Raw genomic sequence first — 57,671 nt, 5'->3', positions numbered from 1 at the left:
ATCATCGAGGCCTACTGGAAGGGGAACGCCACCCTCGACGACGTGCACGCCACCGCCAAGGAGCTGCGCGCCAAGCACTGGAGGCTCCAGGCCGAGGCCGGCGTGGACCTCATCCCGAGCAACGACTTCAGCTACTTCGACCAGTTGCTCGACACCGCCATCCTGCTCAACGTGATCCCGGAGCGCTACCAGCGCCTCGCCTTCGCCGAGCCGGAGGAGACGCTGTTCGCGATGTCCCGCGGCTATCAGGGCGACAAGGGCGACGTCACCGCCCTGCCGATGAAGAAGTGGTTCACCACCAACTACCACTACATCGTCCCGGAGATCGAACCGTCCACCGAGATCAAGCTCAACGGCACCAAGCCGTTCGACGAGTACCTCGAGGCCAAGGAGCTCGGCATCGAGACCAAGCCGGTCCTCATCGGCCCGTACACGTTCCTCAAGCTCGCCCGTGACGACGACGCGCAGGAGCTCACCTTCGACAAGGGCCTCGTGAACGCCGTCGCCGCCGTGTACGCCGAAGTGCTCACCCGGTTCAACGAGCTCGGCGCCAAGTGGGTGCAGATCGACGAGCCGTTCCTCGTGCTCGACAAGCAGCCGGGCGACGTCGAACTCTTCAAGAGCCTGTACGCGAAGATCCTGCCCGCGCGCAAGGGCGCGGTCAAGGTGCTGCTCAACACCTACTTCGGCCACATCGCCGACGTGTACGAGACCGTCAACCTGCTCGGCTTCGACGGCATCGGCCTCGACCTCAACGAAGGCAAGGACGAGAACCTCGCCGCCGTCGCCAAGTACGGCGTGGCCGAAGGCACCGTCATCTTCGCGGGCGTCGTCAACGGCCGCAACATCTGGCGCAACGACTACGCCGCGAGCCTCGGCCTCGTCGACGCCCTGAGGCAGGTCACGCCGAACGTCGCCGTCTCCACCGCCAGCTCCCTGCTGCACGTGCCGTTCAGCACCGAAGGCGAGACCGCCCTCGACCCGGCCGTGCTCAAGCACTTCGCGTTCGCCGTCGAGAAGCTCGGCGAACTCAAGGAGATCGCCGGCCTCGCCGACGCCACCGACGAGGAGCGCAAGGCCTCCGCCGCGCTCAAGGCCAACCAGGCGCTGTTCGACGGCACCCGCGTCGCCCCCGACGCCGCCGTCGCGGCGCGCATCGCCGCCCTCACCGACGCCGACTACACGCGCCAGCCCGCCCGCGCCGAGCGCCAGAAGCTCCAGCGCGAGGCCCTCGGCCTGCCGCTGCTGCCCACCACCACCATCGGTTCCTTCCCGCAGACGCGCGAGATCCGCGCCGAGCGCGCGAAGTTCCGCAAGGGCGAGATCACCAAGGAGGCGTACGACCAGTTCATCAAGGACCAGATCGACGCCTGCATCAGGCACCAGGAGGAGATCGGCCTCGACGTGCTCGTCCACGGCGAGTTCGAGCGCAACGACATGGTCGAATACTTCGGCCAGAACCTCAACGGCTTCCTGTTCACCAAGAACGCCTGGGTCCAGTCCTACGGCACCCGCTGCGTCAAGCCCCCGATCGTCTGGGGCGACGTCTCCCGCGCCAAGCCGATCACCGTCGAGTGGTCCGCGTACGCGCAGAGCCGTACCAAGCACGTCATGAAGGGCATGCTCACCGGTCCGGTCACCATCCTCAACTGGTCCTGGCCGCGCGAGGACATCACCCACGAGCAGCAGACCCAGCAGCTCGCCCTCGCCATCCGCGACGAGGTGCTCGACCTCGAGGCCGCCGGCATCAAGGTCATCCAGATCGACGAGGCCGCCCTGCGCGAGAAGCTGCCGCTCAGGAAGACCGACTGGCACTCCAAGTACCTCGACTGGGCCGTGCCCGCGTTCCGTCTCGTGCACTCCGGCGTCAAGCCCACCACGCAGATTCACACGCACATGTGCTACTCCGAGTTCAACGACATCATCCGCGACATCGACGCGATGGACGCCGACGTGATCTCCTTCGAGGCGTCCCGCGGCGACCTCGTCGTGCTCGACGCCATCCACGAGGCCAACTTCGAGACCGAGGCCGGCCCGGGCGTCTACGACATCCACTCCCCGCGCATCCCCTCCGAGCAGGAGATCGAGGAGCGCATCGGCGAGATCCTCAAGAAGATGGACGTCGAGAAGGTGTGGATCAACCCGGACTGCGGCCTGAAGACCCGCGGCAACGCGGAGACCTGGCCGAGCCTCGAGCATCTCGTGGCCGCCGCCAAGGCCGTGCGCGCGCAGCTCGGCAAGTGACGGCCCCGCAGACGGACCGGACACGGAGCCGGCCGTCGGCGTGAGGAACGAACAGGAGGCTCCCTCGCCAGAGGGAGCCTCATCCATGAAGGAGACGACATGCACAAGCCGATGTTCTCGCTCGAGGTGTTCCCGCCCAAGAGGGACGCCCCGGTCGGCACCATCTACGACACGCTGGACGGACTGCAGGGACTCGACCCGGACTTCATCTCGGTGACCTACGGGCACGGCACCCACGCCGACCGCACGGCCACCGCGCGCATCGCCAACACGATTCGTAAGGAGTACCGCATCCCCACCGTCGCGCACCTGACGGCCCTGTACTCGGACGAGGCCAAGGTCGACGAGGCGCTCGAGATGTTCGAGCACGCGGGCGTCGGCGGCGTGCTCGCCCTGCGCGGCGACTACATCGAAGGCGAGGAGCCCGTCGGCGTGTTCGAGCACGCCATCGACCTGGTGCGCTACATCCGCGAGCGCAGGCCCGACCTCAAGGTGTTCGGCGCATGCTACCCGGAGGGCCACATCCAGGCCGAATCCCTCGACAAGGACATCGAACACCTCAAGGCCAAGGTGGACGCGGGCGCCAGCCACCTGATCTCCCAGCTGTTCTACGACAACGGGGACTTCTACCGGTTCCTCGACAAGGTGCGGGCCGCCGGCATCGAAGTTCCGATCGAGGCGGGCATCATGCCGATCTCCGGCGCGAAATCCGTCCGATCCATGGCGGATAAGAACAACACGCGCATCCCCGGGCCCGTCGAGGCCCTGCTCGAACGGTGGGGGAACGACGTGCCCAGTCTGCGCGAGGCCGGCATCAACTACGCCTCGGCGCAGATCACCGATCTGGTGGCGCACGGCGTGGACGGCGTGCACCTGTACACGATGAACCGCCCCGCCACCACGCGCCGCATCTGGCGCAACGTGCGCCCCCTGTTCGCCGACGCCGAGTGAGGCCGGGGTCCCGGGATCTCCGGGATCTCCGGGATCTCCGGGACCTCGGGGACGGAGACCTCCGGGACATGGCGGGACGGTCCGGCGGGACGCGCCGCGCGCAGTGTACATTAGCTAAGTATGAACGCAAACGACGCATTCCGCCCCACCGCCATGGACCTCATCCGCGCGGGGCTCCAGGACCTCGACGAGGCACGGTCCATGCTCGGCCGGCTCAAGGCGGACGGGGTGCCCGACGAACGACTGCGGTTCGTGCTCAAGGCCCTCGGCGAAGCCTGCGATCCGGACGCCGCGCTCGCCAACCTGGTGAGCATCACCAACGCCGTGCAGAGCCAGGGCCGTGACTTCGACCACATGGTGCCCGACGAGGCGGCGTTCGAACGGCTCGTCACCGTGCTCGGCGTGTCCGACGCGCTCGGCAAGCTCATGCGGTTCAGGCCCGAACTCGTCGAGGCCGCCTCCAGGGACGCCTGCAACAGCCACCTGTACAACCACGCGCAACGACGCGCCCACATCCTCAAAGCCGTCGGCGCCGATCCGGACGAGACCGCCGCCCCCGTCGCCACCCTGACGCTCGCCGACGCCGCCACCGCGTTGCGCGGCACCTACCGGCGGCAGCTCGCCGCCATCATGGCGCAGGACGCCACCGCCGACGATCCCTGCGCGATCCAGCCGACCATCAGCCGCGAGCTGTCCGACCTGGCCGACGCGGCCCTCGAAGGCGCGCTCGCCATCGCCCGGCACGAGGTCTCCGGCGCCGAACACGTGCGGTTCGTCATCATCGGCATGGGCAAACTCGGCGCGCAGGAGCTCAACTACGTGTCCGACGTGGACCTCATCTACGCCGTCGAACCCGCCGACCAGGAGATCGGCCGTCAGGAGCTCATCCGTACCGGCACCAAGATGGCCACCACGCTGCAACGCGTATGCCAGTCCGTCATCATGGGCGTGGCCGAACCCACGCTGTGGCAGATCGACGGCGGGCTGCGCCCCGAAGGCAAGGACGGCCCGCTCGTCCGCACCATCGCGTCGCATCAGGGATACTACGAGCAGTGGGCGGAGAACTGGGAATTCCAGGCGCTGCTCAAGGCCAGGCCCGTGGCCGGCGACCCGGAACTGGGCCGACGGTACATGGATATGACCCGCCCGTTCGTCTGGAGCGCCTCCAAACGCGACAACTTCGTCTACGACTGCCAGCGCATGCGCAAACGCGTCGAGGACCTCATCCCGGCCCCGCTCAAGGACCGGGAGATCAAGCTCGGCCGCGGCGGTCTGCGCGACGTGGAATTCACCGTGCAGATGCTCCAGCTCGTCCACGGCCGCTCCGACGAGACGCTGCGCACCCGATCCACGCTCGAATCGCTGGCGCGGCTCGCCGAAGGCGGGTACGTCTCACGCAAGCAGGCCGCCAGACTCTCCGCCGACTACCGGTTCGAACGCGTGCTCGAACACCGTCAGCAGATGTGGGCGCTCAAACGCACCCACCTGTTCCCCGACCTCGGCGCCGCGGCCAACCTTGGCGGCCTCGAACGCAAACGCGACGTGGACGTCGACAAGCTCAACCAGAACCAGGAGCTGCGCCGCGTGGCCCGCACGTTCCGCATGCACCCCGAGGAGCTCGTCGAACGCTACGACGAGACACGCCGCGAGGTGCGCCACCTCCACCTCGACATCTACTACCGGCCCATGCTGCCCGTGTCCGCCCAGCTCGAGGACGACCAGATCGACCTGAGCAAGCAGGCCGCGCAGGAGCGCTTCAGCTCCATCGGCTTCGGCGACCCGGACGCCGCCATGCGCCACGTCACGGCCCTGACCGCCGGAATCGGCCGCGCCGCGAAGATCAACCGGATCATCCTGCCCGCCGTGCTCGAATGGCTCGGACAGGGACAGAACCCGGACATGGGACTGCTGAACTGGCGCAGGCTCGAGGAGCATTTCGGCACCGACAGCGAATACCTCGGCTTCCTGCGCGACTCCAACTCCGCGGCGCAGCGCCTGTGCCACGTGCTGTCCAACTCGCGGTTCCTCGGCGACGCGCTCAACAAATCCGTCGAATCGGTGACCTGGCTGGGCGACGACACGCAGCTCAAGGCGCGGACGCGCGAAAGCCTCGACGTGCAATGCCGCTCCTCGCTCGAACGCAACGCGCGCGACCTGCGCGACTTCGCCACGTCGATGCGCGCCATGCGTCGGCATGAGATCGAACGGATCGGCCTGGCCTGGATGAGCGGCGTGATGGATGACGCCGCATCCCTCGAAGGCATGACCGACGTCTACGACGCGATCATCGACGCCGCACTGGCATGGGCCGTCGCCAACCGCACGCGCGAGCTCGCCGGCGACAGCTCGTCCGCCGCCGACGCGCCCGCCACCCTCGCCGTCATCGGCATGGGCCGGTACGGCGGCCGCGAGGTGAACTTCAGCTCCGACGCCGACGCGATCCTCGTCTACCGCCCGACCGACGGCGCCGACGACGCCGCGGCCAACCGGTTCGCCCGCAAAGTGACCGAGGACCTGCGCGCCATCCTGCAGGGGCCCTCCACGCTGGAACCGAAGATCGAACTCGACCTGGACCTGCGTCCCGAAGGCAAGAACGGCCCGCTCGTCCGCTCCTACGCCTCCTGCGAGGAGTACTACCGCGCATGGGCGAGCACCTGGGAGCACCAGGCGCTGCTGCGCGCGCGGTATGCGGCCGGTGACAGGGCCCTCGCCGGGGACTTCCTCGCCAACCTCGCCGATCCGCTGCGCTATCCGCACGTGGCCCTGACGGACGCCGAGATCGCGGACATCCGCAAGCTCAAGGCGCGCATGGAGGCCGAACGCCTGCCCCGCGGCGTCCGGCGCGAACGCCATCTCAAACTCGGCAAGGGCGGCCTGTCCGACGTGGAATGGACCGTGCAGCTCATGCAGCTCATGCACGCGGGCGACGTCAAGGAGCTGCGCGTGGGCGGCACGCTCGAGGCGCTGGACGCGCTGGAACGGCGCCGGCTCATCGACACCGCCGACGCGCTCACGCTGCGCCGCGCATGGACGATGTGCACCGCGGCCCGCAACGGCAACTACCTGTGGAGCGGGCGCGTGAACCAGGCGGACATCCTGCCGGACGACATGTACTCGCTCGGCGGCATCGCCGTCTACCTCGGCTACGACGCGAACCGCGGCCAGCATTTCGAGAACGACCTGCTCGCCGTGATGCGCAAGGCCCGCGAGGTCACCGAACGGCTGTTCTACGGGCGCTGAGCGCCCCGAACCATCCGGGGGACGGCCGAACCGGACCGGTTCCGGCCGTCCCCCGGACGTGTGGATGTCTCGGCTCGGTCTCAGCTCGCCTTGCACTGCCCGTTGTGCACCATGTCGGCCGCTTGGTCGGTCTGGGCGGTGATGGCGTACTCCGGGAACGAGGCGATGTCCTTCTGCGTGTTCGCCTTGTCCGCGCCGAGGAACTTCACCGCGTAGCTGTTGGTCAGCCCCTCCGGCTCCACGCCGAACGCGGGGCGCGTGGTGCCGCAGCGCGCGTTGATGAGCGCGTGCGAGAGCTCGTGCTTGATGATGTCCACGTAGGAGTCGTCCTTGACCATGAGGGAGAAGTCGGAGCGCGTCTGGTTGATGTACACGACGTTCGGGCTGGCCGTGCAGAACGAGGCCGCGATGGTGCTCGTGTCGCCCGTGGTGCGCGTGCAGTAGGTGAAGATCTCGTCGTAGTTGTAGTTGGGCACCATGCCGGCCGCCGTGATCAGCGACTCCCCGGCCGCGAGATACGTGCCGTCCGAGCCCTTGGAGACGGACACGGCCTTGATCTTCGTCTCGAGGTCGTCCGCCGCGGTGCCCTCCGGCGCGGCGCCGTCCGATTCGTAGACGGACCCGTCCTTGCGCGTGATCTTGATCTTCACGTCGAAGTCCTCGTGCGCCTTGAACTTGCGCTCCACTTCGAGGACTTCGTTGACCTTGGCGGCGTACTGGTCGTTCACCTCGTCCATGCTGGTGGAGTTCGTGACGCATCCGAAGTTGAGCGCCGCCTTGTGGTCGGTGATGATGATCATGAAATCGTGGACGTAGTCGGCGCTGTCCTGGTTGGCGGGCAGGTTGTTGTCCGCGAAGATGGTGCCGTCCACCAGCTGCTTGTTGTACTTGTCGTACAGGCCCTTGACCGTGTCCGAGTACTTGATGTACTCCTCGGCGTCGTTGCAGTTGATGATGGTGTCGTGGCTGCCGCCGTCCGAATAGCCGTAGTCGAGTCCTCCGGCGGAGCCTGAACCGCCTCCCGATCCCGATGATCCCGTGCCGCTTCCGCCGCCCGTCTGGCTCTGCGTGGCGCCGGCGTTCTCCAACGCCGAACGCATGGCGTTGCGCGCGCCGAAGAACACGAACACGCAGAGCAGCACCACGACGAGCAGCGCGGCGCCGCCCACCGTGAGGCCCACGGCCAGACCGGCGCCGCCCCTTTTGCGCGGCGCCGGTCCGTACGGCTGCCCGGGCGCGCCGTAGGGGGAACGGTATCCCGGATGGCCCGGTCCGCCCGGCATCGGTCCGCCCGGCATCGCGGACGGCTGGGGCATGCCCGGCCCCGGCGTGCCGGGGGCGCCGTACGGTCCGTATGACCCGGGTGGGTTCGGCTGGCCCGGGTTGGGTTGATATGGGTTGGGTTGGTACGGGTTGGCGTTGCTCATCGAATCCCCCTCGCTTCGCGGCCTGTCGCTGTCGTTGCGATACCGATTCTAGTCGAGTGCGGGGAGCGGCGCCATATGTCCGGTGGGCCGGCGGGCTTCCGTCGGACGGAAGCCGCCCTATCATGGTGCGTGAAGACGACGCCCGCGGGCCGGCGGAAGCATGGGTTCCGCGGGGCGACGAGGACGGACGAAGACGGGAGGACGGAGCATGACGGCACGCAGACTGGTGTTCCTGGACATCGACGGCACTCTGGCGGACGAGCAGCATCAGGTCCCTGAATCGGCGCGCCGGGCCTGCGTGCAGGCCCGGGAGAACGGGCATCTGCTGTTCATCTGCACCGGCCGCTCCCTGCCGAAGATCGAGCAGAGCATCCTCGACGTGGGCTTCGACGGCGTGGTGTCCGTGGCGGGCGCGCAGGCGAACATGGGCGATTGCGTCCTGTTCCAGCGGTTCGTCCCGCCTGAGGCGATCGACGCGGCCGATGCCTACTTCAAGGCGCACGGCATCGAGGCGTACCAGTGGCAGGGCGCGGACGGCATGGTCATCTCGGAAGGCTACGCGCGTCACCTGAAGTCGAAGGGCAAGGCGTTCGACCGCGGCGAGTTCGCGCGCTTCTGGCACCGCATCGACGACATCGACGTGCCCGAAGGGTCCACGCTGGGGCGGACCATCCACGTGTCCAAAGGTTCCTACTTCACCGGCCCGGACCCGGACGTCACGTTCGAGGAGACGAAACGCGACCTCGCCCCGTGGTTCACGCTCGTGCACGGCTCGTACGACGCGATCTCCCCGAACAACGGCGAACTGCTCATCAACGGCGTCGACAAAGGCACCGCGGTGCGTGAGGTGGCGGCACGGCTGGGCGTGCCGATCGGGGACACCATCGCGATCGGGGACTCCGACAACGACACGGCCATGCTCAAGGCCGCCGGCACGTCCGTCGCCATGGGCAACGCCATCCACGGCATCGAACGGTGGTGCGACATGCAGACCACCGACATCCACGACGACGGCATCGCGAACGCGTTCCGCACGCTCGGCCTCATCTGAGCCGGCCGGAGACGGCGCGCAGGACCTTCGGGAACCGGGACACAGACGGGACGAGAAGGGAGGTCCGCGATGGATACGGTCATCGAGGTCCTGTTCTGGCTGGCGATAGGGTGCGTGCTTGCGGTGCCCTTCACGATGCTGTGCGCGGCCTACGGGCGCAAGACCATGCGCAGAGAGGGTGATTACATGTCCGCCTACGGGTGGACGCAGACGCAGTCCGGGTATTGGCCCCAGCTCAATCACAAGTTCTATGAGCAGGCGTTCGGCTGTAGCTACGAGGTCTCCGCCAACGCGCGCACGTTGGGCTGGTACGTCAAAGGGCCGTGGGTGCTGTTCGAGATGATGCTGCCGCCCGATCTCGACAGCATGGCCGATGACGCCGTCGACTGGTTCGGGCTGTGGTTCCTGTCCCTGCCGGTGGCGTTGCCGCAGGAGCTCGACGCATGGTGCACGATACACGTCAGAAAAGGCATGCTGACGCATCCCATCATCGGCGGCGTGGGCGGGGACGTGATGAACATGCTGTACGCGAACCCCTGGCGTCCCAACCTGCTCATCGTCTCCGGCAGACCGTTCCTCTGGGTGCCCGGCGTCTTCGAGGACGCCCGGGGGAACCTGCGCGTGGGCGAGCTCGAAACGATGCTGTTCCCGCTGGCGCAGGAGCTGTGCCGGCGGCTTCCGTGGGACTATGCGCAGTGGGGGCCCGCGCAGTGGGAGACGGTCCGGCGCGACCGGGCGCGATGGTACGACCGGCGCTGGTGGACCAGGCGGGTGTGGCTGTGACCCTGCGCGGGGTATGGTCCCGGCGGGGCGGCCGCCGGACAGGGCGTGGGCGTGCGGTAGGGTGAATCCCATGGCAAACTCGGGAAACTTCGTGCACCTGCATAACCACACGCACTATTCGCTGCTCGACGGGGCGTCCAAGATCCCGGACCTGGCCAGGCACGCGGCCGAGCTCGGCATGCCGGCGGTGGCCATCACCGACCACGGCAACATGCACGGCGCGTACGAGATGTTCACGAACTGCGTGGCCAACGGCGTCAAGCCGATCATCGGCATCGAGGCGTACGTCACGCCGGAGACCGCCCGCCAGGACAAGTCCCGCGTGCACTGGGGCACCGAGGACCAGCGGCGCGACGACGTCTCCGGCGGCGGCCTCATCACCCACATGACCATGTGGGCGGAGAACGACGAAGGCCTCGTCAACCTCATCAAGGCGAGCTCCGTGGCGAACCTCGAAGGCCGCGTCATGCGCTACCCGCGTATGGACAAGGAGGTGCTCGCCACCTATTCCAAAGGCGTGATCGCCTCTTCCGGATGCCCGTCCGGCATCATCCAGACCAGGCTCCGTCTGGGTCAGTTCGACGAGGCGCTGCGCGCCGCCGGCGAGTTCCAGGACATCTTCGGTCGTGACAACTTCTTCATCGAGCTCATGGACCACGGCCTGAAGATCGAGAAGGAGGTCACGTCCGGGCTGCTCACGATTGCGAAGAAGCTCAACGCGCCGCTGCTCGCCACGAACGACTCCCACTACGTGGAGGCCAAGGACGCCGAAGCGCAGGACGCCATGCTGTGCATCAACTCCGGCTCGCACCTCGACGACCCGGACCGGTTCAAGTTCGACGGCACCGGCTACTACCTCAAGCCGGCCGAGGAGATGCGCGAGCTGTTCAGGGAGTTCCCGGAGGCGTGCGACAACACGCTCGAGATCGCCGAACGCTGCAACGTGATCTTCGACGACCACGAGGACGGCGCGTTCATGCCGCAGTTCGACTGCCCCGAAGGCTGGGACGAGGCCTCCCTGTTCCTCAAGAAGGTGGAGGAGGGCCTCGAACGGCGCTACGAGGGGAACGTGCCCGAGGAGGTCTCCAAGCAGGCCGACTACGAGTGCGGCGTGATCTGCCAGATGCAGTTCTGCGGCTACTTCCTCGTCGTCGCGGACTACATCCAGTGGGCGAAGGACCACGGCATCATGGTGGGGCCCGGCCGAGGATCGGCCGCAGGTTCGATGGTCGCGTACGCGATGGGCATCACCGAGCTCGATCCGCTGAAGCACGGCCTCATCTTCGAACGCTTCCTCAACCCGGAACGCGTGTCCCTGCCGGATATCGACGTCGACTTCGACCCGGACGGCCGTCTGCACGTCATCGACTACTGCGGCGAGAAGTACGGCCGCGACAAGGTCGCCCAATGCGTGATCTACGGCGTCATCAAGACCAAGCAGGCCCTCAAGGACTCGGCGCGCATCATGGGCTACGAGTTCGCCATGGGCGACAAGGTCACCAAGGCGCTGCCGCCGTCCAAGAACGGCAAGGACGCGAGCCTCAAGGAGATCTTCGACCCCACGTCCAAACGCTACGCGGAGGCGCGCGAGTTCCGCGAGCTGTACGAGTCCGACCATGACGCGCACCAGATCATCGACAAGGCGAAGACCATCGAGGGCCTGATCCGCCAGACCGGCGTGCACGCCTGCGCCACGATCATGGGAAGCGAGCCGATCACCGACACGTCGCCGCTGCTGGAACGCACCGACGGCACGGTGACCACCACGTTCGAATACCACACGTGCGAAACGCTGGGACTGGTCAAGATGGACTTCCTCGGCCTGTCCAACTTGACGGTCATCCAGGACACGCTCAGGAACATCGAGGCCAACGGCAAGGAGCGCATCGACTACACGAAGATCCCGCTCGACGACAAGGCCACGTACGAGCTGCTCGCCCGGGGCGACACGCTCGGCGTGTTCCAGCTCGATTCCGACGGCATGCGCTCCCTGCTCAAGATGCTCAAGCCCGACAACTTCAACGACATCTCCGCATTGATCGCCCTGTACCGTCCGGGCCCGATGTCGATGGAATCGCACATCAACTACGCGAAGCGCAAGAACGGGCTGCAGAAGATCACGCCGATCCATCCCGAACTGGACGAGCCGCTGCGGCAGGTCCTCGACGAGACGTACGGCCTCATCATCTACCAGGAGCAGGTGCAGTCCGCGGCGCGCATCCTCGCCGGCTACTCGCTCGGCAAGGCAGACGTGCTGAGGCGCGCCATGGGCAAGAAGAAGCCCGAGGTGCTGGCCAAGGAGAAGGTGCCGTTCTTCGCCGGCATGAAGGAGCACGGCTATTCGGAGGAGGCCGCGCAGGCCGTGTGGGACGTGCTTGTCCCGTTCTCCGGATACGCGTTCAACAAGGCGCATTCCGCCGCGTACGGCCTGATCTCCTACTGGACCGCGTACCTCAAGACCCACTATCCGGTCGAATTCATGGCCGCGCTGCTGCAGGGCACCAAGGACAACAAGGACAAGACCGCCCTGTATCTCGGCGAGGCGCGACGCATGGGCATCCAGGTGCTCTCGCCGGACGTCAACGAGTCCCGCCTCGAATACTCCGCCGTCGGCGACGTGGTGCGCTTCGGTCTCGGCGCCATCCGCAACGTGGGCGACAAGGCCGTGGCCGACATCATCGCCGAACGCGAGGGACCGCACGGCAAGTACGTGAACTTCATGGACTTCATCCGCCGCGTGCCCCTGACCGCGCTCAACAAGCGTCTCGTCGAGTCGCTCATCAAGGCCGGCGCGTTCGACTCCATCGAACCGAACCGACGCGCCCTGTACGAGATCCACGAGGCCGCCATCGACTCCGTCGTCGGCATCAAACGCAAGCAGGCCGAAGGCCAGTTCGACCTGTTCTCCGACGACGAGGACGGCGGCGCCGAGGCCATGGGCGACGCATCCGTCACCGTGCCCGACATCGAAGAGTGGGACAAGAAGACCAAACTCGGTCTGGAACGCGAGATGCTCGGCCTGTACGTGTCCGACCACCCGCTCTCCGGCATGACCGCCGTGCTCGCCGGACTGCGTGAGATGTCCATCGCGCATCTCGTGGACCGGGCCAAGACCATGGGCGAGGGCCAGCAGGTCACGCTCGCCGGTATGATCACCAAGGTGGACCGGCGCGTCTCCAAGAAGGGCAACGCGTGGGCCATCGTCACCATCGAGGATCTGGAGAGCTCCATCCAATGCCTGTTCTTCGGCAAGGTGTACGAGGCGGCCGCCCCGGAGCTCCAGCAGGACGAGGTGGTGCAGATTCGCGGCCAGGTGGAGCTGCGCGACGAGACCGTCTCCCTGCGCGCCACCGAGCTGCAGGTGCCGTCGCTCGAGGCGGAGGACAACAAGCCGGTCGTCATCACGCTGCCGGCCGCCGCGCTCGCGCGCCGGCGCATGATGCAGCTCGGTCAGGTCCTCGCCAACCATCCGGGGTATTGCGAGGTGAAGCTCGCCGTGCTCGACGACAAGGGCGCGGCGCAGGTGCTCACCTTCGGCGATCGGTTCCGCGTGAAGCGGGACACGTCGCTGTTCGCGGAGATCAAGATCCTGTTCGGCCCGAGCTGCCTGCCCGCCGCATGACGACGATGCCCGCCTCCTTCCTGCATGAAGGAGGCGGGCATCGGTGCGTCGGCGGTTGCGTCCGTCCCGGCCGGTTCAGCGGCGGCGCAGCGGCTTGAGTTCGAACACCTCGTCGGACTGGTCGGCCACCGCGGGGGAGTGCGTCACGATGATCACGCACTTGCCCTCCTCGTGGGCGAGCGTGCGGAAGATCGCCATGATGTCGTCCTGCGTGGCCATGTCCAGGTTGCCGGTGGGCTCGTCGGCCAGCACGATGTCCGGTCCGTAGCTCAGCGCGCGGGCGATGGCCACGCGCTGCTGTTCGCCGCCGGACAGGTGCAGGATCCGTTCGTTCGCGTACTCGCCGGGCAGCCGCACCTTGCGCAGCAGGTCGAGCACGAGGTCGTGCTTCGGCCTGTCGAACCGTCTTCCGGACGCCTCCATGGACAGGGTGATGTTCTCCTCGACCGTCAGGGCCGGCAGCAGGTTGAAGCTCTGGAAGATCACGCCGATGTCGTGGCTGCGGAAGCGGTACCGGTCCGATTTCGCCAGGTCGGCGCCGTTGTACAGGATGCGGCCCTCGGTGGGGCAGGTGAGTCCCGAGAGCAGCGACAGGACGGTGGTCTTGCCCGCGCCGGAGGGGCCCACGATGGAGACGACCGTGCCCGCGTGGAAGTCGCGGCTCAGGTCCTTGACGACCTTCTTGCCTCCCTTCGTGTACGAGTAGGAGACGTGGTCCATGGCGAGGATCGGCGTGGGGGAGGGGGTTCCGGCCTGCGCCGTCGCCGTGGCGCCGGCCGCGGCGGTTCCGATGGTGGTTGTGCTGGTCATGCGATGCCTGCTTTCATGCGTTGGTGCGTTGATGGTGTGCGATGGCGGCGCGGTGGGTCAGGAGCGGTCCGCGAGGATCTGGAGCGGCTCGTAGCGGACGATGGCGATGACGCCCACGAGCGCCGAGATCAGGGTGAGGCCGAGGCCGATGAGCACGAGCTGGCCCACCACCTTGAGGTTCACCGTAGCGTCGATCTCGCTGACGTAGCTGACCGCCCGGGAGAATCCGCCGGGGCCGTTGCCGCCCGGCTGGCCGGCGGGCTGCGCGTCGGAGCCGGAGCCGGTGGAGCTGGAGCCGTTGGAACCGGAATCCGTGGAGCCGGAGCCGTTGCCGGACGAGGAGGAATCGGACGAGGAGGAATCCGAATCGCCGGAGGAGGACGAGGCCGCGCCGCCGGCGCCGGGCATGTCCGCGGCACGGCCGAACTGCGCCTGACGGCTGGACGCCTCGGACTCCTGCGAAGAGACCTGCTGGGCGAGCAGCTGGTTCGAGACCGGCACCGAGGCGGCGCCTCCCGCGGCCACGCCCAGCGCGATGCCGATCATGGTGACGATGAGCAGCTCGATGACGAACTGCGCCACCACCTTCGTCTTGCGGATGCCGATGGCGGTGAGGACGCCCACCTCGTACTTGCGTTCGCGCACGTTGAACAGGTTGAGCACGACGAGCACCACGGCACCCACGGCGAGCACGATGACGAGCAGCGTCAGGGCGAACTTCGCCAGGTTGTCGAGCGGCACGAGGCTGGATTCGTAGTTCTCCACGTCCGCGGAGGAGACCGTGTACGTGTCGTCGAGGCCGGCCTTCTCGACGTCCTTGGCGAACGTCTCGTAGTCGTCCTTGCTGCCGAGCACGTAGGTGAAGCTCAGCTGGGTGCGGGAGGCGGAGGTCGCCGTGGAGGAGTCGGACGAGTCCGACGAATCCGACGTGTCGTCGGAGGAGCTGGATTCGGTGGACAGGCCGAGCTTCTTCAGGGTGGCCACCGACGTGTAGATGGCGTTGTCCGGGTCGGAGGAGGTGCCGCCCATCGGGCCGTTCGCGCCGGTGTTCTCGGAGGTGGTGTTCTTGTAGATGCCCACGATGGTGAGCTCGTAGGTGTCGTCGTCGCCGGACAGGTCGGCCACGGTGATGGTGTCACCCACCTTGAGGCCGTTGAAGTCGGCCAGCGCCTTGGAGATGATGACGTCGCCCTCGTCGTCGGTCCCGTAGCCGAACACCTGGCCGCTGGACATGGTGAACGTGCCGTTGGACGCCGCGGCCACCGCGGCGTCGGAGGAGAACCCGACGAGCGAGAAGTCGCCGGAGTCCATGCCCATGCCGCCGCCCTGGCCGCCCATGCCGGGTCCGCCGCCGCCCTGTCCCTGCGCGTCCTGCCCGTTCTGGGAGTCGGAGGACGAGGACGACGAATCGGAGGAGTTCGCCTCGTTCGACGTGGTGGACTCCACCGGTTGGAAGTCGTCCGTGGCGTTCACCGACGTGGTCTCGGTGTAGTAGGTGCTGACGTCCACGCTGGACGCCTTGGCGTACTTCTCATAATCGGACAGCGAGAGGGAGTCCTGGTCGAGGGCGTCGCGCATCGATTCGAAATCGGGCTTGCCGTCGGACGAGTCCGACGAATCCGACGATGCCTGCGTGGCCTTGCTCATCATCGCCTCGCGGTCCACGCCGATGGTGGCAGTCACCGTGGTGGAGTCGAGGCCGTCCTCCCTGGCCGTCTGCGCCGCCGACCGGATGGCCAGGCCCACCGTGGCGGCGGCCGCGATGATCGCGACGATGATGACGATCAGGATGTTGCGTCCCTTGTTGCGCACGACCGATCGCCATGCGTTCTTCAACACGAACATTCGGGGTTCCTTCCGATTGCCGCACGACGCCCGCTGCGCCGTGCCATGGCCCCCAGCATGTGCCTCCCGTTTGGGAGCGTCCTTGCCGCCCGCTGGACGTCATGGCATGCGATGCGGCAAGAAGTCCCGTATGTTTCCTGAGTGTCCGCTGGATATGCGTGTCTCTCGGCGCGGCTTACGGGGACGACGGCGCGGTCTGTCCGGAGGTGACCGTGGTGATGCGCTCCTTCGGCCCGTAGTCGCCCCACATCCGCATGCGCCCCTCGTAGTACTGGGTCTCCTTGAGTTCGCCGGCGATGACGTCGGCGAAATGCTCCTCGTGCGCGACCACCGCCGGCGAGCCGAGGTCGGAGGCGTTGCGGTAGGCGGCCTGATGGTATTTGAGCCAGTGGCTCAGCTCCTGCGTCTCCTTCGGATCGGCCACCGGGGTGCCGGCATAGGGGCTGAGTCCCCGGACGTTCGTGCCGGTCGCCGGCGTGCACGAGCCGTCGTCGTTGAGCGTGGGGTATACGGGGTCGTCCGCGGGCATGACGGTGCCCTGGATGGTCATCCACTGCTCCGTGGCGGGATTGTCCGCGCCGTCGAGCGAAGCGACGAGCTCATCCTTGATCTCGATGGCGGTCACCCACGTCTTGGAAGGGATGGGATGGTTCGCTATCGGGGAGCCCGCCGTCACCACATGCCGGATGTCGAATCGTTCCGACTGGTCCGAGGCGATCGCGGCGGCCACGATGCCTCCCTGCGAATGGCCCACGATCGCCACCGGCTCGTCCCGTCCGATGCCGGCGCGTTCCATGGCCTCCACGACCATGCGCGCGCTGTCCGCCCTCGTCCTGCGTTCCGCGTCGTCGCTCATGAGCTCGACGTTCTGCTCCCACCCGAACGGCGAATCGAAGAAGCCGTCGGTGCCGGGGATGGTGACCAGCCACGCGTTCGTGCCATCCGCCTTCTCGTATCGCTGCACCGCGATGGTGGCGTAGGTGAGCCCCGAATCGAGGTCGATCTTGCCGAGCCGTTCCTCGCCGAGTCTGCGCAGGTTCTCCAACGATTCGGACACCGATCTCGACTCGCGCACCACGGGGGCGTTCGCCTCCACGCGCGTCAGGTGCAGCTCCACGCCCTGCAGGAGGTTCTTGAGCGGCGCGCTGAACCGGCCGATCTTCTCCGCCGCCTGGTTCACCTCGTCCGTATGCACCACGCCCTTGCCTATCTCGACGCCGGCGATCATCGAGCCGATGCCGCTCAGATACCCCTGCTGGAACGGCGCGGTGGCCCATGACGACGTGGCGAGGTTCGGAGCGCCCTCGTGCACCCAGCTGCCCACGAGCCCGCCCACCGCGAGGGCGCCCATGATGTAGGTGGCCCAGCCCGGACGCAGCTGGGTTCCGGCCTGCGTCAGCTCGGTGATGCCCCGCCGGACGGTGCGTTCCGCCTCCGCGTACAGGCTTTGCGCCCTGGTGACGAGATCGGCCATGCCCTTGAGCTTCCATCCCGAGTCCGACATCTCTTTGGCTCGGCGCTGGCATGCGGCGATGAGCCTCACGTAGGGGAGGGTGGCGTGGTCGGCCGGCGCCGTGTGCGGGATGCCCGTCTGCAGTGTGGTGCACAACGGCACGCTGTACCGTTCGGAGCCGAGGTCGAGGGCCGCCTGCGACCAGGCCTGGGCCTGTGCGATGAGTTTTCCTCCGGCGTCGTCGAGGGCGGCGGCGAGGGTCCGGTATTCCTCCATCGTCGCGGGTGAGGACTGATGTCCTCCGTGGATCTGCGAGGTGACCTGCCAGTTCATCTTGGGCTCCTTCGTATCGGGGTCATGCGATCCGCGCCGCGGCGAGGGCGCCGTCGTCGTGTTCGTCCATCAGGGCGGCGAGCGTGTCGACGGTCCCGCGGAAGTATGTGGCGGCGGGACCGTCCCATGCGATGCCGCGGCAGCCGGCGAGCGTCTCGCGCACGGCTCCCGTGACGAGCGCGGTGGATGAGGCGAGCCGGGAGATCCGTTCCCGTCCGTCCGCCACGACCGTGTGGCAGCGGCAGGCCGTCTGTCCGAACATGGGCTCCGGCATGGAGCCGAACTCCTGGGGAGTGGGGGAGAGCGTGAGCCGGCGCATGACGCGCGTGCGGTGTCGTGTGGTGTCCATGCGCCCCATGGAACACCACGTGGGAGGGCGGCGTCCACCCCGGAGGGGCCTTGTGGTCGGAGCCCCGGTTATCCACATATCCGTCAAGACCCTTAACGATGACGTCTCATGGAACGGCATCCTCCGCAGGATATGCGACGGGGCGGGCGCCGGGACATGCCCGGCGCCCGCCCCGGATGCTCATCGACGGGTCCGTGGACGGACAGGCGACGCGGCTCCGCCCGTCACCACGGTTTCGCCGTCTGCGTCGTCGTGGTCGACCCCGTCGTGTCCTTGGACGAATCGCCGTCGCCGGTCGTGGAATCCTGCGACGGCGTGGACTGCTGGTTGGCCTTGAGCAGGTCCTCCACCTGCTTCTTCTGTTCGGCCGTCAGCCCGCCGCCCTTCTTCGCGTTCGTGCCGCCCTGCGATGCCGCGGCGTCCTTCGACGCGGACGTCGCCTTGCCGGAGGCCTTGGCCGCCTCCTTGACGGTGCGCTTCGTCAGCGTCGCCGAGATCGAGGCGTTCGTATCGACCGCCTCGCGCACCTGCGGCAGCAGTAGGAACCCCAGCGCCCCGGCGTCGGCGAACTGGGCGTCGGTCTGCCGCTGGCCGGCGCTGAGCGCCTCCCAGTCGGCGTCGTCGCCGTCCGCGGACGTGAGATTGGCGGTGAGGCTCGCCGTCGCCTGGTTGAACCGGCTGACGGCCACCAGGTTCACGGCGGCGACGCCGGTCACGCCCAGCGCGGCCACGGCCAGCACAGCCAGCAGGATGCGCACGCCCAACGGCGCGCGGGCCGCATCCCCCTTCCGGGATTTCCTCCCGGCGTCATGCGCGTGTCCGCTCATATCAACCTCCTCGACAGTGCGATCCAGGCCCCCGCCTCCCAGGCGAGCAGGGCCAGCATGGCCATGGCGAACGGCCAGACCACCGGTGTCATACGGGTGCGCTCCTTCGTGGTCTCGGTCACCTTCCAGCGGTCCGACGCCTTGGCGGAGCGGCCTGCGGCGAGCGTCTGCGTGGCCGAGGTCCTCAGATACGTGCCGGACATCTCGTCGGCGATCTCCTTGAGGTTCGTCTCATCCATCTTCGATATGCCGGGCTCGCCGGTGTCGGGGTCGGTGACCCACTCCTGGCCGTCGGTCCCGTTCTCCCCGGACACGCCGTCGGCGACCTTGGGGATCCGGCCGCCGTCGACGGAGCCCACACCCACCGTGAACGCGTCGTCCAGATAGCCGCGGAGCGTGGAGAACGAGCGCCGGGCCTTCGCCGAGGTCTGCTCGCCGTCGGTGATGACGTACAGCACGACGGCGTCGTCCGGATGCTGGTCGCGGATGTCCTTGAGCGTCGTGACCAGCTGGTCGAGCGGCGCGTCGAGCGAGGATCCCGCGGACACGCTGGTCGCCTCCGGCGCCAGCGTGGAGGCCCAGCTGCGGATGGCCGGCGCGTCGGGCGTCAGCGGCACGTCCAGCGTGCCGGACGCGCCGAACCGCAGCGCGGCGAAACTGGCGTCCCCATAGAGTTCCGTGAGGTCGTCCACGGCCTTCCTCGCCGCCTCGAGGCGGGTGATCCCCTTGTCCGCGCCGTACGTGGCGTCGGCCACGGCCATGGATCCGGTGACGTCCACCGCCACCACCACGTCCGTGGCGTTCACGGCGCGCGACGTGGTGGACGAGACGACGGACGGGCACAGCGCCATCACCGCCGCCAGCAGGCAGACGAGCGTGCGACGCACGCAGGCCGCCGAGGTCTCGTCGCCGGCCGCGCCGCGCGCATGGCGTACGACGCCGATGACGGCCGCCATGGCCATCACGGCGGCGAGCGCGCCTCCCACGGGCCATCCGAAGATGGGGGACAGTGTCATCGCGTTCATCTCCTCAACCTCCAGGCCAGTGCCAGCCAGACCAGGACGACCGCCAGCAGGGTCGCCGTCCACCATGCGGGGTCGTCCGTCACGGCCGCCTTGGACGCCGTCTCGCTCTGCGCGCGTCTGCGCGATTCGATGTCGCGCACCAGCGCCTCGACCGACGTGCCGTCCGACTGCGTGAGGAACACGCCGTCATGTGATTCGACGAGCTCCTTCATCCGCGTGGTCGTCGCGTCGCCCTCGCTCTGCCGGGGGCCGGAGAACAGGCCGTCCACCGTGATCCTCGCCTTGGAGGTGAGTTCCAGCGCCTGTTCGAGCGTGTACGTGGGCGTGCCGGACACCACGTTGTCCGTGGCGAGCACGATGGATGCGGCGCGGGAGCGCGTCGAGCCGTCGCCCCCGGCCGTCCCGTAGGCGAATCCGGGCAGCATGGCCGCGCAGGAGACCAGACCGTCGCCGATGAGCGAGGTTGTGTCCTTGCGGTTCTGCGTGCCCTCCAGCCAGTCGGACAGCCGCTGGTAGTCGGCGTCGCTCATCTTGTCGATGTCGTCCTGCGATTCGACGCCCTTGAGGGCCTTCGCGGCCGCGTCGAGCTGGCGCGTCACCAGCGAGTAGTCGTCGGTCAGCGGGAAGACGGTGCGCGAGGTCGAATTGAAGATGCTCATGCCGATGCGCTCGCCCTGGAAGTTGCCGACGATGTCGCGGTACGTCTCGATGACCTGCCGGTCATAGGGGAGCGTCGACCCGGACACGTCGAGGCACAGGACGATGTCGCGCGTGGCCGAATGCTCCTCGCCGGCGTCCACCGACGACGGACGCGCCACCAGCGCGCACGCCAGCGCCAGCGCGCACGCCAGCAGCAGCACGGCCAGCCGGTTCAGCGCGCGCCATGTGCGGAACAGCCTCGAGGCGCGCTCCGTGTTGAGGTCGTCGTCCAAATGGAACGCCCTCAACGCATCGTCCCCGCCGTGCCGGCGCCGCGAAAGCGCCACGACGAGGAGGATGACGCCGGCCGCCGCGAGCGCCCCCGCCGCCGCGGCCCACGGCCATTGCCAGGACAGGCTCATCGTCGTCCCCACCTTTCCACAAGATTCCGTACCCAGCCGGCCGCCTCCTCCACGGAGACGTCGCGGGCGTGCGCGTTCACCGCGGCGTCGGCGAACTCGGGCGGATACAGCGCGGCCACGGTCATGCGCAGCAGGTCGATGCCGCCGCGGCCGGACGCGCCCTTGTCCTCGCGCCGCAGATCGGCCAACGTATGCGAGCCGAGGTCCCGGCCGGACGAGACGGAGGCGAAGTCGCGCGCCACCGCGGCCAGTTCCGCGAACGCGTCCTCACGGTTCAGCGCGCCGGACGCGTGGCGTTCCACCACGTCGTCGATCCGGGCGCGCCACTCCGCCTTGCCCGTCGCGTCGGCGCTGTGCGCGCCGCGGCGGACGGGCGCGATCCGTGCGCGCCGCGGCCGGGACAGCAGCAGGACGGCCACGACCAACGCCACGCACGCCGTCAGCGCGACCGCCATGACGGCGACCAGCGGCCCCGTCAGGTCGATCGGTCCCACGGGGGCGTTGGCGGCCAACACCGATGCGACTGCGATCATGCGGCACCTCCCACGCCGGACGTGGCGCCCATCATGCGGGGGCCGGCCGGGCCCGAGCCGGCCAGCGCGCGCGAGACCAGGCGCACGAACTCGTCGAACATCGCCTCGCTGGAATCGGCCCGGACCACATGGCCCCCCACGCGGTCCATCTCGCGGCGCAGCGCGGCCGCCATGTACGCGCGGTGCGTGTCCACCTGCGCCGCGGCGCGTGGGTCCGCCAGGAAGGCCGGCAGACGCCGGCGCCCGGCCCCGTCCAGCACCTCGTGCGACCGTGCCGCGGCGAACGGGTTCACGGTGGCCACGTCGATGACGACGAGCGGATGCGTGCGCGCCACCGACCGCAGCGCCTTCATCCGGGAATCGTCCAGCGCATGCTCGTCCGTGGCGATGACGACGAGCGCGTCGCGGTCCCTGATGCGCCGCGCATACGCCAGCAGCGCGTCGATGTTGCGCGGCTGCGACCAGTCCCGGTCCAGGGCCTCGTCGAGCACCCGCTCGAACTGGGGGAACCCGCCGTTGAACGGCACGCGCGTGATGCTCGCCGCATCGGACAGCACCAGCGAGATGTCGTCCGAGCGCCGCAGCGACAACGCGGCGAACATGCGCAGCGCGTTCGCCGCCACCTCGAAGGCGCGTTCGCCCGAAACGCACGATCCGGTCATCTCGCGGCCGACGTCGAGCATCATCCATACGCGCGACGTGACCAGACGCTCGCGGCGGACCACCATCGGACGTCCCTGCCGGGCACTCGTCTTCCATTCGATGAGGCGCGCCTCATCGCCGGGCTCGTAGGCGCGCACGTCCATCAGCTCGTCCGAGCCGCCGGCGCGGCGCGAACCGTGCTCGCCCTCGATCACGCCCAGCGCCCTGCGGACGGTGGGCAGGCTCAGCCGCGTGCCCAGCGCCTCGATTCTGGCCCTGACCGGATCGTCGGAACGGGTGCCGATCATGGAACGGGAACCGCCTTGACGATGCGGCCCACCACCTGGTCCGCGGTCACGCCGTCGGCCAGCGCCTCGAACGTGAGCACGATGCGATGGCGCATCACCTCATGGACGACCGCCTTCACGTCCTCGGGCACCACGTAGTCGCGTCCCTTGAGCAACGCGTTCGCCTGGCCGATGCGCACCAGCGCGATCGAGGCGCGCGGCGAGGCGCCCAGACGCACCAGCGACCCCAGACCCTGCACCGGATGCGAACCCGCGCCGCGCGACGTGGCCGCCAGATCCACCGCATAGCGCTGGATGGCGTCGGACACATGCACCCGGCGGGCGCACGCCCGCAGGAACTCCACGTCCCTGATCGACACCTGGTCGGCGGGGAGCTGGGCCGGGTCGAACACATCGGAGCCGCGGCGCGTGAGCAGCGCCAGCATGCGGCGCTCCTCGTCGGCGGTCGGATACGTCATCACGGCCTTCATCATGAAACGGTCCATCTGGGCCTCGGGCAGCGCGAACGTGCCCTCCTCCTCGATGGGGTTCTGGGTGGCGATCACCATGAACGGGCGGGGCAGCGGGATGCGCTCGCCGCCGATCGTGGTCGCGCCCTCCGCCATCGCCTCGAGCATGGCGGACTGGGTCTTCGCGTTCGAACGGTTGATCTCGTCGAGCAGCACGAAGTTGGCGTGGATGGGGCCGATCTGCGTGGCGAACCGCTGCGAGGCGAAGTCGAACACCTGCGTGCCCACCAGGTCGGACGGCATGAGGTCGGGCGTGCACTGCACGCGCTTGAACGTGCCGGACACGGACGTGGCGAGCGTCTGCGCCGCCGTGGTCTTGGCCAGTCCGGGCACCGATTCGATGAGGATGTGGCCGCCTGCGACCAGCGTGAGGATCAGGGATTCACGAAGATTGTCCTGCCCGACGAGCGTGAGGGCGAAGCGGGCGCGGATGCGGTCCGCCAGGGCCGCCGCCCTGGCCACGTCGTCCGGGCTCAGCGCGGTCGCGGCCGTGGGGGCGGGCACGCGCACGGCGCCCGGTTGCGGGGGCATCTGCGGTTTCGGAGGGAAAATAGCCATGCGCTCCACTGTAACCAAGCGCGGTGACGGTTCCGCCGCCCGCGCAACCGGAACGGGGAGGGGACGTCAGGGCAGACGCCAGTCGATGGGTTCCGCGCCCATCGCCTCGAGCGCCTGGTTGGCGCGGGAGAACGGGCGCGACCCGAAGAAGCCGCGCGCGGCGGACATCGGACTCGGATGCGGGGACTTGATGATGTACGCATTGGTGAGGAGCGGCTCGAGCGTCTGCGCGTTGCGGCCCCACAGGATCGCCACCAGCGGGCGCGGCCTGCCGGTGGCCGGGTCCACGCGGGCGTTCAGGGCGCGGATGGCCGCCTCGGTGACCTGCTCCCAGCCCTTGCCCTGATGGGAGTTCGGGTGTCCCACGCCCACCGTCAGGCACCTGTTGAGCAGCAGTACGCCGCGTTCGGTCCAGGGCGTCAGATCGCCGTTGGACGGCATCGGCACGCCAAGGTCGTCCACGAGCTCCCGATAGATGTTGACGAGGCTCCTGGGCAGCGGCCGCACGTCCGGGGCCACGCAGAAGCTCAGCCCCACCGGGTGCCCAGGGGTGGGGTAGGGGTCCTGGCCGACGATGAGCACCCGTATCGAATCGAAGGGGATGGTGAACGCCCTCAGGATGTTGTGCGCGGCGGGCAGCCACGGCCGTCCCGCCCGGGTCTCCCCACGCAGGAAATCCCCCATGCGGTGCACCTGCGGCTCCACGTCCCTCAGCGCCTCGGCCCATCCCGGTTCGACGAGGTCGCGCAGCGGTTTGATCTCACTCATGCGCCCCACTGTACCCCGTGCCGGGGCGGCCGTGCGCCATGGCGGCCGACGTGCGCATACGGTGCGGGCACCGCGCCGGCCATGGCGGCTGGGAAGCGCTGACGTTACACTCGGTGTAGTTTGACGTTGCGAGGAGGTCGCGAGCATGGCGAAGCGTGAGAACCGCGAGAAGGACGATTTCGACTCCTATGAGCCGGATGCGTTCGACAATCCCCCCAAGGGGCCTTCCGGGGTCCACCGCGGCAGGCGTTCGGCGGCGGCCCGGTTCATGCCGTTCGTGATCGTGGTGCTCGTCGCCGCGCTGTGCGGCTGGGGCGCCTGGGGATACTTCTCCGGCGAGGCCGGCAACATCCGCATGCCGTGGTCCTCGTCGTCCTCCGATTCGTCCTCGTCCTCCTCCGATGACGCGGCGAAGCAGGCGGCGGCGAAGAAGAAGGCGAAGGCCAAGGCCGCGAAGGAGGCCGCCGCGAAGAAGAAGGCCGAGGAGGAGGCCGCCCAGCAGGCCGCGCAGGAACAGGCGGACCAGGAGCAGGCCCAGCAGCAGGAGCAGGCCGCGCAGGAACAGGCGGCCCAACCGGACAAGACCAAGTCGGTGCGGGTCATCAACGGCACCAGGACCTCCGGCTATGCGGCGTCGAAGAAGACCGTGCTCGACCAGGCCGGCTACACGAACGTGGTGGCCGCCAACCCCCAGGGCTCGCTGCCGAGCGCCACCGTGGTGTGGTACGCCGACGCGGCCGACCAGGCCACCGCGCAGGATGTGGCCAATACGCTGGGCATCTCGAACGTCCAGCAGGCGAGCGGGCTGTCGTCGTCCGTCGTGGTGGTGCTGCTGAGCTGACCGCGGCATGCGGCCGTGCGGCGCCGCGGATTCCGCCCCGACGCCCCCTGTCCATGGCGAGGAGCCGTTTCGTGAACGGTTTCTTGTCGTTGGCAGGGGGCGTCGCTATACTGTCCGATTAGTCGCGAGGCGGGGGGAGCGCGGTGTGGTTGTTCTATTCCCTCCGTGTCGGGAGAGGTACAGCTAGCTCACACACAGCTCAAGGGAAGTGCAACATGGCGCAAGGAACGGTGAAATTCTTCAGCAATGGCAAGGGGTATGGCTTCATCACCCCGCAGGGTGGGGGCGACGATGTGTTCGTCCACTACTCCGTCATCCAGGGTGAGGGTTTCAAGACCCTGAATGAAGGGGACAAGGTCGAGTACGAGGCCGAGAAAGGCCCCAAGGGCATGCAGGCCACGAAGGTCACCAAACTGTGATCTCGGCTCCGCCCAAGCCGTTCGAAGAACGTGCATTTGTTCGTGAGGTTGAGGATTCGGACACCTCAGGTCGCCCCGGTCGGTATGACGGGGCTTTTTTCATGCCCAAAACGCCCCGTTCCCGGTTCGGGGCTTCATGCCATGAGCGCAAATCCCGGCGGATGTTGGCACTCGTGGACGTCGAGTGCTAATGTCGCAGTTAGCACTCGGAGGTCGAGAGTGATAAACCGCAGCTGACGGCGGTGCATCACCCGCGGTCCCACGGGTGGACATCGGTTACCCACAGCCATTTGGAGGACATCAAACCATGGCAAAGATCATCGCGTATGATGAGGAAGCCCGTCAGGGAATGCTCGAAGGCCTTGACAAGCTCGCCAACACCGTCAAGGTCACCCTCGGCCCGAAGGGCCGCAACGTCGTGCTGGACAAGTCCTACGGCGCCCCGACCATCACCAACGACGGCGTCTCCATCGCCAAGGAGATCGACCTCGAGGATCCGTACGAGCGCATCGGCGCCGAGCTGGTCAAGGAAGTCGCCAAGAAGACCGACGACGTCGCCGGCGACGGCACCACCACCGCCACCGTGCTGGCCCAGTCCCTCGTGCACGAGGGCCTGAAGAACGTGGTCGCCGGTTCCAACCCGATCGCCCTGCGCCGCGGCATCGAGAAGGCCTCCGACGTCATCGTCAAGGAGCTCATCGCCGCCGCCAAGGACGTCGAGACCAAGGACCAGATCGCCGCGACCGCCACCATCTCCGCCGCCGATCCGGAAGTCGGCGAGAAGATCGCCGAGGCCCTGGACAAGGTCGGCCAGGACGGCGTCGTCACCGTCGAGGACAACAACCGCTTCGGCCTCGACCTCGAGTTCACCGAGGGCATGCGCTTCGACAAGGGCTACATCGCCCCGTACTTCGTGACCAACGCCGACGACCAGACCGCCGTGCTCGAGGACCCGTACATCCTCCTGACCTCCGGCAAGGTCTCCAGCCAGCAGGACGTCGTCCACGTGGCCGAGCTGGTCATGAAGTCCGGCAAGCCGCTGCTGATCATCGCCGAGGACGTCGACGGCGAGGCGCTGCCGACCCTCATCCTCAACAACATCCGCGGCACCTTCAAGTCCTGCGCCGTCAAGGCCCCGGGCTTCGGCGACCGCCGCAAGGCCATGCTGCAGGACATGGCCATCCTGACCGGCGCGCAGGTCGTGTCCGACGAGCTGGGCCTCAAGCTCGACTCCATCGACACCTCCGTGCTCGGCCACGCCAAGAAGGTCATCGTCTCCAAGGACGAGACCACCATCGTGCAGGGTGCCGGCTCCAAGGAGGACATCGACGCCCGCGTGGCCCAGATCCGCGCCGAGATCGAGAACACCGACTCCGACTACGACCGCGAGAAGCTGCAGGAGCGTCTCGCCAAGCTGGCCGGCGGCGTCGCCGTCATCAAGGTCGGCGCCGCCACCGAGGTGGAGGCCAAGGAGCGCAAGCACCGCATCGAGGACGCCGTGCGCAACGCCAAGGCCGCCATCGAGGAGGGCCTGCTGCCCGGCGGTGGCGTGGCCCTCGTCCAGGCCGCCAAGAAGGCCGAGTCCGATGAGGCCGTCACCTCGCTCACCGGCGAGGAGGCCACCGGCGCCGCCATCGTGTTCCGCGCCATCGAGGCCCCGATCAAGCAGATCGCCGAGAACGCCGGCGTCTCCGGCGACGTCGTGATTAGCAAGGTCCGCTCCCTGCCGGACGGCGAAGGCTTCAACGCCGCCACCGACACCTACGAGGACCTGCTGGCCGCCGGCGTCACCGACCCGGTCAAGGTGACCCGTTCCGCCCTGCAGAACGCCGCCTCCATCGCCGGTCTGTTCCTGACCACCGAGGCCGTCGTCGCCAACAAGCCGGAGCCGAAGGCCGCCGCCCCGGCCGCCGGCGCCGACATGGGCTACTGATCGGCAGACGATTGGAGATGATTCCGCGTCCCCGGACCGGGCTAGCGTGACGCCTCGTCGGTCCGTGTGACATCCATGTGCCGTCCCGTGCATGCACGGGACGGCACATGTCGTTTCCGGACGTCCGTCGGGGACGTCACTGCGCGAACAGCCGTGCGGCCGCGGTCTCCGCGTCCGCATACACCGTGGACGCGTGCGACAGCGAGCGTTGTATGGATTCAAGGGATGATTCCATCTGCTGCTGCGCCGCGCGCCACTGCTCGACCACCGAGGTGAACTGCGTGGCCGCCGATCCCCTCCACGCGTCCTGCAACGCGTTGAGGTTCGCCACCATGCCGGTCACGGCCTGTCTGATCTGTCCCACGGATGACTGCACCGCGGCGCTGGATGATGCGATCCGTTCCGAATCGACCTGGTATTGAGGCATCGTCGTCTCCTTCGTTCGTCATGGATGATGCGCCCGGCTTCGCCGGACGGCGGCCGATTGGTGCAACCGGCCGCTAAGGTGGAGTGTATGAGTTTCGAATCGTTCATCAACGGAAAAACGACCGATGTGGTCAGAGCCCCCCGCATCGGCGTGTCGCATGTCGGGAAATGGCTTGTCTGCGCCGTTCTGGCGTTGTTGTGCGCGATGTGGATAACTCCCGCCGCCCTCGCCGACGGCGGCACCGGCCTGATGACCGACAACATCACCGACACGCAGAACCTGCTCGGCTCCAACGCCTCGGCCGTCACCGACAAGGTCAAGGAGACCTACGAGAAATCCGGCGTGTACGTCCGCCTCATCTACGTCGACAGCTTCGGCGAGGGCGCGAAGCCCACCGAATGGGCGAAGGAGGCGTTGGAGGCCACCAATCCGAAGCCCAACACCGTGCTGCTCGCGGTGGCTTCCGCGGACGGCAGCCTCGTCGTGTCGGTCTCCAGCAACTCGGATGAGTGGCTGCGCGATTCGGACACCGTCGACGCACTGAGCAAGGCCGCCATGGAGCCGCTCTCCGACTCCTCCAAACAGGATTGGTCCGGCTCCGCGATCGCCATGATGGACGAGATCCAGCAGCGCAAGCAGACCTCGACGAACTCGCGCACGGTGACCATCGGCGTCATCGGCATGGGCGCGGGTCTCGCCGTGCTCGTCATCGTCATCGTGGTGACCATCGTCGTCAGGCGCCGTCGCGAAGTCGACAAGGACGCCGGCGAGCAGGATGCGCAGGCGCGGTCCTCGACGGACGTCCCGTCCGACGACGGGACCGAGGACGCCGGGACGACGGCCGACGAGACGATTGCCGCGACGGCCGACGCGACGGCCGACGCGACGCCGTCCGGTTCGGAGCCGCCGGCCGCCGCGGAGCAGCCGTCGGCCGCGCCGGAGGAGCCGTCCCGCCCGATGACGCGACGTGAGCTGCGCGAGGCGCGCAAGCGGCAACGCGGCCTGTTCGGCAGGAAGCGCGGCTGAACCCGGCTGGCCGCATGACGCGCGGAATGCACAGACGGCTTTCAGGAAACCGTCAGACAGCGAGGCCATGCTGGGAGGCATGAGCAAGCCTATCGAAGCATCCATCGTCGTCGTGGACGACGAACCGTCCATCCGAGAACTGCTGGTCGCCTCCCTGCATTTCGCCGGTTTCGAAGTCAGCACCGCCGCATCCGGCTCCGAGGCCATCGAAGTCATCGAGAAGGTCCGTCCGGACCTCATCGTGCTGGACGTCATGCTCCCGGACATCGACGGGTTCACCGTGACCCGCCGCATCCGTCAGGAAGGCATCGACGCGCCGGTCCTCTTCCTCACCGCCCGCGACGACACTCAGGACAAGGTCATGGGGCTGACCGTCGGCGGCGACGACTACGTCACCAAGCCGTTCAGCCTCGAGGAGGTCGTGGCGCGCATCCGCGCCATCCTGCGGCGCACCCGCGAACAGGTGGAGGACGATCCGATCATCCGCGTGGGAGACCTCGAGATCAACGAGGACTCGCACGACGTGACGCGCGCCGGCCAGACCGTCGAACTGAGCCCCACCGAATACAAGCTGCTGCGCTACCTCATGGACAACGCCGGACGCGTGCTGTCCAAGGCGCAGATCCTCGACCACGTCTGGCAGTACGACTGGGGCGGCGACGCGGCCATCGTCGAAAGCTACATCTCCTACCTGCGCAAGAAGGTCGACGGCGTCATGGTGGAGGGCGAGGACGGCGAGAAGCACAAGGTCACGCCGCTCATCGAGACCAAGCGCGGCATCGGCTACATGATCCGCGAACCGAAGTCATGATCACCCATCCCCGTACCCTCCAGGACGAGACGGCGACCCCTCCGGCCGGAGCCCCGGGGAACGCGGCCGCGGATACGCCATCCCCTGTGGCGGCGCGACCCGCCGCCGGGAAACGCCGCGGGGGATGGCACCGCTTCACGCGGTTCTTCCTCGACCGGCTCGACCGCGTCCCGCTGAGCGCCAAGCTCGTCGCCTCCACGCTCGTCGTGCTCATCATCGGCACGGTGGGCATCTCGGCCTCCATCAGACAGCTTGTCAGCGGCTACCTGCTCGAGAAGACCGACAACCAGATCATCTCGCAGAGCACCCTCATCTTCCGCAATACCGACCTGCTGCGCAGCATGGACCAGCGGAACAACGGGCTCAACACGTACTTCCTCCAGATCCGCTACGCGCAGGACGGCAAACTCACCGGACAGACCGAGACGAAGCTCTACCCGATCCTCGACGGCAACGTCGTCACCATGCCCCAGCTGCCGTCCAACTCGGCGCTCACCGACGACATGCTCGGCACGCCGTTCACCACCGGCGCGCAGATCACCACGCTCGCGAGCGTCATGGGCGGCTCGTCGTCAGGCTCGGATTCCGGTCAGGACTCGGATTCCGGGGCCTCGCAGGATTCAGGGCAGGATTCCTCCGATTCCCAGGACGATGCGGGCCGGCCCGCGGACGAGGGCTCGTCCGCCGGCTCCACCGGGATGAGGGCCTCGACGGCCCCCACGCGCAAGACCATCCAGGCGGCGGGAGCCCCCTGGCGCGTGGCCGCGTTCCGGTGGGAGGACCAGGACGCCAACGGCAACAAGGTGTTCCGCGGCATCGTGTTCATCGGCCTGTCCCTGTCCGACCAGATCGACACCATCAACACGCTTACCCGGTACTGCGCCACCGTGGGGATCGCCATCGTGCTGCTTGGCGGCTCCTTGGTGGCGCTGCTCATCCAACGCACGCTGGACCCGCTCAAGCGTATCGAGAAGACCGCGGCCAAGATCGCCGCCGGGGACCTGAGCCAGCGCGTGCCTTGGGCCCCGGAGAACACGGAGGTCGGTTCGCTCGCAGCCTCCCTCAACACCATGCTCGCGCGCATCGAGAAAAGCTTCCATGAGCAGGAGCAGACCACGGCGAAGATGAAACGGTTCGTCTCCGACGCCAGCCACGAGCTCAGGACTCCGCTCGCCGCCATCCACGGCTACGCCGAGCTGTACACCATGCAGCGTGACATGCCCGGCGCGCTCGAACGGGCCGACGAATCCATCGCCCACATCGAGAAATCCAGCCAGCGCATGACCGTCCTCGTGGAGGATCTGCTTTCGCTGGCGCGCCTCGACGAAGGGCGCGGCATCGACATGACGCAGACCGTCTCGCTCACCACCCTGGTGGCCGACGCGCTCGACGACCTGCACGCGCTCGACCCCGAGCGGGAGGTGACGCGCGGCACCGTGGCGTTCCGTCCGTCGACCGACATGGACCATCCCGCGGCCATCGACATCGCCGCCGGCCCCATGACCCCCGTCACCCTCACCGGCGACGCCTCGCGTCTGCGCCAGGTGGTCACGAACATCGTGGGCAACATCCACCGGTACACGCCGTCAGATTCGCCGGCGCGCGTTGGCTTGGGCGTCATGCCCGCCTCGATCGCGCCGGAGCGCCTCGCCCAGATGCCGTCCACCGACGAGTCGATGCGGCACTTCCTCGAAGCGGCCGACGTCGGCCAGTCGATGAGCACCGGCACCAACTATGCGGTGATCAGGTTCGAGGACCATGGCCCCGGCGTGCCGGACGAGTCCCGTTCGCAGCTGTTCGAACGGTTCTACACCGCGGACCCCTCCCGCGCGCGGGAGAAGGGCGGCACCGGGCTGGGACTGGCCATCGCGCAGTCGGTGGTCAAGGCCCATCGCGGGCTCATCTGCGCGACCGGGACGCCCGGCGGCGGACTCACGTTCACCATCGTGCTGCCGCTCGGTCCGGTCGTCGCGCCGACGGTCCAGCCGACGTCCGCGGCCGACCGGGCCGCGGACGCGGACAGGACGGCCAAGGCGAAAGGCAAGGACAAGGCCGGCAAGACGAAGCGCGGAGGCTGGTTCTCCCGCTGAGCCGACAGGACGCCCCTCCGGCGCGCTACGCCCAAAGCGAGTCGGAGGGGCGTCGCGCATGATGCGGTAGAATGGACCGGCTTACAGAAATGACGCCAGTGAAGAAAGCGAGAGTACACGATGCCCACCGGTCGAGTTCGTTGGTTCGATGCCGCCAAGGGATATGGCTTCATCACCAGTGAGGAAGGCAAGGACGTGTTCCTGCCCGCGGCCGCTCTGCCAGCCGGCTCCACCACGCTGCGCAAGGGCGCCAAGGTGGAATACTCGGTCGTCGAGGGCCGCAAGGGCCCGCAGGCGATGGACGTGACCCCGGTGGCGGCCGCACCGTCGCTGGTCAAGGCCACGCGTCCGAAGCCCGACGACATGGCCGCCATCTGCGAGGACCTCATCAAGCTGCTGGATTCGGCGGGCAACACGCTGCGCCGCCATCGCTACCCTTCCGCGGCCGAAAGCCGCAAACTCGCCACGCTGCTGCGCGCCGTGGCGGACAACTTCGACGTACAGGACTGATTCACACCCATGAGCGACAACACCGCAATCAGCGAAGACGGGACGCCGTCGGTCGACCCGCGCGAACTGGCCCGCGCCACCGCGCTGTCCGTGGCCGAGGAACCCGAACAGGTCGGCGATGTGATCGACGCCATCGACCTCGGCGACGGAGTCACCGATTTCCGTCTCGCCGCGCATGTGCGCGGCTATGAGGGATGGCAATGGTCGGTCACGCTCTACCATGACGTGGAACTCGGCGACTGGACGGTGAACGAATCCTCGCTCATCCCCACCGACGACGCGCTCATGCCTCCCGCATGGGTGCCGTGGAAGGACCGGCTGGAGCCCACCGATCTGGCACCCACCGATTCCATCGGCACCGATCCGGACGATCCGAGACTCGAGGACGGCTTCCGCAGGACCGAACCCGTCGCGGACGCCGCCGCCGATGACGCCGCGCAGGACGCGCAGGACGCGACGTCCGGCGAGGACGCTTCCGAAGGGGACGGCCACGAGACGTCCGAAACGTCCCCCGAGGACGACGGGGAGCGGGACGCCGCCGTGACGGCGGCCGTGGACGAATCGGAGGACGAGGCCGAGGCCGTCGAGGAATTCGACCTGTCCCGCCGCCACGTGCTGTCCCAGCTGGGGCGGGCGCAGACCGCCAAGCGCTGGTATGAGGGGCCGAGGGGCCCCAAGGCCATGTCCACGAAGACCGCCGCCGGCAACCTGTGCTCCACCTGCGGATTCCTCGTGCCGATCAAGGGCGAGCTCAACCGCATGTTCGGCGTGTGCGCCAACAAGTGGAGCCCCGACGACGGCCGCGTGGTCTCCCTCGACCACGGCTGCGGCGAACATTCGGAGATCGATCCGCCGGAGCCCAGCCGCCTGTGGGTGCAGTCGAAGCCCGCCTTCGACGACCTGCACATCGACATCATCGCCCAGCAGCCGCGCGAGGAGCGCGAGCCCGTCGAACTCATCGAGCAGGCCGACGCGGAGGACGACAACGACACGGACGTCGCCACCGAACAGGACATCGAGGAGAACACCGAAATCGACGCGGATTCCAAGGACGTCGCCGACAACACCGTGGAACCGGACGACGAGCCGGAGCTCGAAGCGGTCGTCGACCTCGCCGCCACGACGGACGAAACCGAAACCCCGGCATCGGACGAATCCGGGACGGAGACCGGGGAGACCATGACGGAGGAAACCGCCACGGACGCCGCCGAGGCGGAACCGACGGCGAACGGCGCGGCGCAGGAGACGGCCGAGTCGGACGGAACCGAAACGGAACCGGCACAGCCGGAGGAGTCCGTGCCGGACGAAGCCACGACGGATGTTCCCGAGACGGACGTTCCCGAGATGGAACCTGCGGCGGACGACGGCACGGGGGAGACCCCGGATGCGGATGACGGTGAAGAGACCGACGAGGCCGGTCCGGAGCCCGAACCGTCGGACGGCGCCGAACCGGACGACGGCACATCCGCGGACACCGCCGAATAGGCGCGTCACGGACGGCGCGGCCGCATCGGCGCGCATACGAGTGGACCCCGCACCATCGGACGATGGTGCGGGGTCCACTCATCATCGGGGACGCATCCGTCCCGTGGACGACGTCAGTGGACCACGGTGACCGTGCACTCGGCGAAGTTCACGATCTGACGCGACACCGAACCGAGGAAGTGCGCGTCCAGACCGCTCAGGCCACGCGACCCCACCACCAGATGGCTCGCGTACCGGGACGCGGCGACGAGCCCCTTCGACGCGCTGATGTGGAACGCGTGCGACCCCACCTCGAGGCCTTCGGGAAGCGGGGTATCCGCCAGCACGCCGGCAAGCATCTCCTCCGCACGGCGCTGACCCACCTCGATCGGGGCCACCGCGCGCTCATACCCGGGGACGCTGCCCAGATCCTTCAACTGCCAGCAGAACAGCACCTGGAGCGGCGCGTCATGCAGCCGCGCCTCCTCGGCGGCGAACGCCAACGCGCGACGTGAGATGTCGGACCCGTCCACGCCGACCACCACCGGCCTGCGGGACTCCTCCACGACGCCCTCGCTCGGCAGATAGTGCACCTTCTCCTCCACAGGGGACAACGCGTTCGCGATGTCGTCCGTCACCGTCTCCTCCTCGCCGCCGGCCAGACGCACCACCGTGACCGGCACCTCGGCCGACTCCGCGAGCGACGCGGACAGCGACCCCAGGAACCAGCGGGCCACCGGACCCAGCGAACGCCGCCCCACCACGATCTGCCGCGCGTCCCTGCCGATCTGCAGCAGCGCCGCGGTGCCCGAGGCCTTCACCGACGTGAGCGTGAGGTCGGCGGGATTGAAATCGCCCCCCTCCGACGCCTCGTCCACCCACCGGCGCAACTGGGCCGCGATGTCGCGGCGGACGCGTTCCCAGCCCTCCTCGCTGTCCGGCTCCGCACCCATGTCCCACGACCGGGTCCAGCCGTACACCGCGTTCACCCGGCGACCGGAGAGGGCCGATTCACGTATGGCCCACCGCAGCGCCGCGAACGACTCGTCCGAACCGTCCACGCCGACGACGATGTCGGCGTCAGGCGCGGCATTGAATGTCTGTGTGGTCATCATTGCCTCCTTGACGAACTGATACCCCCAGCATATCCTCCCGCGTACGTCCATAGCGGAATATCGGGACGCGGGGCGCCAAACGTCACCGCGAATCGCTAGAGTTAAGCACAGTGTCAATTGAGGAAGGACAAGTATGTTCGAACGGTTCACAGACCGTGCGCGGCGCGTGATCGTGTTGGCGCAGGAAGAGGCGAGGTCTCTCCAGCACAACTACATCGGCACCGAACACCTTCTGCTCGGCCTGATCCGCGAAGGAGAGGGCGTGGCCGCGAAGGCGCTCGCCGCCAAGGGCGTCGAGCTGGACGCCACCCGCAAGCAGGTCGAGGAGATGATCGGCAAGGGCAACGCGACATCCAACGGCCACATTCCCTTCACTACGCACGCCAAGCAGGTGCTCGAACTGAGCCTGCGCGAGGCGCTGCAGCTCGGCCACAGCTACATCGGCACCGAGCATATCCTGCTCGGCCTGATCCGCGAGGGCGAGGGCGTCGGCACCCAGGTGCTCATCAAGATGGACGTCGATCTGGGCGAGCTGCGCTCCACCACCATCGACATGATCCGCGGCAACTCCGGCACCGCCGACGCCAAGGGCGATCTGGCGAACGCCGGCGGCGTGGCCGACAAGGCCAACAAGTCCGGCTCCGCCATCCTCGACCAGTTCGGCCGCAACCTCACCCAGGAGGCCGCCGAAGGCAAGCTCGACCCGGTCATCGGCCGCTCCAAGGAGATCGAGCGCGTGATGGTGGTGCTGTCCCGTCGCACCAAGAACAACCCCGTGCTCATCGGTGAGCCCGGCGTCGGCAAGACCGCCGTCGTCGAGGGCCTCGCGCAGAAGATCCAGGCCGGCGACGTGCCCGAGACCCTCAAGGGCAAGCAGGTGTACTCGCTGGACCTCGGCTCCATGGTGGCCGGCTCCCGCTACCGCGGTGACTTCGAGGAGCGTCTGAAGAAGGTCCTCAAGGAGATCAAGACCCGCGGCGACATCGTCCTGTTCATCGACGAGATCCACACCATCGTCGGCGCCGGCTCGGCGGACGGCGCGCTCGGCGCCTCCGACATGCTCAAGCCGATGCTCGCGCGCGGCGAGCTCCAGACCATCGGCGCCACCACCACGGACGAGTACCGCAAGTACATCGAGAAGGACGCGGCCCTCGAGCGCCGCTTCCAGCCCATCCAGGTGCACGAGCCCACCGTGGCCGAGACCATCGAGATCCTCAAGGGTCTGCGCGGACGCTACGAGAACCACCACCACGTGACCATCACCGACGGTGCGCTCCAGTCCGCCGCCGAGCTGTCGGCGCGCTACATCCAGGACCGCAACCTGCCGGACAAGGCCATCGACCTGATCGACGAGGCCGGCGCACGCCTCAGGATCAAGCGCCTGACCACGCCGCCCGAACTCAAGGAGCTCGACCAGAAGATCGCCAAGATTTCCGCCGAGAAGGAGCAGGCCGTCAAGGACCAGGACTTCGAGAAGGCCGCCTCCCTGCGCGACAGCCTCGAGACCATGCAGTCCGAGCTCAAGGAGAAGCAGAAGGCCTGGCACGAGGGCGAATCCGACGTGAAGATGGTCGTGGACGAGGATGTGATCGCCGAGGTCATCTCCTCCACCACCGGCATCCCGGTCGTCAAGCTCACCCAGGCGGAGTCGAAGAAGCTGCTCAACATGGAGGCGGAGCTCCACAAGCGCATCATCGGCCAGGACGAGGCGGTGTCCGCGCTGTCCCGCTCCATCCGCCGCACCCGTGTGGGCCTCAAGGACCCGAAGCGTCCGTCCGGCTCGTTCATCTTCGCCGGCCCCACCGGCGTGGGCAAGACCGAGCTGGCCAAGACGCTCGCCGAATTCCTGTTCGACGACGAGGACGCGCTCATCCGCGTGGACATGTCCGAGTTCTCCGAGAAGTACGCGGCGTCCCGTCTGTTCGGCGCGCCCCCGGGATACGTCGGCTACGAGGAGGGCGGCGAGCTCACCGAGAAGGTGCGCCGCAAGCCGTTCTCCGTGGTGCTGTTCGACGAGATCGAGAAGGCGCATCCGGACATCTTCAACACGCTGCTGCAGGTGCTCGACGACGGCCATCTCACCGACGGCCAGGGGCGCAAGGTGGACTTCAAGAACACCATCATCATCCTGACCACCAACCTCGGCACGCGCGACATCGCCAAGGCCGCCAACACCGGCTTCAACCTCGGCTCGAACACCGAGTCCAGCTACCAGCGCATGAAGGAGCAGGTGAGCGCCGAGCTCAAGCAGCAGTTCCGCCCCGAGTTCCTCAACCGCCTGGATGACATCATCGTGTTCAAGCAGCTCACCGAGCCGCAGGTGCGCCAGATCGTCGACCTCGACGTCAAGCGGCTCAACGACCGTCTGTTCGACCGTCACATGTCGCTCGAGCTCACCGACAAGGCGAAGGACCTGCTCGCACAGAAGGGCTTCGACCCGCTGCTCGGCGCCCGTCCGCTGCGCCGCGTGATCCAGCGCGACATCGAGGACGCCATCTCGGAGAAGATCCTCATGGGCGACCTCAAGGACGGCCAGCGCGTGGTCGTCGATTCGGAGGGCGAGGGCATCCTCGGCGAGTTCACCTTCAAGGGCGAGACGTTCGAGGAGCCGTCCAAGGACGGAGACGCTCCGGCATCCCCGGCGGGGGACGGCCAGCCTGAGCTGGTCGGTGCGACGGCCACCGACGCCGCGTCCGGTGACGCTCCGGCGGAAGGCGACGCGGAGTGACGTCCCGGCCGTGACGAACGGCCATGAAGACGGATGAAGGGCTTCGGTTCCAAGGGGAACCGAAGCCCTTCATCGTATGCGCCGCCGGAAGACGGTCAGCCGGAGAAGTCCACCTCGCCGAGCTTGTCGATGAGCTTCATGTTCTCGGAATAATCGACCGGGCAGGCGATGATGTCGATGCCCGAACCGGAGCGCAGCGCGGCACGCAGGGTGGGGTAGAGCTGGTCGGCCGATTCGATGAGATGGCCCTTCGCGCCGAAGCTCATGCCCAGCTCCACCACATCCGGGTTGTTGAAGTCCACGTACTCGTGGCTGCCGTCATGCAGGTCCATCTTCCACTTGATGAGGCCGTACGCCTCGTCCACCCACACGAGGATCACGATGCGCGCGCCCACGCGCACCGCGGTCTCGATCTCCTGCACGTTCATCATGAACGAGCCGTCGCCCATCACCGCGAGCACCGGGCGCCCGGGGTTCTCCAGCGAAGCCGCCACCGCGCCGGGAAGCGTCCACGCCATGGTGGAGAGCGAATTGTCGATGACGCACGTGTTCGAATAGTAGGTGGGGTAGAGGCGGGCCATCCACATCTTCAACGCGCCGGTGTCCACCAGTGCGATGTCCGTGTCCGTCTCCATGGCCCGGCGCGTGTCCGCGACGATGCGCTGCGGCTTCATCGGGAACGAATCGTCCTGCGTGTAGGACTCGTATTCGTCCGTCAGCAGCTCGTGGATCTTCGGATGGGACACGCCGAACGTCACACGCTGGCGCCGCAGCGCGTCGACCAGCGCGGACAGGGTCGCGTCGATGTTGCCCATGATGTTCAGGGCCGTCGAATAATGCGCGTCCGTGTCCTCGATGAACGTGTTGATGTGGATGATCGTCTTGTCGTCGTTCGGATTGATCTTCTTCGGATCGAACTGCTGGATCGAGAAGCCGACCGCGATGATGAGGTCCGCCTCGTCGAACGCGAAGTTCTCGTAGTCGTGGCGCATGAAGCCGACCACGCCCAACGCCAGCGGGATGCGGTCCGAGATCACGCCCTTGCCTTCGAACGTCGTGGCCACCGGCACGTTGAGCTGCTCGGCCAGGGCGAGCAGACGGTTCTCCGCATGGCCGCGCGCCACGCCGTTGCCGGCGAGGATGATCGGGTGCTTCGCGCCGCGGATGATGCTCACCGCGCGTTCGATCGTGTCCGGCGTGGGGGCGAAGCTCATCGGGTTCGGCAGGGGCAGCGGCCTCGCGCCCTCGGGCGCCGGCATCTCGGCCACGTCCTCCGGCAGGATCAGGCAGGTCGCGCCCGGACGGTTGCGCTGCGCGATCGAGAACGCCTTGCGGACCATCTCCGGCACGGACGCCGGCTCCATCACCATCGACGTCCACTGCGTCAAAGGCCGGAACACGGACACCAGGTCCACGATCTGATGCGACTCCTTGTACAGACGCGTCACGTTGCCCTGCGCGCAGATCGCCACCAGCGGCACCGTGCTCGCGTTCGCCTGCGCCACCGGAAGCGTCAGGTTCAGCGCGCCCGGGCCGAGCGTCGCCAGGCACACGCCCGGCCTGCCGGTCAGATGGCCCTGCGTGGCCGCCATGAAGCCGGCGCCCTGCTCGTGACGCGTCAGCACGAAGCGGATGCGCCCGTCGCGGGCGATGGCCTCCATCAGCGGGATGTTCTCCTCGCCGGGGATGCCGTACATGATGTCGACGCCCTCGTTGACGAGGCATTCGACGAACAGGTCCGCCACCGTGCGGACGTGGGACCCAGGCCGGGACGAAGACGCCGGCGATTGCTCGGATACGGAAGATGCTGCATTCACGGAAGGGAAGTGTAACAGTCGGCATGCGCGGTTCGCGTCCATGGCATGTCACACCCGTCCGCATGGCGGACTTTCCGGAGACGGTCGCGCACGGAGGCCGTCGCAAGAATTCACCGATGTTCACCTGCCCGTAGGCTGCCCGGACATGTCCGTTCAACCGGCGGCCATAGCGTGGCAGCCGTGAGCAGGATGAAGTCAGACCGGCGCGGTCACGCCGGCGGACGGCGGATGGCCGTCCTCACGGGCATGGCGATCCTGGCCGTCGCGGCCGTCACCGTGCCGAACGCATTCGCATCGAACGGCATGAATCCGCTGACGGGAACGGATCCGGGGAACACGGGCGTCGTCACCGTCGCGGACATCACCGATTTCCACGGGCATATCGAACGCGGCGAAGCCAACGCGGAAGGATTCGAACTCGCCGAATCCCATAATCCCGGCGGCATGGTGGCCGTGTCCGCCGGCGACCTGGTCGGCGGCAGCCCGTACGAATCGGCCTACGAGCAGGACCGCCCCACGCTCGACATGGCCAAGACGTGGGGGCTGGGCATCTCCGCCATGGGCAACCACGAGCTCGACAGGGGCGTCGCCGACTTCAACGACCGCATCGCCGACCCCGCCAACGGCATCGACTGGCTGTGCGCCAACGTCTCCGCACGCAACAAGAGCGCGCACGGCAAGCTCTCCCGGGTCAAGGACTACGTCATCCGCAAGATCGGCGGCAAACGGGTCGCCTTCATCGGCGCCATCACCGACGCGCTCGGCGCCGTCACCACGCCGCGCATCACCGCCGACGCCGACCTCGGCGAGACCGCGGTGCACGCCATCAACCGCGTCGCCGACCAGCTGAGCGACGGCGATGAGGCGAACGGCGAAGCGGACGCGGTCGTCGTCCTCCTGCACGCCGACGCATCGGCCGCCGCGGGACACGGCGACGCCGCCATCGACTCCAACGTCGACCTCGTCTACTCCGGCCACAGCCACGCCGTCAAACGGATGCGCACCGCCGCCGGCGCGCCCATCATCGAAGCGGGCAGCTTCGGACGGCAGATGGCCGTGCAGGACCTCGTCATCGAGGGGAAAGGGCGGCACGCGCGTGTGACGGTGAATGACGTGGACCTCGGCAACGGCACCACCGCATCCGCGGTCCCCGGCGTCATCGACCTCAACGGGGATGACGGCGTGGCGCGGGCGAAACAGGCCGCCTGGGAATCGGCCGGAACGCCCGCCGAACGCGTGCGTCGCGCACGCGACGTCTACCAGGCCGCCGCGGCCGGATCGCAACGCGTCGGAAACGAGGTCGTCGGCACCATCGCGAAGCACGCCTACTTCGGCAAGGCGTCCCGCAGCGGGGAGAACGCGCTCGGCACGCTCGTCGCCGACGCCGAGCGCGAGGCGGTGCAACGCGCCGCCTACGCGGGGGACCGCATCCCCGTCGTCGGATTCTCCAACGACGGCAGCCTGCGCACACGGAGCCTCGACCTTGACGGCGACGGCGTCATCACCCGACGCGAGGTGGACAGCATGATGGCCCTCCAGTTCAAGGTCGCGAAGACCACGCTCACCGGACGCGAACTCAAGGCCGTGCTCGCCCAACAGTGGAGGCGACATGACGGCAAGCTCGCCGTGGCGCATCTCGGCGTGTCCTCCAACGTGTCCTACCGGTACTCGACGGACGGGGAGGCGGACGTCGTATCCGGGGAGCCGGCGCGGGACGCCGGCGACGTGCGCATCGTCGACCTGCGCGTCGACGGCAGGCCGATCGGAGACGACGACATCGTCATCGCCGCGGCCAACTCGTTCCTGCTGCAGGGCGGTGACCGGTACACCGCCTTCCGCACGGGCAGCGACTACCACGAGTTCGACGAAGGGTACGGCGACGCGCTGGCCGCCTACCTGCGCCGGCATCCGGCCGTGCGGAACGACGCGCCGGCCACCGGGACGGAGCTCGCGTAGCGGCGCGTCATTCCGCATGCCCGTTCCGTGGGCTTACACAACACGAAGGCCCCTGTCCGGTTCAATGAACCGGACAGGGGCCTTGTCCGTCATGATGGAGGAATCCGCGCCTGTGCGGTGCGAATCCCTCCCGCGGGAATCACTTCACCGCGTTGAGCCACTGCTCCTTCGTGGCCTTCTCGGCCTCGAGCTTCGCCTTCTTCTTCGGATCGGACTCCGCCTCGATCTTCGCGGACAGCTCGGCCAGCTGGGCGTTGAGCTGCTCCTCGAAGCTGGACTTGCGGGCGTCGGCCTCGGGATCCGACTGCTTCCACGCAGCGTCCTCGACGGCCTTGATCTGCTTGTCCACGGCGTCCAGACGGCCCTCGATGCGACGCATGTCGTCACGCGGCACATAACCGATCTGGTCCCACTCCTCCTGAATCTTCGCGAGCTCCTGGCGGGCGTGCTTGGCGGCCTTCTCGTCCGAGACGGGCACCAGGGCCTCGGCCTTGACGAGCAGCGCCTCCTTGGCGGCCAGGTTCTCCTTCTCGGAGGAGCTGATCTGGTCGCGGTCCGCCTGACGCGCGTTGAAGAACGTGTCCGCGGCCTCACGGAAGCGGGCCCACAGGGCGTCGTCCTCGTTGCGGCCGGCGCGGCCCGCGTGCTTCCAACGGTCCATGAGCTCGTTGAACCTGCGGGAGGTCTCGCCCCACGCGGTGGAATCCTTCAGCTCGTTCGCCTCGGCGATGATCTGCTCCTTGGCGGCCTTCGCCTCGTTGCGCTCCACGTCGCGGGCCTGCGCCCACTTGCGGCGCGCCTGGTTGAACGTGGTGCGGGCGGCGGAGAAACGCTTCCACAGCTCGTCCGCGTCCTTCTTGTCGATGCGCACGTTGTTGCGCTGGTGGGCCTGCCACTCGTCGAACAGCTCGCGGAAACGGTCCGCGGTGGAGCGCCAGTTCGTGTTGTCGCCCAGCGAGGCGGCCAGCTCCTCGGCCTTCTCCACGATGGCGGTGCGGCCCGCGATGGCCTTGTCCATCGCGGCCTTGCGCGCCTCGGCGATCTGCGCCTTCTTCGCCTCGCCGGCGGCCTCGAGCTCCTTGAGCTGCGCCTTCAGCGCGGCGATGTCACCCACCACGGCCGGGGAGGCGGTCTCCTCGGAGAGCATCTTCAGCGATTCGTCGATCTCGCGCGGCTTGACGTTGCGGGACTTCAGACGCACGGCCAGCGCGTCCAGCTTGGCCTTGAGGTCAAGGAACCTGCGGGCGTACAGCGCCAGCGCCTCCTCCTTCGACACGTCCGGGAACTGGCCCACCTCGCGCTCGGCGTCGCCCTCGCGCACGTACACGGTGCCGTTGTCGTCCACGCGGCCGAAGGCCTCGGCCGCCTTCACGTCCGCCTCGGAGTGGCCGGACGCTGCCGGCGCGGACACGTGGGCGGCGGGAGCCTTCCTCGCGAACGCGGCCGGGGACGGCGCGTGCGGCTTCGGCATGGCGGAGGGTTTGGGAGCCGCGGGTACGGCCTTCTCCACGGCGGGCGTCGCTGCCTGCTCGGTGGTCTCGGTGGTGTTCTCGGGTTCGGTGACGTTTTCGTCGGCCATGGCCAGCTCCTTACAGCTTGGAAGTGTGTGCGATGCGTGCCGACATCCCCGGTGGAACCGTGATGTTTGACGCAACCCTCACCTATTATATTGATTCCGTGGCTAAAGGCGCATCAATTTCAGGATTTCCAGAGTGGCTCCCCTCTGAACGCGTTGTGGAGCAGCGTGTCATCGACACGCTCCGTGAAGTTTTCGAGCTCAACGGCTTCCTCGGCATCGAGGCCCGTGCCGTCGAGACCGGGGCGTCCCTGCTGAAGAAGGGCGAGACCAGCAAGGAGATCTACCTGCTGTCCCGTCTGCAGGAGGTCGGACACGAGTCCGACACCCCGATCGAGGAGCGGCTCGGCCTGCACTTCGACCTCACCGTGCCGCTGAGCCGGTACGTGGTCGAGCATTCCGGCCAGCTCGCCTTCCCGTTCAAGCGGTGGCAGATCCAGAAGGTCTGGCGCGGCGAACGTCCGCAGGAGGGCCGTTACCGCGAGTTCGTCCAGGCCGACATCGACGTGATCGGGCAGGGCGACCTGCCGGACCACTACGAGGTGGAGCTGCCGCTCGTCATGGTCTCCGCGCTGGAGCGCCTGCGCGCGTTCGGCCTGCCCAAGGCCACCGTGCACGCGAACAACCGCAAGCTGTCCGAGGGCTTCTACCGCGGGCTGGGACTTACCGACATCGAGGGCGTGCTGCGCGAGATCGACAAGCTCGACAAGATCGGCGCCGATGAGGTCGCGAAGCTTCTCGTCGAGGAGTGCGGCGCGTCCGAGGCGCAGGCCAGGGCCTGCCTCGAGCTCGCCGAGCTGACCGCGGCCGACGGCGCCGAGCTCGCCTCGAAGTTCGACGCGCTGTGCGCGGGCCACGGCATCGCCTCCGATTCCGAGGCGTACGCGCTGGCCCGCCAGGGTCTCGACACGCTCGCGATGATCGTCGACGAGGCCGCCGCCATCCGCCCCGGCTCCGTGATCGCCGACCTCAAGATCGCGCGCGGACTCGACTACTACACCGGTTCCGTCTACGAGACGTTCCTCGACGGCGCCGCCTCGCTCGGCTCCATCTGCTCCGGCGGACGCTACGACAACCTCGCCAGCCAGGGCAGCCGCAAGTACCCGGGCGTGGGCCTGTCCATCGGCCTGAGCCGTCTCGTGAGCTACATGCTGCACACCGCCGGAGCGCACGCCAGCCGCGTCTCCCCGGCCTCCGTGCTGGTCGCCGTGTGGAACGAGGAGGAGCGCGCGGGCGCCAACCGCATTGCGAACACGCTGCGCTCGCGCGGCATCGCGGCCGACGTGGCCCCCACCGCCGCCAAGCTCGGCAAGCAGATCAAGTACGCCGACAAGCTCGGCATCCCGTACGTGTGGTTCCCCGGCCAGGACGGCGCGGGCGACGAGGTCAAGGACATCGTCACCGGCGACCAGGCCCCGGCCGACGCCACGTCGTGGGAGCCGGATACTGTTAATGCCCGGCAAACCGTTGTCATCGGCTGATTTCCGCGCCGGAACGCATGGAAACCAACGTCGTCAACATTGAAAGAGGAAGCATGAGCCAGACGGCTTACAGAACACACCACGCCACCGAGGTCACCGAGGCCCTGGTCGGCCAGAAGGTCACCCTCGCCGGTTGGGTCGACCGTCGCCGTGACCACGGCGGCGTCGCCTTCATCGATCTGCGCGACTCCACCGGTCTCGTGCAGGTCGTCATCTACGACGAGGACATGGCCCGCCCGCTGCGCAGCGAATTCGTCATCCAGGTCGTCGGCGAGGTCCGCCTGCGTCCGGAGGGCAACGAGAACGAGCACCTCGCCACCGGCAAGATCGAGGTCGTGGCGGAGAGCATCGAGATCCTCGCCAAGTCCGACGCCCTGCCGTTCCAGGTGTCCACCGCCCTGGAGAACGAGTCCGAGAACAAGCTGCCCGGCGAGGACATCCGCCTCAAGTACCGTTACCTCGACCTGCGCCGCCCGTCCATGCAGCACAACCTGAAGCTGCGCTCCGACATGGCCAAGGCCGCCCGCCACGCGCTCGAGGACATGGACTTCACCGAGGTCGAGACCCCGACCTTCATCAAGTCCACCCCGGAGGGCGCCCGCGACTTCGTCGTGCCGGCCCGCCTCGTGCCCGGCTCCTGGTACGCGCTGCCGCAGTCCCCGCAGCTCCTGAAGCAGCTGCTCATGGTCTCCGGCGTCGAACGCTACTACCAGCTGGCCCGCTGCTACCGCGACGAGGACTTCCGCGCCGACCGCCAGCCCGAGTTCACGCAGCTCGACATGGAGATGGCGTACGTCGACCAGGAGGACGTCATGGCCATGGCCGAGAAGGTCATCGCCGCCATCTGGAAGACCGCCGGCTACGAGGTCACGCTGCCGCTGCCGCGCATCACCTGGCAGGACGCCATGGACAAGTACGGCTCCGACAAGCCGGACCTGCGCTTCGGCAACCCGCTCATCGAGCTCACCGAGTACTTCAAGGACACGCCGTTCCGCGTGTTCCAGGCCCCCTACGTGGGCGCGGTCCTGTTCAAGGGCGGCGCCTCCACGCCGCGCCGCCAGTTCGACGCGTGGCAGGAGTGGGCCAAGCAGCGCGGCGCCAAGGGTCTCGCGTACGTGTCCTTCACCGAGGACGGCGAGCTCAAGGGCCCCGTTGCCAAGAACCTGTCCGATGAGGAGCGCGCCGGCCTCATGGAGGCCGTCGGCGCCGAGCCCGGCGATGCCGTGTTCTTCGCCGCCGGCTCCCGCGAGTCCTCCCAGCTGCTGCTGGGTGCCGTGCGCGTCGAGCTCGCCTCCCGCGCCGGCCTGCTCGACCCGAAGAAGTTCGCGTTCACGTGGGTCGTCGACTTCCCGCTGTTCAAGCGCACCGACGATCCGGACGACGACGATGTGGCGGTCGGCCACTCCAAGTGGACCTCCATGCACCACCCGTTCACCATGCCGTCCAAGGACTGGATCGACAAGTTCGACCAGGATCCGGAGCACGCCATGTCCGACTCCTACGACATCGTCTGCAACGGCGAGGAGATGGGCGGCGGTTCCGTGCGTATCCACCGCGACGACATCCAGGACCGCGTCCTCAACGTCCTCGGCATCAGCTCCGAGGAGGCCGCGGAGAAGTTCGGCTTCCTGCTCGAGGCCTTCAAGTACGGCGCCCCGCCGCACGCGGGCATCGCCCTCGGCTGGGACCGCACTGTGTCGATCCTCGCCGGCGCCGACACGATCCGCGACGTCATCGCCTTCCCGAAGGCGGGCGGCGGCCGTGACCCGCTGACCGGCGCCCCGGCCCCGATCTCGGCCGAGCAGCGTGCCGAGACCGGCGTCGACTACGACCCGGACGAGGATGAGGACTGATCGTCCCCATATCGGTTGAGGAGGGCGGAACCCATGTGGTTCCGCCCTTTTTGCTATCTTGTCGGTTCCTGATTCTCGCGCCCCGGGAATCGGGAACCGAACACCCGTTCGAGGAACCACCCATCATGGGAGGCGACGACCAGCGCGCCCGGGTAATCGGCCAATAACTTCGCCAATGCCTGCCTGGACGACAGGTCCAGATGGTTTGTCGGCTCGTCCATGACGATCAGCTGCGGCCGGGCAGGCAACGCCAGGCACAGCAGCAGCTTGCGCAGCTCCCCGGGCGACGGCTCGCCGTCCGCGAGCAGCCGGTCGGGGTCGGCGTTGAGCCGCGCGTACGCGCCGAGCACGCGCGCCCGGCCTTCGGACGGCAGCGCGTGCAACCGCTCCAGCGCTCGGACGGCGTCGGTATGGTCCGTGTTCTGTGCAATGACCAGTCGCGGCACGTCGGCGGCATGGGCGAGCATCGCACGCAGCAGCGTCGATTTGCCGGTCCCGTTCGGCCCGGTCACCGCCACATGGTCCTGCGCCCCGATCGAAATCAATGGGATCGCGAGCCCTGTGGCCGTAATGCCGTCAGCGGGCGGCGACAACCTGATCCGATCGCCGGAGACGGCGGCGCGGGACAACTCGGACGCGTCGAGATCCGTGACGTTCCGTCCGTCGAACCGGATCACGCCCGGTTCGAGCCGCACGAGCTCGCGTCGACGACTCGGCTCGATGTCGAGCCAGATGTCGCCTTCATATCGTTTCGCCGCGGTCGTGAGGCCCTCCGCGCGCCGGCGCGCCGCGTCGAGGCGCCCGTCGAGCTGCGTGTATTGCCGGGTCGTCGCGGCGCCGATCGTCGGTCGGCCGTACTTGAGCGCGGCCCGGGCGTCATGGTCCTTCGGGTCGATGCGCCGGCCGCCCCGCTTGGCGGCGTCGAGACGCCGCACGTCCGCGGACCGTCGCGCCTTGACCGACTCCAACCGTGCGGTCTCGCGCCGGGCCGCGTCCAGGACGGACGCATCGGCGACGTCGCGCGCGTCCATCAGTCGCGCGGCCTGCGTGTACCCGCCGGGATACGTGTCGGCGACGGTCACGTTGCGCGTACCGACATGCCGGCGCGAAAGCACTATGCACCGGTCGCACGTCGCGTCGATGAGCGCCACGTCATGCGATACGGCGATGCCGATGCCCCGATACCGGCGCATCGCGGCGATGATGTGGCCGCGTGTCCCCGCGTCGACGTGGTTGGTCGGCTCGTCGAGGATCAGTACGTCAGGCCGTCCGGCGAGCGCGCAGGCGATCTGCAGACGCTTACGCTCGCCGCCGGAGAGCGTGCCGTACCGGTACGGCCAGTCGTCGCCGAGTCCGAGGTCGTCGCGCAGTGCGATCGCCTCGGGCGACCAGTCGGCCGCGAAATCGTCGAGATTCGCCGGGGCGTCCGCGACATCCTGCGGGCAGTATCCGACGATCAGTCGTTTCGGATCGGGGGAGACGGTACCGCCGTCGGGGCGCAGCGCTCCGCGTACGATGGCCATCAATGTGGATTTGCCGATGCCGTTGTCGCCGAGCACCGCGCTCCAGCCGTGTGGGAACGACGCGGAGATGCCGGCGAACAACGGTTTCGGAGCATCCGGATAGGTGAAGGTGACGCCCGTCAGGGTGAGGATGAATGGTTGCATGAGTCACGCCTTTCGTTTCGGCGTGCTGTGATGATCGGGCGATGACGACGGTAGGGAACCTATGGGATTCGGCGGCCGACGTCCCGGCATGCGCATCCGGCATCACACACCACGAGGAATCGTGGTCGCGGGAGGGGCATCGGGCCGCTGATGGATGACGCGCGGCGGCACGCTTCGGCGCGTGGTTCCGCTGCACTACCGTCATCCTTCACAGGCGCAATGTACTTCGTTCCTTTCATTCGGGCCTCTTGGCATATGGGAGACCCCGTCTGTACGTCGCGGGTCATCGTACACGGGGGAATTGACCGGGCGCCGGTTCCCGTCTTTTCACGTCCCGAAAACCGGGAACCGGGATGACCGATAATGGGCCTATGAGGAACCGCTTACTCGTTGTCTGCGTTGTGATCGCCGTCTGCGTCGTCGTCGAGGCCGCACTGCGCTGGCCGGCAGTGTTCCACATGTCATATCTGCTGATGCCGTTGGTCGCGATCGCTTCGCTCGCCGTGCTGGCGGCCCGTCCGCGCACCGGCGCATGGCTGGTCGCGATGGTCACCTGCGTCGGACTCGTCTCGCCGTTCCCGATGTCGTACTCGTTCCTCATCGCCATGGTGCCGGCCGTCATGATCATCTGGAGGGACGGCCGCTGGGCCGCCGTGCTCGTATCGGCGCTCGCCGCGACCGCGCTGCTCGTCGACCGCAGGGTCCTGTTCGGGTTCGGCGTCTCCGATTCGGCGGTCATCGCGTTCGCCTACCTCATGTGCGCGATGCTGATCGCCGTCCTTTCGCGTTGGCAGTCGGACCGGCTGCATGCCCGGGAGCGTGCACGGCGCCGATGCGAACGCGAACGCGTGGCCGCCACGCTGCACGACCGGGCCACCAACGATCTGGCGAACGCGGTCATGCGCATCAATGCCGACCTCGACTCGGAAGGGTTCGGTTTCGACGAACGCCAATCGGCGGAGCTGCGCGGCATCCGCGACATGATCCGCCATGCGATGACCGCCACATATCAGGCGATCGACACGCTCGACGCGTCGGACGCGGACGTGCGGCATCCTATGGACGACGCCGGTCCTCGCCCAGAAACAGACGGATCGCCTCGGCGCGGGACGAAGCGCCGAGTTTGAGCCGCGCTCGCCGCATGACCACGAACACGGTCGACGGGCGGATGCCGAGTTCGTCGGCGATCTCCTCCGTGGAACGGTTGCGCGCGTATCGTTCCAGCACCTGCCGCTCCCGTGCGGACAGCGCCGCGTTGCGCCCGGCGGCCTCCGACATCGCCGCGTACGCGGCGTCCGCCGTGCGGAATCCCTCCATCGGCGTGCCGCCGGCGACCAGACGGACGGCGTCGGCAAGCTCGCGCGGCGTCGCGTCCTTGCCGACGAGACCCTGCGCGCCGGCGTCCGCGGCCATGCGACGGTAGTGGTTCGGCGAGTACGAGGTGATCGTGAGCATCGCCGGCCGTGCCGACGCTTCGCGGATGCGCCGGCACGCCTCGGCGCCGTCCATGTCCGTCAGGGACATGTCCATGACGAGCACGTCCGGGACGGCCTCATCCTCGCCGAGGCAATGATGGACCGCCGCGCCGCCGGTCGTCGCCGTCCATAGGATGCGTGCGCCGGGCAGCGCCCGCCCGATCGTCCGCGCGAGCATGCGTAGCGCGAACAGGTCGTTGTCCACAATCGCGATCGTCGTCATGACCTCCATTATCGCGTACAGGAAATCTGTATGCGGCGTTGTCCGGAAGCCTCCGTCCTTCGATACTGGAGGCATGACAGACAACGACGGGAGGTGCGTCATGAATAACGGGACCAACGGAACCATCGCCAGGAATCGTGGGAACGGTTCCCACGGCCATGGCCGGAAACGCGCCGTCGCGCTCGCCATCGCGGCCGTGCTGGCGCTCGCCATCGCGCTCGTGGGCTGCGCCGGCGTGGACGCGCACCGCTGGATGACCGGACGGGCGCCCCTGTTCGCGTTGCGTTCATCGCGTGCGGTCGAGGGCGGCGTCCGGACCGACTATCGCGGACTGTGGTACGGCGCGTCGGTCGTCCGGTTCGACGACGGGAACGGCTACGCGCACGCCGGCCTCGGACCGGGTGCGGTCGCCGAGCCGCCGTTCGACGTGCGCAAGGCGGTCGACGCCGTCACGGACGAACTGGAACGTCGCGGACTTGCTGACATGTCGTCGCGATTGGACGACGGCGGGTACGTGACGGACTGCGGCTCCTCGACCGACGACGGCGGGGAATGCGTTTCCGAGCGCGTGGGGGAGGACCCGCGGTCGTTCTCCCGCGTGCGCATCCTCGACTGGACGCGCGACGGCGACGTCGTGCACGCGTACGTCTACGCGTTCGGCGAGGAGTTCTACCGGTCGCTCGAAGGCGACCATATCGTCATGGACTCCGGCGGCGAATCGACGTGGACCGCCGACCTCGACGTGTCGGACGGCGCGACGCGGCTGACGGCGCTGCACGAGGCCGGAGGCGTGTCCTCGTCGGAGATCCGGGGCGCCGACTGGACGGATCTCGCCCAACGCATGTTCCTGATGATGCCGCACGACGGGTCGGACGCGTCCAGCGCGCCGATGCGGCAAGGCGTCGAAGACGACGCGAAACGGCATTATCAAGGGACCGACGGACGGATCCACCACCTCATCGACGGCGAGTTCACGCCGGCGAATGGGTGACCGGTTCCCGATTTCCGATATCGGAGAATCGGGAACCGGGACGTCCGGGGATTGAGCCGGTCATAGATGATTCCTATGGGCTTGGCGGCGTGGCAGGACGCGGCGTCGCTAAGCTGGGCGGGACGTACGGGCCCGACGCGAGCGGGCCGTGACGGACGACATGAAGGGGGACCTATGACCTTGGAGATTCTCGACTGGCATGACGGCGACCTGCTCGCCAAGCCCGTGTTCGACAGGCTGAACGCGCTGGTGGCGGCGGGCGTGCCCGAATCGAAGATCCTGGGCGTGACCATCAACACGGACGAGGAATCGGACACCGACCTGTGGTGCCCGAAATACGGCGTGCCGTTCGCCGTCACCGGCAACGTGGTCGTCGTCCACACGCACAAGACCCGCAAGGCGCCGCCCGAATTCGCCGCCGCGTTCGTCACGGCCGACACGCGCGCCGACCTCAACGGCGTGGTGAAGCACACGCTCGAGGTGTCGAAGGTGAGCTTCGCGCCGATCGCGGACGCGGTCGAGGCGACCGGCATGGAATCGGGCGGCATGTCGCCGATCGGATTGCCGGAGACGTGGCCGCTGCTCGTCGACCAGCACATCCTGTCCATCCCGAAGCTGTATCTCGGCAGCGGCATCCGCCCCTCGAAACTCGTGGTGGAGGGATCCATCTTCGCGGACATCCCCGGCGTGCGGTTCGTGGCCGGACTGGGCAAGCCGCGCCCCGTGCGGTGAGTGGACGAGGCCGGTCCGTCCCACATAGTGAACTCCTGATGTCCGGCTGGTAGTTCGCCGGTAACACGGTGCCGTTATACTGACCTCCCATGTCAGAGAAACAAGAAGAAACGCGCCCCGTGGCGCCGCTGGTCCCGGGCGACGAGCCCGGCCGTCCGCTCGTCGAGCTGACCCACGTCGAGAAGCACTTCGGCGATCTGCACGTCCTCAAGGACATCAACCTCACCGTCAACAAGGGTGAGGTGCTCGTCATCGTCGGACCCTCCGGATCCGGCAAATCCACCATGTGCCGCACCATCAACCGCCTCGAGACCATCGACTCCGGCGACATCCGCATCGACGGCAAGGCCCTGCCCCAGGAAGGCAGGGAGCTCGCCAACCTCAGGGCCGAAGTGGGCATGGTGTTCCAGTCCTTCAACCTGTTCGCCAACAAGACCATCCTCGAGAACGTGACGCTCGCGCCCATCAAGGTGCGCCACATGGACAAGAAGGAGGCCGAGCGTCTCGCCATGGACCTGCTCGCCCGCGTGGGCGTCGACTCCCAGGCCAACAAGATGCCGTCCCAGCTCTCCGGCGGCCAGCAGCAGCGCGTCGCCATCGCCCGCGCGCTCGCCATGCGCCCGAAGGTCATGCTCTTCGACGAGCCGACCTCCGCGCTCGACCCGGAGATGGTCAACGAGGTGCTCGACGTCATGGTCGAACTCGCCCACGAAGGCATGACCATGCTGTGCGTCACCCATGAGATGGGCTTCGCGCGCAAGGCCGCGGACCGCATCGTGTTCATGGCCGACGGCCAGATCCTCGAACAGAGCACGCCCGACGAGTTCTTCGAGCATCCGAAGACCGAGCGCGCCAAGGACTTCCTCTCGAAGATCCTCACCCACTGACGCCGGACCCGCTGATTCGGGCATACCGGATATTTCGGATATGAAGGAAACGGTGGAACCAACACCATGACAGCATTGAGACCATCATTCAAACGCATGGCCGGGCGCATCATCGCCGCCGTGGCCGCGGTGGCGTGCACGATGTCGCTCGCCGCATGCGGCGCGGACGAGGAAGGCAAGATCCGCATCGGCATCAAATTCGACCAGCCCGGCCTGGGCTTCAAGAAGTCCGGCACCTACGTGGGCTTCGACGTGGACGTGGCCAAGTACATCGCCAAGAAGCTCGGCTACTCCGAGGACGAGATCGTCTGGAAGGAGGCCCCGTCCAAGCAGCGCGAGGCCATGCTCCAGAACGGCGACGTCGACATGATCCTCGCCACCTACTCGATCACCGACGAGCGCAAGAAGGCCGTGTCCTTCGCCGGACCGTACTTCGTGGCCGGCCAGGACCTGCTCGTGCGCAAGGACGACCATTCCATCAACGGCCCCCAGGACCTCAACGGCAAGCGCCTGTGCTCCGTCACCGGTTCGACCTCCGCGGCCACCGTCAAGGAGAAGTTCGCCTCCGAGGTGCAGCTCATGGAGCAGCCGGGCTACGCGGAATGCGCGACCGCCCTGTTCTCCGGCATCGTGGACGCGGTGACCACCGACGACATCATCCTCGCCGGCCTCGCCTCCGCGTCCCGCGGCAAGCTCAGGGTCGTGGGCAAGCCGTTCACGCAGGAGTACTATGGCGTCGGCATCAAGAAGGGCGATACCAAGTTCGCCGCGCAGATCAACAACGCGATCGTCGACATGATCCAGGACGGTTCGTGGAAGCGCGCCATAGCCGACAACACCAAGGGCACCTCGTACACGCCCGACGTGCGCTACAACCCGCCGACACCGGACGAGGGGGAGAAGTGATGAACGGATTCCTCGAACTCTTCAGCCAGTACGACGTCCCGGGCGCGTTCCTCGTCAACATCGAGCTGACCCTGTGGTCCGCCCTGTTCTCGATGATCCTCGGCGTCATCCTCGTGGTGATGCGCATCTCGCCGATCTCCTCCCTGAGGGCCGTGGCCGGTGCCTACGTGGAGCTGTTCAAGAACCTGCCGCTCACCATCATCATGGTGTTCATGGTGCTCGGCGCCTACGCGCAGCTGAAGCTCACCTTCTCCGACACGTTCGCCACGAACTTCTTCTGGCTGGCCGTCACCGGCCTCAGCCTGTACACCGCGGCGTTCGTATGCGAGTCGCTGCGAAGCGGCATCAACACCGTGCCGCTCGGCCAGGCCGAGGCGGCGCGCGCGCTGGGCCTCGGGTTCATGCAGTCCGCCACCGAGATCATCCTGCCGCAGGCGTTCCGCGGCTCCGTGGCGCCGCTCGGCAACACGCTCATCGCGCTGCTCAAGAACTCCACCGTGGCCGCCGCCGCATCCGTGTCCACCGAGACCTCGTCCCTGATGAGCTCGATGATCGAATTCCGTCCCGACGTGATCATCCAGATCTTCCTGATCTTCGCGTTCGGCTACGTGATCCTCATCATCCCGATCGGCATGCTCACCACGTATCTGTCCAACAAGCTCGCCGTGAGGAGGTGACCGTCATGGCCGATACTTCGAATTCCGTCCTGTTCGACGCGCCCGGTCCCAAGGGCCGTCGCACCATCCGCATCGTCAACTGGATAGCCGGACTCGTCTTCGCCGTCGTGCTCGTGCTCATCCTCATGCGTCTGCACAATCCGCCGGACGGCGAGAACCAGCTGAGCTGGGAGCTGTGGAAGCCGGCGGTCGACCGCGAGGCGTGGACCGACTTCTATCTGCCCGGCCTGTGGATGACCATCCAGGCGACGGTCGTGGCCGTGATCGGCGCCGTCCTGTTCGGTCTGGTGTTCGGCGTGGGCCGACTGCTCCCGAGCACGCTGCTGCGCGGCGTGTCCGCGGTGATCGTTGAATTCTGCCGTGCCGTGCCCGTGCTGCTGCTCATGATCTTCTTCTGGCGTTGGTTCGCGTTCGCGGGACTTCCCAGCCCCTCCTACTGGGCCGTGGTGATCGCGCTCATCCTGTACAACGGCTCCGTGGTGGCCGAGCTGGTGCGTTCCGGCGTAGGCAACCTGCCGAACGGCCAGCGCGAGGCGTCGCTCGCGCTCGGTCTGACCGAGACGCAGTCGCTCATCCAGATCGAGGTGCCGCAGGCCGTGTACGCCATGCTGCCGGCGGCCGTCACCCAGCTGGTCGTCGTCCTCAAGGACACGGCGCTCGGCTCGATCATCATGTACACGGACCTGCTGCAGGAGTCGCGCCGTCTCGGCTCGATGTACTTCAACATCCTCCAGACGCTCGTCATGGCCGCCGTGGTCTACTTCATCGCCTGCTGGCTGCTGTCGCGCCTGGCCGAATGGCTGCCCGAACGCATGCAGCAGCGCACCGCCGCCCCGGCCGAGCCCGAGCCGGTCGCCCCGATCGCCGCCGGCGACCCGTCCAACGTCAACCAGATCGCCGTGGCCAAGGAGGTCGAGGAGCTGCCGCTCGGCGGCACGCCGCGCAAGTACCATGTGCACCACCGCGGCACCAACGCCTCCATCCGCAACTGGCGCAAGACCCGGTACGAGCAGGGCTACGACGCCACGCAGCCCGATTCGCAGGTCGACCCGGAGACCGGGCGTCCGATCCGCGAGGAGAAGGCCCGCAAGGCGAAGATCGCCAAGTCGGAGGCGGATGCGCCGCACCATGACCAGTACGGCCACGGCGAGAAGCATGACCGCGCCGTGTTCAAGCCGCACAACGACATCGGCGGCACACACACCGATCTGGGCCGCAAGCCGAAGATTTGAGCCGCGCATGCGGGCCGCCGCGACGGTCCGCTAAGACCACGCACATCCGGCACGAAGAGTTCACCGAGTGTTCGGATGCGACATGCGCCGCATGAACGGACGGCGGATAGGTTGGGGGACATGACATTGTTCCCCGACCTATCCGCCGTCCGTCGTCGTTCCGGCATGTTCCGGAACATCGCAGCCCGCCGTCCCGGCCCCCTCCGGGCGTTCCGGCAGGTGGGGCGCGCGACGCGCCGCGCGCTCGCCGTCTGCTGTTCGACCGTCATGACGCTGCCGCTCGTCTTCGCCGCGTTGGGCGTGCTGGCCGTCGCGCCGCAGCCGGCCGCCCGCGCCGACCAGATGGCGAACCCCGATTTCGTGGCGTTGCTGTCCGACTACGAGAAGAACTACTGGCAGGCGCCGAAGAACGCGAAGCAGGGAGGCAAGGTGCTCGACGCCGCCACCCTGCGGCGGGACGACGAACTCGTTCTCGCCATCAACCACCGCGGCGCCGAAGGCGCCGGCAAGGATGGGCTGACGCCGCAGCGCAAACGGGCCCTCGTGGACGCCGACCTCTATCCGAGGGAGACCATGCCGGACGCGCTCGGCCCCGTGCTCGGCACGTACATGCGTGAAGGCATCGACCAGCACAAGCTGGGACGCGTCGTCGAACTGTTCCGGTTCAACGTCGCCCCCACCTATCAGACGAAACGCGCCGCCATGCATCCGCGCCCCTACCTCGACCGGTCCATCAGCACGTTCGAGGGGACGAACGACCTCGCGGGGCTCCCCGCCAAGCTCGACATCCGCCAATCGCCCTCCTGGGGCGACCACATCCCCGGATACTCCACGCTGCAGAAGAACAGCTCGTATCCGTCCGGCCACACCACCGGCGCCTACTCGTGGGGCATCGCCCTGGCCGGCATGATCCCGGAACTCGCGCCGCAGATCATGGCGCGCGCCTCGGAGGCGGGCAACAACCGCATCCTGCTCGGCGTCCACTACCCGCTGGACATCATGGGCGGACGCATCGGCGCCTCCGCACAGAACGGACAATACTGGCACAACGAATTCGCCTCGTCCGTCCAGCCGGCGGCCGAACAGCTGCGCTCCTACCTCGCCGCGCGCTGCAGGGCCGATGGCCACGGCGACACGCTCGCCGCCTGCATCAGGAACCTCAAGGCCGGCTCCACCGGCGGCTATTCGAACGGCTTCCTCGACCCGGTCGCCACCGAACCGGTCAAGGGCCGGGCATCCGCCGTCCGCGTCTACACCGCGCGCATGACCTACGGATTCCCGCAGAACGAGGCCGAGAAAGGACACCCGTTCACCGCGCCGAAGGGCGCCGCCGACGTGCTGCGGCTCGCATACCCGCAGCTGCACGCCGACCAGCGGAACGCCATCCTCAAGGCCACCGCGCTCGACTCCGGCTACCCGTTGTGGAAGTCCAGCGAAGGTTGGCAGCGCATCAACTGGGCCAAGGCCCTGTGCGCACGCGTCACGCTCGACACGAACGGCGACGTCGCCAAGGTCGAGACCGCCGACGACGCGCGGGGTGCGGCGTTCGACGGTCCGACCGTCGTCAACGCGCAATACGCCGACCGCGGCGGCCATCCCGCCTCCGACGCGGTCGCCGGCGAGAACGACGCCGCATCCTCCGTCGGACCCGTCGCCGTCGCCGCCGTACGCAGGCGCGCGTTCGAAGGCGTCGCCGTCGGCGTGTGCGCCGCTTTGGCGGTGGTCGGCCTGCTGCGCGCGCGGGGGCGTCGCCGCGGCTGACGCGACGAGGGATGTGGACAGGCACATCGAATTCGGCAAGCGTTCAGCTTGCGGACCATCCGGCGTAACCCTCGTGAGCCCGCGCCTTCATCTGGGACCCATACCGTGGAACCGTACCAATGGCGTCAGGGAACGAAGGGAAGAGCCATGGGAATCCATCAACTGGGAAGTACGGCGGCGCGACGTCTGTTCGCGCTGCTGACGGCCGCCGCCACGCTCGGCGGGCTCGCCGTCGCCGGCGCGCCGGCCGCAGTAGCCGCGGACACGCAGCCGAGCGTCATCAACGAGGTGTTCGCCGGCGACACGATGACCGTCGACGCATGGCCGGGACTGCCCGACGTGACCGCCGTCGACGCCGAAGGCGAATTCGGCGCGAAGGGCCAGTCCGGCGACCACACGGACGGCAACCTGTCCGGACTCGTCTACGAGCAGGGCCGCAACGGCTCCTCCGACACGCTGTGGGCCGCCGACAACGACCTCAACCCCACGCTCGGAAACACGAGCGACAAAGGCCCCGGCTCCATCAACAAGTTCATCCAGGTGGACGGCGCATGGAAGCAGGACCCGTCCGACGGATGGACGTTCACGAAGAACGGCCAGACCAAGGGCGGCAAGCAGCTGCACTTCAAGGACGGCACGGGCGGCGTCGACTCCGAAGGCATCACGCTGATCCCCGGCGCCGACGGCAAACCGGACAGCACGAAGGGCGTGTTCATCGGCGCCGAACGCGACAA

The 57,671-nt window shown here is 67.8% G+C and carries 44 protein-coding genes and 1 pseudogene (2 of these 45 running past the window's edge); 27 read left to right on the top strand and 18 right to left on the bottom strand.

The window, feature by feature from the left end:
- From metE to KIH78_RS04415, 3 genes are all read left to right on the top strand, one after another.
- Positions 1-2,244, top strand: the 3' portion of a protein-coding gene (gene metE / locus KIH78_RS04425; protein WP_219131430.1) for a 5-methyltetrahydropteroyltriglutamate--homocysteine S-methyltransferase. Its footprint begins 63 nt before the window's first position; 2,244 of the gene's 2,307 nt are visible here — the last part of the coding sequence; the start codon falls outside the window, past its left edge; its stop codon occupies positions 2,242-2,244.
- A 99-nt stretch (positions 2,245-2,343) separates the two neighbouring features.
- Entirely contained in the window at positions 2,344-3,195 is an 852-nt protein-coding gene (gene metF, locus KIH78_RS04420; RefSeq protein WP_214311093.1) for a methylenetetrahydrofolate reductase [NAD(P)H], read from the top strand.
- 120 nt (positions 3,196-3,315) lie between these two features.
- Positions 3,316-6,435 carry a bifunctional [glutamine synthetase] adenylyltransferase/[glutamine synthetase]-adenylyl-L-tyrosine phosphorylase gene (locus KIH78_RS04415; protein WP_219131429.1) on the top strand — a complete coding sequence of 1,040 codons (3,120 nt, stop codon included), beginning with the start codon at positions 3,316-3,318 and terminating at the stop codon, positions 6,433-6,435.
- Positions 6,436-6,515: 80 nt separating this feature from the next.
- Here KIH78_RS04415 and KIH78_RS04410 read toward each other — a convergent pair whose 3' ends face one another.
- Positions 6,516-7,862: a hypothetical protein gene (locus KIH78_RS04410; protein WP_219131428.1), complete on the bottom strand. Its 1,347-nt coding sequence runs from the start codon at positions 7,860-7,862 to the stop codon at positions 6,516-6,518.
- A 208-nt stretch (positions 7,863-8,070) separates the two neighbouring features.
- Between KIH78_RS04410 and KIH78_RS04405 the strand changes: the two genes are divergently transcribed.
- The 3 genes from KIH78_RS04405 (at position 8,071) to dnaE (ending at position 13,318) form a co-directional block, all read left to right on the top strand.
- A complete protein-coding gene (locus KIH78_RS04405) occupies positions 8,071-8,913 on the top strand; it encodes an HAD family hydrolase (RefSeq protein WP_219131427.1) in 843 nt (280 codons plus the stop codon).
- Positions 8,914-8,982: 69 nt separating this feature from the next.
- Positions 8,983-9,696 carry a hypothetical protein gene (locus tag KIH78_RS04400; protein WP_219131426.1) on the top strand — a complete coding sequence of 238 codons (714 nt, stop codon included), beginning with the start codon at positions 8,983-8,985 and terminating at the stop codon, positions 9,694-9,696.
- A gap of 70 nt (positions 9,697-9,766) precedes the next feature.
- Positions 9,767-13,318, top strand: coding sequence for a DNA polymerase III subunit alpha (gene dnaE / locus KIH78_RS04395; protein WP_219131425.1), 3,552 nt, complete (start codon positions 9,767-9,769; stop codon positions 13,316-13,318).
- A gap of 75 nt (positions 13,319-13,393) precedes the next feature.
- Here the strand turns inward: dnaE and KIH78_RS04390 are convergent, their stop codons facing one another.
- The 11 genes and pseudogenes from KIH78_RS04390 to KIH78_RS04340 all read right to left on the bottom strand — a co-directional run bounded on the left by KIH78_RS04390 (position 13,394) and on the right by KIH78_RS04340 (position 24,339).
- The gene (locus KIH78_RS04390; RefSeq protein WP_219131424.1) at positions 13,394-14,128 is read right to left on the bottom strand and encodes an ABC transporter ATP-binding protein; all 735 of its coding nucleotides are present in this window, start codon (positions 14,126-14,128) and stop codon (positions 13,394-13,396) included.
- 382 nt (positions 14,129-14,510) lie between these two features.
- Positions 14,511-15,445 (bottom strand): annotated as a pseudogene (locus tag KIH78_RS10870) (FtsX-like permease family protein); the annotation flags it as partial.
- A 703-nt stretch (positions 15,446-16,148) separates the two neighbouring features.
- Positions 16,149-17,759, bottom strand: coding sequence for a lipase family alpha/beta hydrolase (locus KIH78_RS04380; protein WP_219131422.1), 1,611 nt, complete (start codon positions 17,757-17,759; stop codon positions 16,149-16,151).
- Between the two features lie 22 nt (positions 17,760-17,781).
- Complete coding sequence (locus KIH78_RS04375) at positions 17,782-18,108, bottom strand: hypothetical protein (protein WP_219131421.1); 327 nt, start codon at positions 18,106-18,108, stop codon at positions 17,782-17,784.
- Positions 18,109-18,332: 224 nt separating this feature from the next.
- A complete protein-coding gene (locus tag KIH78_RS04370; protein ID WP_219131420.1) occupies positions 18,333-18,935 on the bottom strand; it encodes a DUF6466 family protein in 603 nt (200 codons plus the stop codon).
- Positions 18,932-19,960: a VWA domain-containing protein gene (locus tag KIH78_RS04365; protein WP_219131419.1), complete on the bottom strand. Its 1,029-nt coding sequence runs from the start codon at positions 19,958-19,960 to the stop codon at positions 18,932-18,934. Before KIH78_RS04365 ends, KIH78_RS04370 begins: the two co-directional genes overlap by 4 nt.
- A complete protein-coding gene (locus KIH78_RS04360; RefSeq protein ID WP_219131418.1) occupies positions 19,957-21,021 on the bottom strand; it encodes a vWA domain-containing protein in 1,065 nt (354 codons plus the stop codon). Before KIH78_RS04360 ends, KIH78_RS04365 begins: the two co-directional genes overlap by 4 nt.
- Complete coding sequence (locus KIH78_RS04355; protein ID WP_219131417.1) at positions 21,018-21,554, bottom strand: peptidyl-prolyl cis-trans isomerase; 537 nt, start codon at positions 21,552-21,554, stop codon at positions 21,018-21,020. The genes KIH78_RS04360 and KIH78_RS04355 overlap by 4 nt, the downstream gene beginning before the upstream one ends.
- Entirely contained in the window at positions 21,551-22,504 is a 954-nt protein-coding gene (locus tag KIH78_RS04350) for a DUF58 domain-containing protein (RefSeq protein WP_219131416.1), read from the bottom strand. Before KIH78_RS04350 ends, KIH78_RS04355 begins: the two co-directional genes overlap by 4 nt.
- A complete protein-coding gene (locus KIH78_RS04345) occupies positions 22,501-23,571 on the bottom strand; it encodes an AAA family ATPase (RefSeq protein WP_219131415.1) in 1,071 nt (356 codons plus the stop codon). Before KIH78_RS04345 ends, KIH78_RS04350 begins: the two co-directional genes overlap by 4 nt.
- A gap of 66 nt (positions 23,572-23,637) precedes the next feature.
- A complete protein-coding gene (locus KIH78_RS04340; protein ID WP_219131414.1) occupies positions 23,638-24,339 on the bottom strand; it encodes a uracil-DNA glycosylase in 702 nt (233 codons plus the stop codon).
- Between the two features lie 145 nt (positions 24,340-24,484).
- Here KIH78_RS04340 and KIH78_RS04335 point away from each other — a divergent pair, with 145 nt between their 5' ends.
- From KIH78_RS04335 to groL, 3 genes are all read left to right on the top strand, one after another.
- Positions 24,485-25,180 (top strand): LytR C-terminal domain-containing protein, encoded by a 696-nt coding sequence (locus KIH78_RS04335; protein ID WP_219131413.1) that lies wholly within the window; start codon positions 24,485-24,487, stop codon positions 25,178-25,180.
- Positions 25,181-25,395: 215 nt separating this feature from the next.
- The gene (locus KIH78_RS04330; RefSeq protein ID WP_219131412.1) at positions 25,396-25,599 is read left to right on the top strand and encodes a cold-shock protein; all 204 of its coding nucleotides are present in this window, start codon (positions 25,396-25,398) and stop codon (positions 25,597-25,599) included.
- Between the two features lie 307 nt (positions 25,600-25,906).
- Entirely contained in the window at positions 25,907-27,532 is a 1,626-nt protein-coding gene (groL, locus tag KIH78_RS04325) for a chaperonin GroEL (protein ID WP_214311051.1), read from the top strand.
- A 136-nt stretch (positions 27,533-27,668) separates the two neighbouring features.
- Here the strand turns inward: groL and KIH78_RS04320 are convergent, their stop codons facing one another.
- Entirely contained in the window at positions 27,669-27,959 is a 291-nt protein-coding gene (locus tag KIH78_RS04320) for a WXG100 family type VII secretion target (RefSeq protein WP_214311049.1), read from the bottom strand.
- An 87-nt stretch (positions 27,960-28,046) separates the two neighbouring features.
- Between KIH78_RS04320 and KIH78_RS04315 the strand changes: the two genes are divergently transcribed.
- From KIH78_RS04315 to KIH78_RS04295, 5 genes are all read left to right on the top strand, one after another.
- Complete coding sequence (locus tag KIH78_RS04315; protein WP_219131411.1) at positions 28,047-28,985, top strand: TPM domain-containing protein; 939 nt, start codon at positions 28,047-28,049, stop codon at positions 28,983-28,985.
- A 79-nt stretch (positions 28,986-29,064) separates the two neighbouring features.
- Positions 29,065-29,796 carry a response regulator transcription factor gene (locus KIH78_RS04310; RefSeq protein WP_219131410.1) on the top strand — a complete coding sequence of 244 codons (732 nt, stop codon included), beginning with the start codon at positions 29,065-29,067 and terminating at the stop codon, positions 29,794-29,796.
- A 266-nt stretch (positions 29,797-30,062) separates the two neighbouring features.
- The gene (locus KIH78_RS04305) at positions 30,063-31,886 is read left to right on the top strand and encodes a sensor histidine kinase (protein ID WP_420830116.1); all 1,824 of its coding nucleotides are present in this window, start codon (positions 30,063-30,065) and stop codon (positions 31,884-31,886) included.
- 120 nt (positions 31,887-32,006) lie between these two features.
- Entirely contained in the window at positions 32,007-32,396 is a 390-nt protein-coding gene (locus KIH78_RS04300; protein WP_219131408.1) for a cold-shock protein, read from the top strand.
- A 9-nt stretch (positions 32,397-32,405) separates the two neighbouring features.
- Complete coding sequence (locus tag KIH78_RS04295) at positions 32,406-33,881, top strand: DUF3027 domain-containing protein (protein ID WP_219131407.1); 1,476 nt, start codon at positions 32,406-32,408, stop codon at positions 33,879-33,881.
- Between the two features lie 113 nt (positions 33,882-33,994).
- Here KIH78_RS04295 and KIH78_RS04290 read toward each other — a convergent pair whose 3' ends face one another.
- Entirely contained in the window at positions 33,995-34,975 is a 981-nt protein-coding gene (locus KIH78_RS04290) for a universal stress protein (protein ID WP_236034407.1), read from the bottom strand.
- A gap of 133 nt (positions 34,976-35,108) precedes the next feature.
- Here KIH78_RS04290 and KIH78_RS04285 point away from each other — a divergent pair, with 133 nt between their 5' ends.
- Positions 35,109-37,703, top strand: a complete 2,595-nt coding sequence (locus tag KIH78_RS04285) for an ATP-dependent Clp protease ATP-binding subunit (protein WP_236034406.1) — start codon at positions 35,109-35,111, stop codon at positions 37,701-37,703.
- A gap of 95 nt (positions 37,704-37,798) precedes the next feature.
- On the opposite strand, the gene KIH78_RS04280 is transcribed toward KIH78_RS04285, so the two are convergent.
- Complete coding sequence (locus tag KIH78_RS04280; protein ID WP_420830113.1) at positions 37,799-39,520, bottom strand: acetolactate synthase large subunit; 1,722 nt, start codon at positions 39,518-39,520, stop codon at positions 37,799-37,801.
- 228 nt (positions 39,521-39,748) lie between these two features.
- Here KIH78_RS04280 and KIH78_RS04275 point away from each other — a divergent pair, with 228 nt between their 5' ends.
- Positions 39,749-41,476 (top strand): bifunctional metallophosphatase/5'-nucleotidase, encoded by a 1,728-nt coding sequence (locus KIH78_RS04275; protein WP_214311025.1) that lies wholly within the window; start codon positions 39,749-39,751, stop codon positions 41,474-41,476.
- A gap of 139 nt (positions 41,477-41,615) precedes the next feature.
- On the opposite strand, the gene KIH78_RS04270 is transcribed toward KIH78_RS04275, so the two are convergent.
- Positions 41,616-43,055, bottom strand: a complete 1,440-nt coding sequence (locus KIH78_RS04270) for a DUF349 domain-containing protein (protein ID WP_214311023.1) — start codon at positions 43,053-43,055, stop codon at positions 41,616-41,618.
- A gap of 98 nt (positions 43,056-43,153) precedes the next feature.
- Between KIH78_RS04270 and hisS the strand changes: the two genes are divergently transcribed.
- Complete coding sequence (gene hisS, locus KIH78_RS04265) at positions 43,154-44,533, top strand: histidine--tRNA ligase (protein WP_219131468.1); 1,380 nt, start codon at positions 43,154-43,156, stop codon at positions 44,531-44,533.
- 53 nt (positions 44,534-44,586) lie between these two features.
- Positions 44,587-46,386, top strand: coding sequence for an aspartate--tRNA ligase (gene aspS, locus KIH78_RS04260; protein WP_214311022.1), 1,800 nt, complete (start codon positions 44,587-44,589; stop codon positions 46,384-46,386).
- 53 nt (positions 46,387-46,439) lie between these two features.
- Here aspS and KIH78_RS04255 read toward each other — a convergent pair whose 3' ends face one another.
- The gene (locus tag KIH78_RS04255) at positions 46,440-48,053 is read right to left on the bottom strand and encodes an ATP-binding cassette domain-containing protein (protein ID WP_219131405.1); all 1,614 of its coding nucleotides are present in this window, start codon (positions 48,051-48,053) and stop codon (positions 46,440-46,442) included.
- A 371-nt stretch (positions 48,054-48,424) separates the two neighbouring features.
- Here KIH78_RS04255 and KIH78_RS04250 point away from each other — a divergent pair, with 371 nt between their 5' ends.
- Positions 48,425-49,180, top strand: a complete 756-nt coding sequence (locus KIH78_RS04250) for a hypothetical protein (RefSeq protein ID WP_219131404.1) — start codon at positions 48,425-48,427, stop codon at positions 49,178-49,180.
- Here KIH78_RS04250 and KIH78_RS04245 read toward each other — a convergent pair.
- Positions 49,110-49,751: a response regulator transcription factor gene (locus KIH78_RS04245; protein ID WP_219131403.1), complete on the bottom strand. Its 642-nt coding sequence runs from the start codon at positions 49,749-49,751 to the stop codon at positions 49,110-49,112. The two genes, KIH78_RS04250 and KIH78_RS04245, sit on opposite strands and share 71 nt — an antisense overlap.
- Positions 49,752-49,851: 100 nt before the next feature.
- Here KIH78_RS04245 and KIH78_RS04240 point away from each other — a divergent pair, with 100 nt between their 5' ends.
- The 8 genes from KIH78_RS04240 to KIH78_RS04205 form a co-directional block, all read left to right on the top strand.
- Entirely contained in the window at positions 49,852-50,742 is an 891-nt protein-coding gene (locus tag KIH78_RS04240) for a hypothetical protein (protein WP_219131402.1), read from the top strand.
- 174 nt (positions 50,743-50,916) lie between these two features.
- Entirely contained in the window at positions 50,917-51,474 is a 558-nt protein-coding gene (locus KIH78_RS04235) for a YbaK/EbsC family protein (protein ID WP_219131401.1), read from the top strand.
- A gap of 89 nt (positions 51,475-51,563) precedes the next feature.
- Complete coding sequence (locus KIH78_RS04230) at positions 51,564-52,361, top strand: amino acid ABC transporter ATP-binding protein (RefSeq protein WP_236034404.1); 798 nt, start codon at positions 51,564-51,566, stop codon at positions 52,359-52,361.
- 66 nt (positions 52,362-52,427) lie between these two features.
- On the top strand, positions 52,428-53,267 hold the full coding sequence (locus tag KIH78_RS04225; protein ID WP_219131400.1) for a glutamate ABC transporter substrate-binding protein: 840 nt from the start codon (positions 52,428-52,430) through the stop codon (positions 53,265-53,267).
- Positions 53,267-53,944, top strand: a complete 678-nt coding sequence (locus tag KIH78_RS04220) for an amino acid ABC transporter permease (protein ID WP_214311013.1) — start codon at positions 53,267-53,269, stop codon at positions 53,942-53,944. The genes KIH78_RS04225 and KIH78_RS04220 overlap by 1 nt, the downstream gene beginning before the upstream one ends.
- 5 nt (positions 53,945-53,949) lie before the next feature.
- Positions 53,950-55,176 carry an amino acid ABC transporter permease gene (locus tag KIH78_RS04215; protein WP_236034403.1) on the top strand — a complete coding sequence of 409 codons (1,227 nt, stop codon included), beginning with the start codon at positions 53,950-53,952 and terminating at the stop codon, positions 55,174-55,176.
- Positions 55,177-55,443: 267 nt separating this feature from the next.
- Complete coding sequence (locus KIH78_RS04210) at positions 55,444-56,937, top strand: acid phosphatase (RefSeq protein WP_219131467.1); 1,494 nt, start codon at positions 55,444-55,446, stop codon at positions 56,935-56,937.
- 147 nt (positions 56,938-57,084) lie between these two features.
- Positions 57,085-57,671, top strand: the 5' portion of a protein-coding gene (locus tag KIH78_RS04205) for a 5'-nucleotidase C-terminal domain-containing protein (RefSeq protein WP_219131399.1). The gene runs 2,839 nt beyond the window's last position; 587 of the gene's 3,426 nt are visible here — the first part of the coding sequence; it begins with the start codon at positions 57,085-57,087; its stop codon lies off the right edge, out of view.

Source organism: Bifidobacterium saguinibicoloris, assembly GCF_019331725.1.
Lineage (GTDB): Bacteria > Actinomycetota > Actinomycetes > Actinomycetales > Bifidobacteriaceae > Bifidobacterium > Bifidobacterium saguinibicoloris.
This window is presented reverse-complemented; position numbering and strand designations above follow the sequence as displayed.

What these genes read in the sequence shown, in the direction of transcription:
- metF (WP_214311093.1), top strand. Translation starts at nt 2,344, where the DNA reads ATGCACAAGCCGATGTTCTCGCTCGAGGTGTTCCCGCCCAAGAGGGAC.
- KIH78_RS04415 (WP_219131429.1), top strand. Translation starts at nt 3,316, where the DNA reads ATGAACGCAAACGACGCATTCCGCCCCACCGCCATGGACCTCATCCGC.
- KIH78_RS04410 (WP_219131428.1), bottom strand. Translation starts at nt 7,862, where the DNA reads ATGAGCAACGCCAACCCGTACCAACCCAACCCATATCAACCCAACCCG.
- KIH78_RS04405 (WP_219131427.1), top strand. Translation starts at nt 8,071, where the DNA reads ATGACGGCACGCAGACTGGTGTTCCTGGACATCGACGGCACTCTGGCG.
- KIH78_RS04400 (WP_219131426.1), top strand. Translation starts at nt 8,983, where the DNA reads ATGGATACGGTCATCGAGGTCCTGTTCTGGCTGGCGATAGGGTGCGTG.
- dnaE (WP_219131425.1), top strand. Translation starts at nt 9,767, where the DNA reads ATGGCAAACTCGGGAAACTTCGTGCACCTGCATAACCACACGCACTAT.
- KIH78_RS04390 (WP_219131424.1), bottom strand. Translation starts at nt 14,128, where the DNA reads ATGACCAGCACAACCACCATCGGAACCGCCGCGGCCGGCGCCACGGCG.
- KIH78_RS04380 (WP_219131422.1), bottom strand. Translation starts at nt 17,759, where the DNA reads ATGAACTGGCAGGTCACCTCGCAGATCCACGGAGGACATCAGTCCTCA.
- KIH78_RS04375 (WP_219131421.1), bottom strand. Translation starts at nt 18,108, where the DNA reads ATGGACACCACACGACACCGCACGCGCGTCATGCGCCGGCTCACGCTC.
- KIH78_RS04370 (WP_219131420.1), bottom strand. Translation starts at nt 18,935, where the DNA reads ATGAGCGGACACGCGCATGACGCCGGGAGGAAATCCCGGAAGGGGGAT.
- KIH78_RS04365 (WP_219131419.1), bottom strand. Translation starts at nt 19,960, where the DNA reads ATGAACGCGATGACACTGTCCCCCATCTTCGGATGGCCCGTGGGAGGC.
- KIH78_RS04360 (WP_219131418.1), bottom strand. Translation starts at nt 21,021, where the DNA reads ATGAGCCTGTCCTGGCAATGGCCGTGGGCCGCGGCGGCGGGGGCGCTC.
- KIH78_RS04355 (WP_219131417.1), bottom strand. Translation starts at nt 21,554, where the DNA reads ATGATCGCAGTCGCATCGGTGTTGGCCGCCAACGCCCCCGTGGGACCG.
- KIH78_RS04350 (WP_219131416.1), bottom strand. Translation starts at nt 22,504, where the DNA reads ATGATCGGCACCCGTTCCGACGATCCGGTCAGGGCCAGAATCGAGGCG.
- KIH78_RS04345 (WP_219131415.1), bottom strand. Translation starts at nt 23,571, where the DNA reads ATGGCTATTTTCCCTCCGAAACCGCAGATGCCCCCGCAACCGGGCGCC.
- KIH78_RS04340 (WP_219131414.1), bottom strand. Translation starts at nt 24,339, where the DNA reads ATGAGTGAGATCAAACCGCTGCGCGACCTCGTCGAACCGGGATGGGCC.
- KIH78_RS04335 (WP_219131413.1), top strand. Translation starts at nt 24,485, where the DNA reads ATGGCGAAGCGTGAGAACCGCGAGAAGGACGATTTCGACTCCTATGAG.
- KIH78_RS04330 (WP_219131412.1), top strand. Translation starts at nt 25,396, where the DNA reads ATGGCGCAAGGAACGGTGAAATTCTTCAGCAATGGCAAGGGGTATGGC.
- groL (WP_214311051.1), top strand. Translation starts at nt 25,907, where the DNA reads ATGGCAAAGATCATCGCGTATGATGAGGAAGCCCGTCAGGGAATGCTC.
- KIH78_RS04320 (WP_214311049.1), bottom strand. Translation starts at nt 27,959, where the DNA reads ATGCCTCAATACCAGGTCGATTCGGAACGGATCGCATCATCCAGCGCC.
- KIH78_RS04315 (WP_219131411.1), top strand. Translation starts at nt 28,047, where the DNA reads ATGAGTTTCGAATCGTTCATCAACGGAAAAACGACCGATGTGGTCAGA.
- KIH78_RS04310 (WP_219131410.1), top strand. Translation starts at nt 29,065, where the DNA reads ATGAGCAAGCCTATCGAAGCATCCATCGTCGTCGTGGACGACGAACCG.
- KIH78_RS04300 (WP_219131408.1), top strand. Translation starts at nt 32,007, where the DNA reads ATGCCCACCGGTCGAGTTCGTTGGTTCGATGCCGCCAAGGGATATGGC.
- KIH78_RS04295 (WP_219131407.1), top strand. Translation starts at nt 32,406, where the DNA reads ATGAGCGACAACACCGCAATCAGCGAAGACGGGACGCCGTCGGTCGAC.
- KIH78_RS04290 (WP_236034407.1), bottom strand. Translation starts at nt 34,975, where the DNA reads ATGATGACCACACAGACATTCAATGCCGCGCCTGACGCCGACATCGTC.
- KIH78_RS04285 (WP_236034406.1), top strand. Translation starts at nt 35,109, where the DNA reads ATGTTCGAACGGTTCACAGACCGTGCGCGGCGCGTGATCGTGTTGGCG.
- KIH78_RS04275 (WP_214311025.1), top strand. Translation starts at nt 39,749, where the DNA reads ATGGCCGTCCTCACGGGCATGGCGATCCTGGCCGTCGCGGCCGTCACC.
- KIH78_RS04270 (WP_214311023.1), bottom strand. Translation starts at nt 43,055, where the DNA reads ATGGCCGACGAAAACGTCACCGAACCCGAGAACACCACCGAGACCACC.
- aspS (WP_214311022.1), top strand. Translation starts at nt 44,587, where the DNA reads ATGAGCCAGACGGCTTACAGAACACACCACGCCACCGAGGTCACCGAG.
- KIH78_RS04255 (WP_219131405.1), bottom strand. Translation starts at nt 48,053, where the DNA reads ATGCAACCATTCATCCTCACCCTGACGGGCGTCACCTTCACCTATCCG.
- KIH78_RS04250 (WP_219131404.1), top strand. Translation starts at nt 48,425, where the DNA reads ATGAGGAACCGCTTACTCGTTGTCTGCGTTGTGATCGCCGTCTGCGTC.
- KIH78_RS04245 (WP_219131403.1), bottom strand. Translation starts at nt 49,751, where the DNA reads ATGACGACGATCGCGATTGTGGACAACGACCTGTTCGCGCTACGCATG.
- KIH78_RS04240 (WP_219131402.1), top strand. Translation starts at nt 49,852, where the DNA reads ATGAATAACGGGACCAACGGAACCATCGCCAGGAATCGTGGGAACGGT.
- KIH78_RS04235 (WP_219131401.1), top strand. Translation starts at nt 50,917, where the DNA reads ATGACCTTGGAGATTCTCGACTGGCATGACGGCGACCTGCTCGCCAAG.
- KIH78_RS04230 (WP_236034404.1), top strand. Translation starts at nt 51,564, where the DNA reads ATGTCAGAGAAACAAGAAGAAACGCGCCCCGTGGCGCCGCTGGTCCCG.
- KIH78_RS04225 (WP_219131400.1), top strand. Translation starts at nt 52,428, where the DNA reads ATGACAGCATTGAGACCATCATTCAAACGCATGGCCGGGCGCATCATC.
- KIH78_RS04220 (WP_214311013.1), top strand. Translation starts at nt 53,267, where the DNA reads ATGAACGGATTCCTCGAACTCTTCAGCCAGTACGACGTCCCGGGCGCG.
- KIH78_RS04215 (WP_236034403.1), top strand. Translation starts at nt 53,950, where the DNA reads ATGGCCGATACTTCGAATTCCGTCCTGTTCGACGCGCCCGGTCCCAAG.
- KIH78_RS04210 (WP_219131467.1), top strand. Translation starts at nt 55,444, where the DNA reads ATGACGCTGCCGCTCGTCTTCGCCGCGTTGGGCGTGCTGGCCGTCGCG.